Below are 57671 nucleotides of genomic sequence, written 5' to 3'. Positions count from 1 at the left end.
GAGGAGGCGGCCGGCGTCCTCAAGCACCGCAAGCGCAAGGAGAAGGCGCTGCGGAAGCTCGACGCGATGCAGACCAACCTCAACCGGCTCACCGACCTCACCGCCGAGCTGCGCCGCCAGCTCAAGCCGCTGGGCCGGCAGGCCGAGGTGGCCCGCCGCGCCGCCGCCATCCAGGCCAACCTGCGTGACGCCCGGCTGCGGCTGCTCGCCGACGACCTCGCCACCCTGCGCACCACGCTGGACAAGGAGATCGCCGACGAGACGGCGCTGCGCGAGCGGCGGGAGCAGATCGAGGCGGAGCACACCGAGGTGCAGGCCCGGCTCGGCGAGCTGGAGGGCGCCCTCGCCGAGGACGCGCCGCTGCTCGCCGCCGCCCAGGACACCTGGTACAAGCTTTCCGCCCTCTCCGAGCGGTTCCGTTCGATCGAGCAGCTCGCCCGCGAGCGGCTGCGCCACCTCAGCGCCGTCGGCGACGACGAGCGCCCGGGCCGCGACCCGGACCAGCTGGAGGCCGAGTCGCAGCGGGTCCGCGAGCAGGAGGAGGAGCTGCGCGCGGCGCTGACCGAGGACCAGATCCGGTTGGCCGAGGCCGTCGAGCACCGGCAGGAGCTGGAACGGCAGCTCGCCGCCGCCGAGCGGGAGCTGGTCTCCGCCGCCAAGGCCATCGCCGACCGGCGGGAGGGGCTGGCCCGGCTCACCGGTCAGGTGAACTCGGCCCGGGCCCGGACCACCAGCGCCGGCGAGGAGATCGAACGGCTCGCCGCCGCCCACGCCGACGCGATGGCCCGCGCCGAGAAGGCCCAGGCGGAGCTGGACGCCGTCGAGGAGGTGTCCACCGAGGCGGACCGGGACAACGCCGACCTCGACGCCCGGCACGCCGAGGCGGTGGCCGCCCAGGAGCGGGCCCAGGCCACCGTCCGGACCCTCGCCGACGCCGAACGCGCCGCCGAGAAGGACGCCGCCACCTGGAAGGCCCGCGAGGAGGCCCTCGCTCTCGGCCTGCGCCGCAAGGACGGCGCGGGCGCGCTGCTGGCCCGCGCCGACCAGGTGCCCGGCCTGCTCGGCAGCCTGGCCGGGCTGCTCACCGTCGCCCCGGGCCGCGAGGCGGCGCTGGCCGCCGCGCTCGGCGGGCTCGCCGACGCGGTGGCGGTCAGCGGGGTGGACGAGGCCGTCGAGGCGATGCGGCTGCTGAAGATCTCCGACTCCGGGCGGGCCGGACTGCTGGTCGGCAGCCCGGCCGGGCCCGGGATGGCCGGTCCGGCCGACGCGCTGCGCCCCAAGCTGCCCGACGGCGCCCACTGGGCGCCCGACCTGGTGGAGTGCGGCGCCGACATCCGCCCGGCCGTGCACCGGGCGCTGCGCGACGTGGTGCTGGTCGACGACCTGGCCGCCGCGGCCGAGCTGGTCGCCGGCAACCCGGAGCTGCGCGCGGTCACCCCGGACGGGGACGTGGTCGGGGCGTACGCGGCGGCCGGCGGGTCGGCCAAGGCGGCCAGCTACATCGAGGTCCAGGCCGCCGTCGAGGAGGCCCGGGCCAACCGGCTCACCGCCGAACGGACCAGCGCGGAGCTGCGCGAGCAACTCGTCGACGCCCGTGCCGAGGTGGCCGCCGCGAAGGAGGCCGTGCAGCACGCCGCCGCCGCCAAGCGGGAGGCGGAGGGCCACCGCAACGCGGCCGCCCGCCGGCTCGCCGAGCTGGGCGCGGCCGCCCGCTCGGCGAAGGCGGAGACGGACCGGCTGGGCGAGTCCCGGGCCCGCGCCGAGGCGGCCCGGGAGCGGGACCTGCTGGCCCTGGCCGAGCTGGAGGAGCGGCTGCGGCTGGCCGAGGACACCCCCCTCGACGCCGAACCGTCCACCGAGGAACGCGACCAGCTCGCCGCGATGGTGCCCCAGGCCCGGCAGAACGAGATGGAGGTCCGGCTCGCGGTGCGTACCGCCGAGGAGCGCGTCTCGTCGATCGCCGGCCGGGCCGACTCGCTCGCCCGGCAGGCGACCGCCGAGCGGGCCGCGCGGGAACGCGCGGCGGCCCGGCGGGCGGCCCGGACCCGCGGCGCGGCGATCGCCCGGGCCGTGGTCGGCGGCGCCCGCGAGGCGCTGACCCGGCTCACCGAGTCCATCGCCCGGGCCGAGGAGCACCGCGACGGCGTCGCCCGCGAGCGCGCCGCCCGCGAGGCGGAGCTCCAGGAGGTACGCGGTGCGGCCAAGCGGCTCGGCGCGGAGCTGGAGCGGCTCACCAGCCAGGTGCACCGGGACGAGGTGGCCCGCGCCGAACAGCGGCTGCGCATCGAGCAGTTGGAGGCCAAGGCCGCCGAGGACTTCGGCCTGGACGTGGAGACCCTGGTCGCCGAGTACGGCCCGGCCCAGCTCGTCCCGCCCACCCAGGTGGACGTGGCGGCGGCCGAACGGGACGGCCTGCCGGTGCCCGAGCCGGTCCGGTACGAGCGGCCGGTGCAGGAGAAGCGGGCCGCCAAGGCGGAACGGGAGCTGGCCCTGCTGGGCAAGGTCAACCCGCTCGCGCTGGAGGAGTTCGCCGCGCTGGAGGAGCGCTACAAGTTCCTCTCCGAGCAGCTGGAGGACCTCAAGGCCACCCGGCGGGACCTGCTCACGGTGGTCAAGGACGTGGACGACCGGATCCTGGAGGTCTTCGCCAGCGCGTTCGCCGACACCGCCCGGGAGTTCGAGCAGGTCTTCACCGTGCTCTTCCCCGGTGGCGAGGGCCGGTTGATCCTCACCGACCCGGAGGACCTGCTCGCCACCGGCGTGGAGGTCGAGGCCCGGCCGCCGGGCAAGAAGATCAAGCGGCTGTCGCTGCTCTCCGGCGGCGAGCGGTCGCTGACCGCGGTGGCGATGCTGGTGGCGATCTTCCGCGCCCGGCCCAGCCCGTTCTACATCATGGACGAGGTGGAGGCGGCCCTCGACGACGTGAACCTGGGACGCCTGATCACGCTGCTGGCACAGTTGCGGGAGAAGAGTCAGCTGATCGTCATCACCCACCAGAAGCGGACCATGGAGATCGCCGACGCGCTCTACGGGGTGACCATGCGCAGCGGGGTCACCCAGGTGATCAGCCAACGGCTCAACCGGACCGAGGACGACGAGCGGCCTGGCCGCGGCGAGGAGAACGACTAGTGGCTCGGGAACGCGCGACGGCGCTCCTGGTGGACTTCGACGGCGTGCTGCGCCGCTGGGACCCGGCGGTGGCCGCCGCCGTCGAGCGGGACTACGGGCTCCCCAACGGCGTCCTCGGTGAGATCGCCATGTCCTGGGGCCTGCTCCAGCCGGTGCTCACCGGCAAGGTCAGCCACGCCGAGTGGATGACCAGCGTGGCCGAGGCGCTCACCCCCTCGGTGGGCGACCCCGCACGGGCCCGCGCGGCCGTCGAGGAGTGGCAGCGCTACCGGGGCGAGGTCGACCAGGACGTGCTCGCGTTCCTCCGCGAGGTTCGGGCGGCCGGCGTACGGGTGGGGTTGGGCACCAACGCCACCGACCTGCTCGACGCGGACATCGCCGCGCTCGGCCTCACCGAAGAGCTGGACGTTGTCGTCAACTCCTCGGTGATCGGCGTGCACAAGCCGGCCAAGGAGTACTTCGAGGCGGCCTGTGCGGCGCTGGAGACCCCGCCGGCCCGGGTGCTCTTCACCGACGACGAGGACCGGGCCGTCCGCGGCGCCCGCGCCGCCGGGCTCTCCGCGCTTCGCTGGGGCGGCCCGGACGACCTGCGCTACCTGCGGGCGGCGCTGGCGTACTGAGGCGACTCCGTCTCGCCGAGGTGGCGGCAGCCCGATCGGGACGACCCCGCCACCTCGGCGACCTGGAGTGGATCACGCGTCAGTCGCCGGTGACCCCGTCGATGCGTTCGCGGATCAGGTCGGCGTGGCCGTTGTGCCGGGCGTACTCCTCGATCATGTGCACGTACACCCAGCGGACGTTCATCTCGTCGGCGCTGCCGCCGGGGCGGCGACGCAGGAAGGTGTCGTCCAGCGAGAGGTCCGCGGCGGCGGCCCGGGCGGCCTCGACCTCCGCGGCGAAGGTGGCGAAGGTGGCTTCCGGGTCGGCGTCGGCGACGGCGTTGAGGTCGGCGTCCGGGTCCTCCTCGGCGTCGTAGAGGCCGGCGATGTCCTGGCCGGCGGCCCGGATCCGGAACCACCAGCGCTCCACGTCCGCCATGTGCCGGACCAGGCCGAGCAGGGTCAGCCCCGACGGCTCCACGCTGGGGGTCTTCAACTGTTCGGCGGTGAGGCCGGCGCACTTCATCAGCAGGGTCTGCCGGTGGTAGTCGAGCCAGCCTTCCAGCATGGTCCGCTCGTCGGCGACGTACGGTTCGTTGGTCCGGGTGATCTCCGGCGCTCTCCAGGTCATGCCGGCCATCCTGGTCGGCGGGTCCGACAGCCGCGACGCAATATCAGGGCACCACGACGACCGGCCAGCGGCCGGTGCGGACCAGCCGGGTGGCGACCGAGCCGACCAGGCGGTGCCCGGCCTGCTCCGACGACCCCACCACGACCAGGTCCGCGCGGGTCTCGTCGGCCGCCTTGCAGAGCTCGGTGTACGCGTCGCCGCGCCGGCACAGGAACGTCACCGGCAGGCCCAGCTCCTCGGCCCCGCGCCGGCACTCCTCGCGCAGCTCGGCGGCGAGCTCGTCGTGGGTCTGCTGCACCGCCCCCGCCACCACGCCGGAGATCAGTCCGGTGTAGGCGGCGGGGGAGCTGACGAAGACCACGACCAGCCCGGCGCCCTGCCGGCGGGCCAGTCCCGCCGCGTACGAGGCGGCACGCAGCGAGGTCCGGGTGCCGTCCACGCCGACCAGGACCACCCGGGGCCCGTCGGTGCCGCGTTCGAACGGCAGGGGACGGGCCTCCGGGCCGTACTCCTCACGATCGACCGGGATGCTCATCGGGTCAGTCCTGCACGCCGGTCCGTACCACGGAGGCCCCGCCGCCGGCGGCCACGGTGGACTCGCGCTCGACCTCGTCGGTCAGCGGGTCACCGTTGTGCCGGCGCAGCGGCACCTCCTTGATGAAGCAGACCGCGATCAGGGCGATCAGCCCGAACGGGGCGGCGGCCAGGAAGATGTCCCCGGCGCCGTGCCCGTACGCGGACTCGATCACCGTCCGGATCGGGGCCGGCAGGGTGTGCACGTTCGGCAGGACCCCGCCGCTGCCCGAACCGGCGCTCGGGATGCCGAGCCCGGCCAGGCCGTCGGCGATGTAGTCCTTGACCTTGTGGCCGAGTACCGCGCCGAGCACGCTGACGCCGATCGCGCCGCCGAGGCTGCGGAAGAAGGCCACCACCGAGCTGGCGGCGCCGAGCTCGTGCGGGCCCACGGTGTTCTGCACGGCGAGGACCAGGTTCTGCATGGTCATGCCGACCCCGATGCCGATCAGCGCCATGTAGATGCTGAGCTGCCAGTACGGGGTGTCGTAGCGGAGCGTGCCCATCAACGCGAAGCCGGCGGTGAGCAGGGCCGAGCCGGCGACCAGGTACCGCTTCCACCGGCCGGTGTTGGTGATGATCCGGCCGACGAGCGTGGAGGAGACCAGCAGGCCGCCGATCATCGGCAGGGTCATCAGGCCGGACATGGTCGGGCTCTCGCCGCGGCTGATCTGGAAGTACTGGCCGAGGAAGACCGAGGCGCCGAACATGCCGACGCCGACCGCGATGCTGGCCACCACGGCGAGGGTGATGGTGCGGTTGCGGAACAGCCGCGGCGGGATCATCGGCTCGCTGGCCCGGTTCTCCACCCGGACGGCGAGCACGCCGAGCAGCAGCGCGCCGACCACCATGACGCCGGTCTGCCAGGAGATCCAGTCGTACTTGTCGCCGGCGAGGCTGACCCAGACGAGCAGCAGCGAGACGGCCGCGGTGATCAGCGTCGCGCCCCACCAGTCGATCTTCACCTCCCGCTTGACCACCGGCAGGTGCAGAGTCTTCTGGAGCACGATCAGGGCGAGGATCGCGAACGGCACGCCCACGTAGAAGCACCAGCGCCAGCCGAGCCAGTCGGTGTCCACGATCACGCCGCCGATCAGCGGGCCGCCGATGGTGCCGACGGCCATCACCGCGCCGAGGTAGCCGCTGTAGCGGCCCCGCTCCCGTGGCGCGATCATCGACGCCATGATCACCTGGGCGAGCGCGGTCAGACCACCGGCGCCGACGCCCTGGAGCACCCGGCAGGCGATGAGCTGCCCGGTGGACTGGGAGAGCCCGGCCAGCACCGAGCCCAGCACGAACACCGTCAGGGCGAGCTGGACCAGGAGTTTCTTGCTGGTCAGGTCGGCCAGCTTGCCCCAGATCGGGGTGGTCGCGGTGGTGGCCAGCAGCGTCGAGGTGACCACCCAGGTGTACGCGGACTGGCCGCCGCGCAGCTCGGTGATGATCCGCGGCAGCGCGTTCGAGACGACCGTGGAGGAGAGGATCGCGACGAACATGCCCAGCAGCAGGCCGGAGAGGGCCTCCAGGATCTGCCGGTGGTTCATGTCCACGGCGGTCGCCCGGGTGGGCGCTGTCGCCTGGCTCATCGTGGGGTGCCTCCGGTGGAAGTCGGGGAGAAGATTGCTCCAGGCAACCGTACGGGTTGGTTGCCTGGAGCAACAACCTGACGTGGCGCGGATCTTATTCCCGCCGGAGACGGCTCAAAAGGTCTCGTTGAACTGGTGCAGCAGCCGGGCGAACTCCTCGACGTCCCGCCTCGGCCAGCTCTCCATCGTGTGTCGCATCTGCCCGAGCCGGGCCGACCGGGCCGCGTCGAACCGGCGGGTGCCCTCCTCGGTGAGGCTGATCTGGGCCGCCCGCCGGTCGCCCGGATCCGGGTCGCGACGCACCAGGCCGAGCCCCTCGAGGCCGTGGATCTGTCGGCTGAGCGTCCCCTTGCCGATGCCGAGCCGGACGGCCAGCTCGGTCAGCCGGATCGAGCCGCAGCGCCGCAGCCAGAGCAGCAGGCCGTACGCGTTCGGCTCCAGGTTGGGATGCACCTCCCGGGCGATCTCCCAGGACAGCGCCCGCCCGCGGCGCAGCAACGCGGCCAGCTCGTCCTCCACCGCGCGCAGCGTCTCCGGCAGGTGCTCGTCCACGGCAGCGAGCGTACTCAGGCCGCGTCGGTGAGCCGGCGCTGCGCCACGGTGCGGAGCCGGCCGTCGCTGGTGGTGCCCTCGATCATCACCTCGGCCGAGCGGCCGCGGTGGGTCAGCGTGGCCACCGCGTTGCCGAAGTACGGCCCGGCCAGCTTCTTCCACCGCACGCCGGGGCGGCGGACCCCGGCCGAGCGGGCCAGCGCGCGGGTGGCCGCCGCCGGGCCGGGTGACCAGCCCAGCGTCATCAGCGGGCGGATCGCGGCCGGCACCTGGTTGTGGATGGGGGAGCAGGTGAGCTGGTGCACCGGGGTGCGGACGGCCGGGTCGGGGAAGCGGACCCGGGCCACGTACGAGTGGTGCACGTCACCGCCGAGCACGCTGATCGAGGCCGGTGGGGCGTACGCCGGCCCGGCGCCGACCCGGTCGCCGGGGCGCCCCGGGGTGCCGCTGCCGAGCCGGGCGAACAGCTCGCCCAGCGCCTCGAAGCTGCGGCCGAAGGACGCCCAGTGCTCGAGGTCCAGGGCCCGGCGCACCTGCTCGGAGAGGCGGGCCACCCACGGCCGGCGGGAGTCGGCCAGCCGTTCGTTCCAGGCCTCCATGTGGTGGATGCCCGGCGGCAGCAGCCAGGGCAGCGAGGCGCCGACCACCAGGTGGTCGTACACGCCGTGTGCCCGGTCGAGGAACCACGACCACTCGCCCGGCGGCAGCATCGCCCGGTTGCCCGGGTCGAGCACCCGGCTGGACCGGTTGTCCAGCATCACCAGGCGGGTGCGGCCCAGGTCCAGCGCGTAGCTCCACTGGTACTGCACGGCGCGCCAGCGTTCGGTGTCGTGGGCGACGTCGGCCTCGGTGTCGACCCGCTCGCCGAACTCCTGCAACACGCTGGTGGCGTCCTCGGCCGCGCTCACCTTCGCGTAGAGCGGGTCGGCGGCGATCTCGTCCGGGGCGAGGTTGCCCAGGTGCTGGTAGACCCAGTACGAGGCGAGCCCGCTGCGGATCCGCTCGGCCCACCACGGCTGCTGGCGCATGTCCGCCCGCCAGTCGGCTGAGGTGTTCCAGTCGTCGATGATCTCGTGGTCGTCGAAGATCATCACGCTCGGCACGGTGGAGAGCAGCCAGCGGATCTCCGGGTCGCGCCAGGACTCCAGGTAGAGCTTGGTGTACTCGTCGAAGCTGACCACCTGGGTCGCCGGGGCCTCCTTCGGCCGCCGGCGACGCCGCTTGAGCAGCCGCCGCACGGTCGGCGAGGTGACGTCGGCGTAGACCTGGTCGCCGAGGAGCACCAGCAGGTCCGGCCGGGCGGCCCGGTCCGGGTCGGCGATCAGCCGCCGGGCGTACGCGTCGAGCGCGTCCGGGGGCAGCTTGCGGGCCGTGGCGTGCTGGGTGGTCTCCCGGCACGAGCCGAAGATCAGGGTCACCGGCTGGTCCCGGTCGTCGGCCGCCCGGGTCCGGATGACGCTGGCCGGGAAACCGCTCTCCGGCACCGGCCAGGCGACCTCGTCGTCGATCAGCACCTCGTAGCTGGTCGCGCTGTCCGGGGTGAGCCCCGCCACCACGACGATCGCGTAGTGGTGGTCGTACGCGGAGAAGGTCGGCGCGGTCCCGGCGGCCCCGTCGGCCGTGCGGACGGTGACCACGGCGGGCGCGCTGGTCTCGACCCAGACGGTGGCGTGCGTGCCGACGACCCGCCGCAGCAACGGACCGATGAGCAGGCGCGCGCTGGGCATGGTCGACCTCCGAGGTGAGCGGACTTCATCTTTACTACCCGGCCGGCGGTCGCACCACAGCTGGCTGGCGTCGAGCCTACCGCCGGCCGGCACCCCCGGCCCGGGTGCGGTCGATGAGACGCCGTCGCCGGCATCTGACAGGATTTCGGCATGATGGAATACCTCCTCATCGCGCTCGCCCTGCTCGGGGTGCTGATCCTCGGTGCCCTCGGGCTGGTGGTGCCCCGGCTGCGCCGGCGGCCGGAGCCGCCGCTGCCCGAGACCGAGGTCGACACCCGGGCCGAGGAGGACCTGGCCGGGCCGCCGGTCGAAGCGGCGGAGTCCGACCTCACCACCGGAGTCCTGGTCGCACCGCCACCGGTGGTCGAGGCGCCGCCCGCGCCCGCCGTCGAGGTCCCCGAGCCCACCGCCGGCCGGCTGGTCCGGCTGCGCTCCCGGCTGTCCCGCTCGCAGAACGCCTTCGGCAAGGGCCTGCTCGGCCTGCTCAGCCGCGACCACCTGGACGAGGACGCCTGGGAGGAGATCGAGGACAGCCTGATCACGGCCGACGTCGGCATCGACGCCACCCGGGAGATCGTCGACCGGCTCCGGGAGCGGACCCGGGTGCTCGGCACCCGCTCCGCCGGCGAGCTGCGCGCCCTGCTCGCCGCCGAACTGGTCAACGCCCTCGACCCGACGCTGGACCGGTCGCTGAACGCCGACCCGAAGGTGGGCATGCCGGGGGTGCTGCTGGTCGTCGGGGTCAACGGCGCCGGCAAGACCACCACCTGCGGCAAGATCGCCCGGGTGCTGATCGCCGACGGACACTCGGTGCTGCTCGGCGCCGCCGACACCTTCCGGGCCGCCGCCGCCGACCAGCTGGAGACCTGGGGCGGCCGGGTCGGCGCGGAGACCGTCCGCGGGCCCGAGGCGGCCGATCCGGCCAGCGTCGCCTTCGACGCGGTCAAGCGCGGCATCGACACCCAGGTCGACACCGTGCTGATCGACACCGCCGGCCGCCTGCAGAACAAGGTCGGCCTGATGGACGAGCTGGGCAAGGTCAAGCGGGTGGTGGAGAAGCACGGCCCGATCGACGAGACCCTGCTGGTGCTGGACGCCACCACCGGCCAGAACGGCCTGGAGCAGGCCCGGGTCTTCACCGAGGTGGTCAACGTGACCGGGGTGGTGCTGACCAAGCTCGACGGGACGGCCAAGGGCGGCATCGTGATCGCCGTGCAGCGCAAGCTCGGCATCCCGGTCAAGCTGGTCGGCCTCGGCGAGGGCCCGGACGACCTGGCCCCGTTCGACCCGGCGCAGTTCGTCGACGCGCTGCTCGGCACCGAGCCGCTCGCCCGGGACGCGTAACCTCGAGTGACGACTGACGATCGCGCCTGGGCGGGGTGGCGCGAACCCAGCCACCCGTCGCCGCGCCTCGGGAGACCGTACGTGACTTCGCAGGAGATCCCGCTGCACGGCGGGAACGTGAGCACCGTGGTCCGGGTGGGCGACACGGTCCGGCGCAACGCCGGGCCCTGGACGCCCTCCGTGCACGCCCTGCTGCGCCACCTGGAGTACGTCGGGTTCACCGGCGCGCCCCGCGCCCTGGGCATGGACGAGCGCAACCGGGAGGTCCTGTCGTACCTGGAGGGGGAGTGCGGGGAGTACCCGCTCGCCCCGCACTGGGTCACCGACGAGGCGCTGGTGACCGTGGCCACCATGCTGCGGATGTTCCACGACGCCCAGTACGGCTTCACCCCACCGCCGGGGGCGGTCTGGCGCTCGTTCGGCCCGCCCCCGCCGGACACCGAGGTGATCTGCCACCACGACGCCGCCCCGCACAACGTGATCTGGCGGCCCGACGGCACCCTGGGGCTGATCGACTTCGACCTCGCCTCGCCCGGCGCGCGGATCTACGACGTGGCGTACGCGGCCTGGACCTGGGTGCCGATCTTCGCCGACCGGGACTCGATCACCCTCGGCTGGAAGCACCCCGACCGGCCGCGCCGGCTGCGCCTGTTCGCCGACGCGTACGGGCTGATCCCGCGGGACCGGCACCGGCTGATCCGGACCGTCCGCAAGCGGATCGTGGACCACGTGGAGGGCATCCGCCGGATGGCCGCGGCCGGGGACCCGGCGTTCGTCCGGATCGTGCACAAGGGGCACCTCCGTCGCCCGATGCGCGACCTGCGGCTGCTCGACTACGAGCGGCACGCCCTGGAGTACGCGCTGCGCTGATCGGCCGGGTCGCGGGGCGTCGGTGGTCGCCCGGCCATCGACGCCCGCCGTACGGCCGATCCACCGCCGCCCATCCCGGCGGCTGTGCGGGTTTCTTCACACGTCCGAAACACACCGTCACGGACCGGAAATCGGCCGGGGTCGTTGAGTGAAACAGCCGGCGACGAAGCTTCCGCGCAACCGGCTGACGGGCGACGCTGCCAGGTCTCAGTCGGAGGGAGGACTTCCACACCGAGAGGAGGCAGCGTGGAGATCAACACCGGCAACACCGCCTGGTTGCTCTTGTCGTCTGCGCTCGTGCTGCTCATGACGCCCGGTCTGGCCCTGTTCTACGGCGGCCTCAACCGGTCCAAGGGCGTACTCAACATGATGATGATGAGCTTCTCCGCGATCGGGCTCATCTCCGTACTTTGGGTCATCTACGGCTTCACCCTGGCGTTCGGCACCAACGACAGCGCCGGGGCCAACAACGTGATCGGCAGCTTCACCCAGTACTTCGGCACGCAGACGAACTTCATCGGCGAGGAGTGGCTGTTCCTCGGCGCGGGGACCGGCATCCCCACGTACGTCTTCATGGTCTTCCAGATGATGTTCGCCGTCATCACCGTGGCCCTGATCTCCGGCGCGGTCTCCGACCGGCTGAAGTTCTCCGGCTGGTTGCTCTTCGCCTTCGCCTGGTTCACCCTGGTCTACGTGCCGGTCGCGCACTGGGTCTGGGGCGGCGGCTTCATCGGCTCCAAGATCAAGGCGCTGGACTTCGCCGGTGGCACCGCGGTCCACATCAACGCCGGCGCCGCCGCGCTCGGCCTGGTCCTGGTGCTCGGCAAGCGGGTGGGCTGGCCCCGGGAGAGCTTCAAGCCGCACAACATCCCGTTCGTGGCGCTCGGCGCCGGCCTGCTCTGGTTCGGCTGGTTCGGCTTCAACGCCGGCTCGGAGCTGACCGTCGACGGCACCACCGCGGTGGCCTTCGTCAACACCCAGGTCGCCACGGCCGCCGGTGTGCTCGGCTGGGTCCTGGTGGAGTGGGTGCGCAGCAAGAAGCCGACCCTGGTCGGTGCCTCCTCCGGCGCCATCGCCGGCCTGGTGGCGATCACCCCGGCCTGTGGCTTCATCGCCCCGCTCCCGTCGGTCCTGCTCGGTCTGATCGCCGGCGCGGTCTGCGCCGTCGCGGTGAGCCTGAAGTACCGGTTCGGCTTCGACGACTCGCTCGACGTGGTCGGCGTGCACTTCGTCGCCGGCTGGATCGGGTCGCTGTTCATCGGCCTCTTCGCCACCCTCCAGGTCAACTCCGCCATCGAGGGCCTCGGCGCGAGCGAGGGCCTGTTCTACGGTGGCGGGGTCACCCAGCTCGGCCGGCAGGCGCTGGCCAGCGGGATCGTCTCGGTCTACTCCTTCGGGGTGGCCGTGCTGATCGCGCTTGCGGTCAAGGCGCTGATCGGGCTGCGGACCGGCACCGAGGACGAGGTCGCCGGCATCGACGTCGCCGAGCACGCGGAGAGCGCGTACGACCTCTCGCCCACCACGGGCAGCAGCGCGGGCGGCGCGTTCGCCATGGCCGGGATCGGCGCCACCAAGCCGGCCCCGGAATCCGCCGAGCCGGCGGACGAGCCCGCCGCGCCGGTCAGCGAAAAGGTCGCCGGTTAACGTTCCTGGGATGGAGGGGTTAGACATGAAGCTGGTGACCGCGGTCATCAAGCCGTACCAGCTGGACGCGGTGAAGGAGGCCCTGCACGCCCTCGGCGTGGCCGGCCTGACCGTCAGCGAGGTCCAGGGGTACGGCCGGCAGAAGGGGCACACCGAGGTCTACCGGGGTGCCGAGTACACGGTCGAGTTCCTGCCCAAGATCCGGGTCGAGGTGCTCACCGACGAGATGGACGTCGAGAAGATCGTCGACGCCATCGTGGCGGCGGCCCGGACCGGCAAGATCGGCGACGGCAAGGTCTGGGTGACCGGCGTCGAGGAGGTCGTCCGCGTCCGCACCGGCGAACGCGGCCTGGACGCCCTGTAGGAGACCCGCACCGATGACCTCGTTGATCAGGAAGAACGCGTCAGGACGCCCCGGCGACGGCGACGCGGAGCTCTTGATCAACGAGGTCGTCGGCGTTCCCGCCGGGATCGGGGAGGCGGCGCGGACGGCGCGGGCGGCGGCGTTCGACTCGTGGCTGGGCGCGCTGCTGCCCGAGCAGGACGGGATCGCGCTGATCGCCGTCGGCGGGCTGGGGCGGCGGCAGTGCGCGCCGTACGGGGACCTCGACCTGGTGCTGCTGCACGCCGGGGTGCCCGGCACCGACGAGCTGGCCGCCAAGCTCTGGTATCCGATCTGGGACGCCGGGCTGCGGCTCGACCACTCCGTACGGACCATCGCCGAGGCGCTCTCCGTGGCCCAGGACGACGTCAAGGTCGCCCTCGGGCTGCTCGACGCCCGCTTCGTCGCCGGCGACCCGATCCTCGCCGACCAGCTCATCCGGACCGCCGCCGACCACTGGCGGCGCACCGCCGTCCGGCAGCTGCCGGGCCTGCGCGAGATCACCACCGCCCGCTGGGCCGCCCACGGCGAGCTCGCCTTCCTGCTTGAGGGCGACCTGAAGGAGGCGGCCGGCGGGCTGCGCGACGTCGGCATCCTGCGGGCCATCGCCACCGCCGGGATCACCGACGCGCTCCGCCCGGCCGTCCGCGCCGCCCACCTGCGCCTGCTGGACACCCGCGACGCCCTGCACCAGCAGGTCGGCCGCCGGGTCGACCGGCTCGTCGCGCAGGAACGCGACGGCGTCGCCGAACTGCTCGCTGCGGACGACGGCGACGCCCTGCTGCGCCGGGTCGCCGGGGACGCCCGCACCGTAAGCCACGCCCTCGACGACGCCTGGCGCGCCGCCGACCGGCTCCGCTCCGGCCGCCGGCGGGGCGCCGACGGCCGGCCCCTCCGCCGACCCGTGGCCCGCGACGTCGTCGAACACGACGGGGAACTGGTGCTCGCCCGCACCGCCATCGGGGCCCGCCCCGACCCCAGCCTGTCGCTGCGGGTCGCCGCCGCCGCGGCCACCACCAGGCTGCCCATCGCCCGGGCCACCTGCGAGTGGCTGGCCGCGTACTGCCCGCCGCTGCCCGCGCCCTGGCCGCCGGCCGCCCGGGCCGCGCTGATCACCCTGCTCGGCGCCGGTCCCGGCCTGGTGCCCGCCTGGGAGACCTGCGACCGGTACGGCCTCATCGACGGCTGGCTGCCCGAGTGGACCCGGCTGCGCAGCCTGCCCCAGCACAACCCGGTGCACCGGTTCACCCTGGACCGGCACCTGGTGCAGACCGCGTACGAGGCGAGCCGGCACACCCGCGAGGTGGACCGCCCGGACCTGCTGCTGCTCGGCGCGTTCCTGCACGACATCGGCAAGGGCCTGCCGGGCGACCACAGCACCGTCGGCGCGCCGGTGGCCGAGGCGGTGGCCACCCGGATCGGGCTGCCCGACAGCGAGGCGGCGCTGATCGGCGCGCTGGTCCGGCGGCACCTGCTCCTGCCCGACGTGGCCACCCGCCGGGACCTCGCCGACCCGAAGACCATCGCCGACGTGGCCGACCAGGTCGGCGACACCACCACCCTCGACCTGCTGCACGCCCTGGTCCGCGCCGACGCCGCCGCCACCGGGCCGGCCGCCTGGTCGGACTGGAAGGGACGGCTCGTCGCCGAACTGGTCACCCGCGTGCGTACCGCGCTGGACACCGGCGTCCTGCCCGCACCCCCGGCCCCCGACCCGGCGCTGGTCGCGGGGCCGCTGCCGGTCGTACACCTGACCGGGGACCGGGTGGCGGTGGCCGCGGCGGACCGGCGGGGCCTGCTCGCGACGGTCGCCGGCTGCCTGGCCCTGCACCGGCTCGAGGTGCTGTCCGCGGACGCCTCCACGGTCGACGGCCGGGCCCTGGTCGAATGCCGGGTGCAACCCCGCTACGGGCTCGCGCCCGACCCGATCGCGCTCAGCGCCGACCTGCGCCGGGCGGTCGGCGGGAACGTCTCGGTCACCCAGCGGCTGCGCGGCCGCGCCCTCGCCGCGCGCGGCGAGGGCGCCGCCCCCCGGGTGGTCTGGCACCGGGAGGCGGCCACCGACGCGGTGCTGCTCGAACTGCGGGCGGCCGACGCGGCCGGCCTGCTCTACCGGGTGACCTGCGCCCTCGACGAGGCCGGCGCGCAGGTCCGGGCGGCCCGCATCTCCACCCTCGGCGCCGACGTGGTGGACGCGTTCTACCTGGTCGGCGGCTGGCCCGACGACGCCGAGCGGGCCCGGCTGGAGAGCGCCGTCCTGGCCGCCGCAGGGTGACGGCTCGCCCCGCTCAGGTTGCATCGAAGGACGAGCCGGGGTCGGCGGCAGAGCTTCAGGCCATACAGCACAACAAGAATCACCTCGATGGCCGCTTCGATTGGCTGGCTGGCCCCGGCGTGCCCGCGCTCGTCACGAAAATGGAGTCGGCTATCTCGCCGGCATGGCCCTGAAGGCTGGCCTCTGTCAACCGTTCGGCCACAGGAGACGGGTGTGGTTGCCCGTGCACCACTGCAGGACCCTCCCGAACGCAGATCTTCTCGCAGATTTGCGCGCGATCTGCCAGTAGAACTGCCGTTCAAACGCGTTTTGCGGTCAATGTCACACTTCTGTCCGTAGTGGATTGATCGCTGAACGTGCTGCCATCGGTGGGGTCTGTCAACTAATTGTCTCGCGTCAAGGGGCGGCGGGACCGGTCCCCACGAACCGTCTGTTGCGAGTTATGCTCGCGCCGCTACCAGGGCGAACGATCACCTCCCGAGCCTCGCGACGGTCTGTGTCGACGCCGCATCCGCGAGCCGAGGCTCCTCGTCCGACTGGCATCACACTGCCGATGACCCCCGGAGACCGAAAAGTGACCTCTAAGTCGCACCTTCCGTCGGCGTTCGTGCCCTCCGTGCCGGAGCAGTCGACTGCCGGAAGGGAGGGGCCAGGACTCTGGGTGCCGTCCGGGGCCTCACCGGCGGCTCCGCCGCCGGCCCCGGCGGGCCGAACCGTGCCCTGGGCGGGCCACCTCCGGGCGTGGATGCTCGTGCTGCCCATGGACGTCGTCGCCCTGCTGACGCCCCTACCCTTCAACTCGAACCATGTGCGTGGCCTCGCCGTCCTGGCTGTGCTGACGATCGCGTGCCTGGCGACCGGTGGCTTCTACCGGTCCCGGCTGCACCTGTCCATCCTCGACGAGTTGCCCGCGCTGGTCGCCTGGTTCCTGGTCGCGGCGGCGATCGTGGCGTTCATCGCCGCTATCCGGCACGAGAACTTCGCCAGCTTCGACAGCCTGTTGCACGCGGCCGCCATCGCGCTCGTCCTGCTGATCATGGGCCGTGGCATCGCGACGTCGATGATCAAGTTCGGCCGCCGACGGCGGATCGTCGGCCACCGGACGATCCTGGTGGGCAGTGGCCGGGTCGCGGCCGACCTGGCCCACGTCCTCGCCCGCTACCCGCAGTACGGCCTGCGGGTCGTCGGCTTCGTCGACAACGCGGGGCGGTCGGACCCGGCCGTCAACACCGTGCCCTACCTCGGCGACCTGGACCACCTGACCGAGGCGATGGCGCACGCCGGCGCGGACGTGCTGATCGTCGCCGACCCGGACACCACCGAGACGCGGTTCGTCGCTCTCCTCCGCCAGGCGATGGCGTCGGCCTATGACACGTTGGTCGTACCGCGGATGCACCAGTTCCAGACCCAGGTCCCGCGGCCCGACCACATCGGCGCGATTCCCGTCATGCGGATCCGTCCACCCCGGCTGAGCGGCTGGCGATGGGCGCTCAAGCGCGCGGCCGATATCGTCTTCAGCGCCCTGGCGCTCATCCTGCTCAGCCCGGTGCTCGCCATCTGCGCGCTGGCGGTGCGGCTCGAGGGCGGACCGGGGGTGCTGTTCCGGCAGCAGCGGGTCGGCCGGAACGGCAAGCTGTTCAAGGTCCTCAAGTTCCGCTCGATGCGCCCGGTCGACGAGACCGAGTCGCAGACCACCTGGTCGGTGGCGAACGACAGCCGGGTCGGGCCGGTCGGCCGTTTCCTGCGGCGCAGCTCCCTCGACGAGTTGCCGCAGCTGTGGAACATCCTGCGCGGCGACATGACGCTGGTCGGTCCCCGCCCGGAACGCCCCCACTTCGTGGAACTCTTCTCCGCCGAGCACGACCTCTACGCCTGGCGGCACCGCGTCCCCGCCGGGCTGACCGGATTGGCCCAGGTCAGCGGCCTTCGGGGGGACACGCCGATCTCCGATCGGGCGCGCTTCGACAACTACTACATCGAGAACTGGTCGCTCTGGCTCGACGTCAAGATCGTCCTGCGGACGATCCGCGAGGTCGTGGTCGGCGGAGGCCGGTAGCCGGGCCCCGGCGTACGTTCCGCGGCGTACGACCGGAGTCGCTTCCGCGCTGACGTGCGCGGACCCGCCGGGCGGCAGGGTTGCTGGCATGAACCTGCCAGTGCACACCGAAGGGCTCACCAAACGGTACGGCGGCCTGACCGCCGTGCGCGACCTCGACCTGACCGTCCGGGCCGGCGAGGTGTACGGCTTCCTCGGCCCGAACGGGGCCGGCAAGACCACCACGCTGAGGATGCTGCTCGGGCTGGTCCGGCCCACCTCCGGCACCGTACGACTGCTCGGCCGGGCGCCCGGCGCCGGCCGGCTCACCGGGGTGGGGGCGCTGATCGAGGGGCCGGCCTTCTACCCGTACCTGTCCGGCCGGGACAACCTGCGGGTGCTCGCCCGCTACGCGGGGGTCGGCGCGGACCGGGTGTCGCTGGTGCTCGACCTGGTCGACCTGACCGAGCGGGCCGGCGACCGGTACGCCGGCTACTCGTTGGGCATGAAGCAACGCCTCGGCGTCGCCTCCGCCCTGCTCAAGGACCCGCGCCTGCTGATCCTGGACGAGCCGACCAACGGCCTCGACCCGGCCGGCATGGCGGACATGCGCACGCTGATCCGCCGGCTCGGCGCCGGCGGGTGCACCGTCCTGGTCTCCAGCCACCTGCTCGGCGAGGTCGAGCAGGTCTGCGACCGGGTGGGGGTGATCTCCCGGGGCCGGCTGATCGCCGAGGGCAGCGTCGCCGACCTGCGCGGCGCGACGGGCCTGCGGGTGCTGGCCGACCCGCTGGACGTGGCCGCGGCACGGGCCGGAGCCCTGGTCGGGGAGGAACGGGTGCGGGTGGTGGACGGCGGACTGGACCTGTCGATCGAGCCGGAACGGGCGGCCTGGCTCAACGCCGAACTGGTCGACGCCGGGGTGGCGGTGCGCGAGCTGCGCCCCCGGGAGCGGGATCTGGAGCAGGTCTTCTTCGACCTCATCGAGAAGGGAACGGCCGATGTCGCGTAGCTTCCGGGCCGAGACGGTCAAGCTGGTCCGACGGCCGGCGTTCTGGCTGCTGCTGGCCATCACGCTGGTGCTCTCGCTGATCTTCACCTATGTCTTCCCGTACGCGAGCATCGCCGGCGGGACCACCGGCCCGAACGCCGACCGGACGCTGCCGATGCTGCTGCCGGACCGGCTGGTGGGGAACTCGCTCGGCGGGCTGCCCGTCTTCCTCGGCTCGATCGTGCTGATCCTCGGCGTGCTGACCGTCGGTGGCGAGTACGGCTGGGGCACCTGGAAGACGGTGCTGTCCCAGGGCCCGTCCCGGCTGGAGGTGTACGCCGGCAAGCTGCTCACCCTGGCGGCCGCCGCCCTCGTCGTGGTGCTCTCGGTCTTCGCCGTCGGCGCGGTGTCCAGCGCGCTGATCGCGGTCGCCGAGTCGCAGCCGGTGCACTGGCCGTCGGCCGGTGACCTGCTCACCGGGATCGGGGCGGGGTGGCTCATGGCGACGATGTGGGCCATGCTCGGTGCCGTGCTCGCCGTCGCGCTGCGGGCGGTGGCCCTGCCCGTCGGGCTGGGTCTGGTGTGGATGCTCGCGGTGCAGAACCTGCTCGCCGCGATCGCCGCGCCGCTGCTCGCCTGGGTGGCCCAGCTGCAGAAGGGGCTGCCCGGCCCGAACGCCGCGTCGCTGGCGGCGGCGCTCGGGGCGCCCGGGGACACCCCCGGCGTCGCGGCCACGGTCGGTGGCGGGCAGGCGGCGCTGGTGGTGGCCGGTTATCTGATCGCCTTCGCGGCGGTGGGCGGGCTGCTGCTGCAGCGCCGGGACATCGGCTAGGCGTCGGGGGAGGGGCGGCATGGACCGGAACCGCACCGGGTGGGGCGACGGCCTCTTCGACGCCCTGGTCGCCCTGGCGCTGCTCGCCATCGGGCTGGTCGGCACGGGTCCGGCCGGCGCCAACGAGGGGATCTCCACCGGCCGGGCCACGTATCCGCTGGTCGTGGTGGCGGCGCTGGCATTGGCGGTACGGCGGCGGTGGCCGCTGGCGACGCTGGCGGTGGTGACCGCGGCCAGCACCGCGTACCTGGTGCTCGGCTACCCGTACGGGCCGATCCTGCTGTCCTTCTTCGTCGCGGTCTACACGGTCGCCGCGTACCTGCCGCCGCGCACCGCGGCGGTGGCCGGCGGCGCCGCGCTGGTGGCCCTGCTGGCCCACGTCGTCGTGGGGGTCCGGTCGCCCGGCCTGGTGGGCGCGATGCCCGTCGCCGCGTGGGTGGTGGTGCCGTTCGCGGTAGGGACCACGGTGCGGCTGGGCCGGGAGAGCGCGGCCCGGGGCCGCGTCGACGAGGCCCGCCGCCTGGCCGACGCCGAGCGGCTGCGGGTCGCCCGGGAGGTGCACGACGTGGTCGGGCACGGTCTCGCGGCGATCCACATGCAGGCGGAGATCGCCCTGCACCTGCTGGCCAAGAAGCCGGAGCAGGCCGAGGCGGCGTTGACCGCGATCAGCCGGACCAGCAAGGAGGCGCTGGACGAGTTGCGGGTCACGCTGACCGTGGTCCGGCGGGACGAGGCCGCCGACGAACGGTCGCCGGCTCCGGGGCTGGCCCAGCTCCCGCAGCTGCGCGAGCGGCTGGCCGGTGCCGGGGTGCCGGTCACCGTCGAGGTCGACGGGGAGTCCCGCCAGCTCCCCGTCGCCGTGGACCTGGCCGCGTACCGGGTGGTGCAGGAGTCGTTGACCAACGTGCTGCGCCACGCCGGCCCGGCCACCGCCACCGTCCGCCTCCGGTACGCCCCGGGCGAGTTCGCGGTGGAGGTCACCGACACCGGGCGCGGGCCGCTGCGCGGTGCCGGCCCGGTTACCGGGTACGGCCTGGCCGGCATGCGGGAGCGGGTCACCGCGCTGGGCGGGTCGTTCACCGCCGGCCCCGCGCCCGGTGGCGGCTTCCGGGTGTACGCGACCCTGCCGGCGGAGGAGACCGCATGATCACCGTACTGATCGCCGACGACCAGGATCTGGTTCGGATCGGGCTGCGCGCCCTGGTGGAGAGCGAGGAGGACCTCGCGGTGGTGGGGGAGGCGGCCGACGGGCTGAGCGTCGTCGAACTCGCCCGGCGGGAGCGCCCGAGCGTGGTGCTGATGGACGTCCGGATGCCGGGGATCGACGGCATCGAGGCGACCCGGCGGATCGTCGCCGACCCCGAGCTGGCGGGTACCCGGGTGGTCGTCCTGACCACGTTCGAGCTGGACGAGTACGTCTTCGACGCGCTCCGCCATGGGGCCAGCGGCTTCCTCACCAAGGACACCCGCCCCGCCGAGCTGCTGCGGGCGATCCGGCTGGTCGCCGACGGGGAGGCGCTGCTGTCCCCGTCGGTGACCCGGCGGGTGGTCCGCGAGTTCGCCACCCGGCCGGCCCGGGTGCCCCGACCGCACCCCCGGCTGGGCACGCTCACCGACCGCGAGCGGGAGGTGGTGGGGCTGGTCGGCGAGGGGCTGAGCAACGTCGAGATCGCCGATCGGCTGGTGGTCAGCCCGGCCACCGCGCGTACCCACGTCAGCCGGGCGATGGTGAAGCTGGGCGCCCGGGACCGGGCCCAACTGGTGGTCTTCGCCTATCAGGCGGGGCTGGTTGCCTCGTGACGGTGCCAACTATCGGGCGCGGGCCCAGGTCAGGAAGCGCTCGGTCAGGTTCTCGGGTCGAGCGTGTCCGTTGAGCTGCGAGAGCTGCGCCCCGGCCTCGGCCATGAGCGTGCTCAGATAGATCAGCAGGGCCGTACGGTCGTTGCGGTACTCGACCAGCAGCGCCAGCCGGGCGGGCTGGCAGGGCCACTCCGCGCCGCACGCGCGGCAGCGCCACAGCGGACGCATCGGCAGGTGCGGACGGGAAGCGCGGGTCACCTCGGGCCTCCGTTGTTCCGCCACCCGCCGGCCCGCCAGCGCTGCGCCGGGGTCGGGTTGCCGGCGCGGCCCGGCCCGTTCGTCGGGAACACCTCGGTCGGTTGCGTCGCCCAGCTCGGGCGCTCGTTCGGCGGCAGTCGGCGCGGGAGCGGGGGCGGGGTGGGAGCGGGCCTGCAGCGCCAGAACAGGAAACGCACATGGACCTCCTCATCTTGTCTGGAAGGGGCCGCCCAGCCATCCCGCCGAGCGGCCCCACGACTGGCGCAACTGCCGGGCTTCGGGTGCCTCCACCAGCCGCGCCGTCTCTCCTTCCACCTTGGACGCAGGCCCCATAGGCTCGGAATAGTCACTCGTTGATTGCGGAGCGCAAGGGCCAGTTCCGGGCCGGTGGGGAACCGGGGGGACAGTTGTGGAAGGGCGTGGAAGCCGTGGGAATCTCGCCGTCTGAGTACCTTCTTCGTGAGCTACGGCGACGCCGTACGGCCGCCGGGCTGACGCAAGCCCAGCTCGGCGAGCGGGTCTTCTGCTCGGACTCGCAGGTGAGCGCGATCGAGACCGGGTGCAAACCACCCACCCTGTCCTACCTGACAGCCGTCGATGAGGCTTTGGCCACGGACGGCTACTTTGCGACTCTCTGGGACGAGCTGGTCAAGGGTGACGCCGCCCCGGTGTGGCTTCGGGAGTGGATCGAGATAGAGCGCGAGGCGATTGCGCTGCGGTGGTACGAACACGCCTTCGTCCCCGGCCTCCTGCAGACCGAGGGCTACGCCCGTGCCACCTTCCGCGCAGCCCGGGTGCCTACCTCACAGCTTGACCAACGGGTCGCGGCACGGATGGAACGGCAGGCAGTGCTCTCCCGCGACCCTGCTCCGCAACTCTTCGTGGTCCTGGACGAGATGGTCGTCCGGCGTGCCTGCGGCGGTTCGGATGTGATGGCCGAACAGCTCGAACACCTCATGGCCTGCGCTCAGCAGCCGCATATCCAGTTGCACATCGTTCCCACGTCCGCTGGCATTTACTCGGGCCTCGCCGGGGCGTTCATCCTGGCGGACCTGCCGGACGGTTCCCGCGCAGGATACGTGGACAATCAGCTAGCGGCGCAGATCGTGGAGCAGCCCGACGGGGTTGCTAGCCTCGGACTGTCGTGGGACGCGGTTCGGGGCGAGGCCCTTCCGCTCGGACTAACCCTCGACGTACTACAGGAAGCGGCAAAGACATGGACATGACCGGTGCTCAGTGGCGGAAGTCGTCCCGCTCTTCTACCAACGGCGGGGCGTGCGTCGAAGTCGCTGACAACCTCCCCGGAGTGGTAGGCGTCCGGGACTCGAAGGACCCGTCCGGCCCGGTGCTGACCTTCACGCCGGCCGCGTGGCGAACCTTCGTCGCCCAAGCCGCCGAGCGGGCCTGACGAGCGCAGACGCACGAAAGCGCCCCTCCCCAAGCAACCGGGGCGCGGTGCTTCGCGTTCGGTGGCGTGCAGACGCTTTGGGAGCCCGTCGCCTGGCTGCGCCGGGGTCAGCTGCCGGGCACCTTCTGCGGGTGGGCGGCCAGCCACTCCTGGATGGTGTCGTCGCGCACCGCGGCGAACATCTCCTTCGCCTTGGCGTCATCGAGCTTGACCGCCGAGCCGGCGTGGGTCTTCAGGCTGGCGCTCGTGTACGGCACCGTCGCGAACTTGATGTTCGCGGGCCTGATGTCGCGGGCGACGAGAGCCAGCTCCCGCAGGTCGAGGGACCTGTCGATGGTCAACGCGTCGGCGGCGGTCACCAGCAGTTCATCCAGGCGCAACGGGTTCTGCAGCATGCCCTCCGCGGCGACCTTCTCCGTGATGGCCTTGACGACCAGCTGCTGGTCGTGGATGCGCCCGAAGTCCCCGCCCGGCACGGCCTTGCGCTGCCGCATGAACTCCTCGGCCGCCGCCCCGTCAAGCTGGTGGCAGCCCTTCTCCCACACCTTGTCGGAGAAGGTCGACCGGACTGTGTACGGGATGCAGACCCGTACGCCGTCGACCGCTTCGACCATTTTGTGGATGCTGGCGAAGTTGGCGATCATCGCCCCGTCGAACTTGACCCCGGTGAGCTGGGTGATGGTCTTCGCGGCATGGGGTGCGCCACCGAAGGCGAACGCGGCGTTCAGCTTGTTCATGCCACCGTTCCAGCCCTTGGCCGGAGGAACGTAGACGTAGCTGTCCCGCGGGATCGACACGATGGTGGCCCGGTCGAGGTTCTTGCTCAGGTGCACCAGCATGATGGTGTCCGACCGCTGACCGCCGAAGCGCCCCTCGTCGGGCTCGCCCTCCCGGCTGTCGCTGCCGAGCAGCAGCAGATCGAGTGGCCCCGACTTCCAGCGCTGCTCGTCCTTGGGCGCGGCGATCGGCCCAAGGATGTCCTCGTGGTGGGTCTTGCCCTCATAGCGGCCGATCAGGAGGAGGGCGCTGGCCCCGCCGCAGATTCCCCCGATCAGCACGAGCGAGAGAAGGACAATGAGGGCCTTCTGCCAGCGCTTCAAGGGACGTCGACCGCGCGTCTTGGGCTCGGATGAATCCGGGACGAGCGGACTTAACACGTCTGACATGTATTCCCTCAGTCGCTCGCTCTGTCGGCGGTCACCTATCCCTCAATCTAAGCGGCCGTGAGACTTCTTCTCAACCCTGTAGGACGAGGCATGAACGGGTCACGTAATCGCTCGGCCGATTACGGCACCAGAATCAGCCAAATATGTGGCGAACCCGCCCGATCGGCCGAGGCTCAGCCCACCGATCCAGCAAGGCTGCGCTCACCTTGGCTTAGAGCTCCGCGCCCGTAAGTCCCTTCGGGGGTTGACGGTCCGGGGTCTGGCGTGCGATTGGTGATCAAGGCGTGATGGGTGCGATGTGCAGGTCGCACACCAGTAGCAGCACGAGTGTGTGAGATTCCGGACACCTGGGTGGGCGGTCACGTCCGCGCCTGGGCCTGCGATATCGTCGCCGGGTGATGACCAAATACCGGCGCAGCACCCAACTCTGGCTGACCCTGTTGGGAATCTGGGCGGTCGTCGGATTCTCGCAGCCGAAACTGATCCCAGGCGTCTTCGTCGCCACTGTCGGGATCGTCCTATCCGCGATGGTCGTTTTATCGCATTTCCGCGCGCCGCGCATCCCGATCATGCCCATCGCGCTCGCCGCGCTCGCCATTGCGTCACCCCTCTGGGCGGGAACCACAATCGGCCAGCCTCGCGCGCTCCTATTCGCGGCAGTCACCATCTCCGCGATCATCTTCGCCAGCTACGTCACCCCAAAAGACGCGATCAGGATTCTCGACACCGGGTTTAAGGTGGTTGCGGTGACGACCATCGTCATGATGATCGTTGCGAGAGGTGCCGCGTTCGAAACACGATGGCCGAACGAAGGCGCCCTTATCGGCCCATATGTGCACAAGAACATCCTCGGTGCGGTCCTTCTTCTTGGGCTGGTCACCGCGCTCTACGCACGCACGCGGACGGCGCGTCGCTTCGAACTCGTGTCCTGGGTGGCCGTCTACGGTGGCCTGACTGCGCTAATCCAGTCCTCGGCGGCGATCGTACTCGGGATCACAGCCGTACTTCTCGCGGTGGTCATGAACTCATGGTCGAAACGCACACGCACCCACCGCTTTGTGATGGTCACCCTTACCTTTCTCTGGTTGGTGATCATCGTCCCACTGCTCATCGCGAACGTCGAAAGCCTCCTCGCCATTGTGGGCCGCGACCTGACCCTCTCCGGGCGAAACCGAATCTGGCAGGGCGCGATCCTCGCATGGAACGAACAGCCGTGGTTCGGCTACGGCTGGGGCGTGCCTTTCAGCCCTGAATCCAACGCGTCGGCAATAATCTCTTACTTCACTTATTGGATTGTCCCGCAAGCACACAACGGGTACCTGTCAGTCGCGTTGCAGCTCGGCTGGATCGGGTTCACACTTTTCGCAGCTTACACACTGCGAATCCTGTTCGGCGCGTTCCGCCACGCCACTGAGGACGCCACCTCCGAGTCCTTATGGCTGTTCCAGATCGCGTTCGTGTTCACCATGCACAACATCTTCGAGTCGTGGCTCGACAACACGCACTGGTTCCTCGCGGTCGCTATCGGGGTGTGGCTAATCGCCATCCGCCCAAAGCGTGGCAATGCGACGGAGCCTCCGCCCTTGGCTTTGGTCGAGGCCCTTCCGCAACCGATCGAACGCGTTGATGCCGGGCTGACCGTTTCATAGAAGGCCTCATCGCCCATGCGTGCTAATTCGCGTCTCCGCCGTGACTTCTGTAGGCCTGGCCAGAACCCCTTACCCTCATTATGTCCCGGATCCTATTGGTGCTGGCCCCGCCCCATTTCCCGTGATGAGCGTGTCGCCAGCCACGTCCCGCTGCACTCATCGTCCATACTCGACCGTCTTTCCCCCGAAGGCAGCCTGAAGCATTCCGATCCCTTTCGGAAGGTGCATAAGCTCCCCGATACCCCGAGATCCCCGCAACAGGCTCTTCAGTACCGCAAGCGGAATCGCGAGCGCAACTCTGAGGAGCCCAACTGGAACGGCAGCCCATCCGAACCCAGCTCGAGACATCCGCCTAGTCGTCACGTTCCCAAGGCGCATGCCACGTCGCCACAACCACCGAGCCGACGCACGCGGAGCTGGAACGTACTCAACTACAGCCGCCTCGTCGCACCACGCGAGTCTTGAACCCAACCTCTTTAGCTCCATGAAGAAGTCGGTATCCTCGCCACCTGTCATCGAATACTGGAGCCGAAAGCTCACCGTGCCCAACCTAATCTCGTCCGTGATGCGAATGATTACGTTGTTCGTGGCCGGCCACCGTGGCACTGTGCCTGTGGCCTGTCGGGGGCGTTCGAAGAAACCACCTTTCCTCGCCCAGCGGGCAACGCCGTCCTCATACGCCGCGATGACTGGTCCGCACACCACGTCAGCGCTCAGCGAAATCATTGCGCTCGAGAGAGCTTCAAACCAGCCTCGAACGACCACTTCATCGTCATCGACAAACACCAGTGCGGTGTAGTCTTGAGATATCGCGTAGCTAAGCGCCCTATTGCGTGCCGGCGCGATTCCCGGCTCGGGTTCGACAACGTACACAGGCCGACGGCGAAACTCGCCATCGGCCACTGTCGACCATGCTGACCGTTCGGCATCGTTATCAACTACTAATACGTCGAAGCGCCCGGCATCGCCGTCAAGAGATTTCAGCAACCGCAATAGTCCGGCCGGTCGACGATACGTGGCGACTGCCACCAGAACTTCCATAGCCTTCCCCTATGCTGGTCAACGTTTCGAGCGGACCTTCGCTCGGTCGCGCCTGGTCTAACGAGTACTCCTGCCACGGCCACGAAGCGCCGCCTCGATGTACCGCCTGGACACCAAACCCGCAAGGCCGCTCGCCAAAGCGCTCGGACTTGGCGTGCCAGCCGTCATACGTATCTCCCGAACGCACTTAGCAATTCCCTCCCGTGATCGCGCAGCGATGGCGTACCTTAGCGTCTGGGATGCCAAGAAGTCCGCATAAACTGCCGGCTCGGCGTACTCCCTCAGCGTCGATTGCGCCCATGCCAGGGACGATTGCCAGTCTGGAGTCGCAGAAATCGAGGACGCGGAACCAACCGCATATCCGACTAGCACCTCTGGAACATGCCTTACCGCAACGCCCGGAACGGCTCCAGCGCGTACCAGCCAATCCCAATCCTGGTGACGCGGGAGCTTACGCCAAGGTACCGCTAAGGCGATTGACCTCGACGTTAGAATTGTTGATGTAAATATCGATGAACGTCGCCTCGAAGGCGCGCGGCGCCAGAAGAGATATTCCGCCACGTTCTGGCCAGGCGCAATTGCCCGTGCCGGAACGGCGCCTGTTGCCGTCAGGTCGGGACTGCCAGATGTATCTACAAGGCACGAGACAACCGGCTCATGTCCAGCCGTCCGCAGTTCCAACGCCAGTTGGACTTGCCGCTCGAGCTTCCGGGGTACCCACCAGTCATCATCGTCAAGGAATGCAAACCACGCGGTGTCAGCGCGTGCATGTTTAACGCCCGTCCACCGAGGAGCTTCGTCGGTGGAAGATGGAACTACGGATACCTTGGCATTGCCGCGGCTACCGCCAAAGTCGGAGAGCCTGCCGTCGCGGGAATCATCTACCAAGACAACCGCGATCGGTCCCTCGAAGGACTGTCCACCAATCGAGTCCAATGCGCGGTGAAGGAGTTGGTCGCGCTTTCCGGCGCTCGGAACGACAACTGTCACAACATCCAACGCGTCCTCCTCGTAGTGTAGCTCTGAAACAGCCACTTGTGGCACACGGCTTCTGATCCGTGGTCATCAAGATCTAAATGATTCCCGCGGCGGAGTAGCAGCCTGGGTCAGTAGTTGGCGGCCAGCGGCCGGATGCTTCTTAAGTTGGCGGCGCACAGCAGACCATCCCACAGATGCGGCAAGGGCGTAACCAATTGAGCTGGCCCAAGCTGCACCGATTGCACCATGGTGTGGCACAAGTACCGCCAGGAGCGTCAGCGATGAGAAGGCGCCCGACGCACCAACGACAATCAGTTCGCGACGCCCGCCCAAGGCGGCCAGAAGGCCGTGCATGGAATCAAGTACTAGCAGTGCAACTGAGCCGGCTGCCAGAACCGGAATGAGCGCCACCGCTGCGTCGTATCCCGGCCCTAACAGCACGCTCACGACTTGACGCGAAAAGACGGCAACGAGCATAGCCCCGGGGCCTGCTGCCGCCAGAAGGACCATTAGTTCCCTTCGTACCCGCTTCGGAGCGTCGCAACTAAACGCAGCGGCCTGAGCGCGGGACTTAAATGCTCCTGAGATTGCCAGCACCGAAGTAGAGAGCGCCGACGCTGCCGCATAGATGCCCACATCGCGCGGGCTGGATGTCAGATGAAGAAATATCACGCCGCTTCCCATTGTGACCGACGTTAGGATCGCGAAGAATATCAGCGGCCACCCCCGCGAGAGGTAGCTCCGCAATTGCTCCTTGTCCACGGCATGACTTGAGAACGCGTTGGCGCGACGGCGGCGCAGCCAATGCCGACATCTCCAGTGCCCAGAGACGATGGTTTCGCGTGTCGAGCGCGCTTCACCTGTCGCTGCTTGGTTGTCTTTTTGACCCACCGAAGCCGCCCGCCGCCGCGCGTACAAGCCGATCGTCAACACCGCCGCGACCGCCACGGACCCCTGAACTACACCAATTGCTGTAGCAGGAACTAACCAGCCAAATACAAATAGTGAGCCCAACGAGACTACTCGCAAGACCGCGGCGAGCGCGTTCGCGGCGGCGGGGCCCACCAGTGCGTGGTCGGCGACTGCCCTCGATCGCCATAACTGGGACTGACTCATGATAGGTATCAGCATCGAAGCCGCAATCGCAACTTGCAATTCGACACCGAGCACATAACACATTACTACGGAGACTGCGCCTGCAAGAAGACCTCCGACAAGCGCAATTCGACTAGCCGCGCCTATGGACGCCGTTCCCTCCCGCAAGTCGGCGAGATACACCTCGGCTTGGCCAAGGGTGCCGAACGAGAGGGCCATACTCGCTGCCGTCTGGGCGACGCCGAATTGGGCACGACCGTCTGGGCCAAGGCCCTGCGCTAGAACTGGCGATGTAACGAGAACGGCTACCGGAGCCGCGCCGTAGAATGTTAATTCGCGGCCGCGTGCAAGGGCGGACGAAAGCGCCTTGCGCGACACGTTCTCTCGACTCACTCAGATTCTGCCTTGTCACGAGGCACCGGAACCCAGCCGGGCAGCGCGAGGTCGTGGTCGTCCGACTCACGCGTAAACCAGGGTTGAGGATAGATCACCCGTTGTGGCGCACCGAGAAAGGCGCCCCACCAAGAGAATGTGCTGTTGGCGATGATCAGTTCTCGCGCATTGGCGAGCGTGCGCAGGTCGGCGAAGTGATCGGCCCCGACCTCCAACCGGAATCGGTCTGGCGACGGCAAAGACGCAATGAAACCGGCAGCCCATTGCGGGTCATCGGTTACCACCCGCACAGGCAGTCGGTCGTCAATGAACCTCAGCGCCGTGCGATAGTAGTCCTCACTGCAGAGTCCAAATCGGGCCGCGTACTTCGGATTGCTCGCGTAATCACCTCGCCTAATATGCGCGGCAGCGTAGTGGCCAACGTCTGCCGATTCGCCATTCATCAATCCGAATCTCACCGCCGAAACTATTGGCTCGCGAGCTTTTAGGAGAGGGTCGATCTCCTGAAACAGGCCCCGTAGTCGGACTGGCCTGTCCACCGTCAACGCAGCGAGCCCTTCGGCGTACGACTTGGCGACGATTTCCGAGGGGCGCCGGAATGTGAGGCGTCTCATTCTCTTGGCCGCTCCGACAACCGGTCTTGGCAAGGCTCTATGGGCAATCCGCCAGAACTCGGTTTCGGCCTTAGCCGCGCTAATTATTCCGTCGACCGGCACCATTCCCGACACCTGATTCCCTCGCCCATCGGGACGTTCAACAACCCGGACGTCGAGATACAGTGCGCGCGAACCCGCATCGGCGACCAAGCGCCCGGCCGCCCATTGAAACAGCTGGTTGGCAAGCCCACCGGTCAGTTCCACCAAGACGGCAGGCCCCGCGCCACTGTGGGCATATTGCTGATCCATAACGGAAGGCCCGCTCCTTATAGCCGATACAATGAGCAATGCTGCTTTAAGACCCTTTGTGTTATCTCCGCTCAGGGATTGCACGAGATGACTGCCTTGCTGTGACGGAGGGGCGTGCGCGGCATGACAGGTCAATGACCGGGATCGTCGACACATCTTGGTCAGTGGCCATCTGCCGTCTTCCGCGCGACGCTTCGGTACCACTCCACCGCCCGGGCGATTCCTTCGCCGAGTCCGATCCTGGGTGTCCAGCCGGCGTCGCGAAGCCTTGATATATCAAGCAGCTTTTGTGGTGTTCCGTCAGGCTTGGACGTGTCCCACTCCGTGTCGCCGGTGTAGCCGACGGCCTCGGCCACCAGGTCGGCGATCTCGCGGATCGTTGCATCCTCGCCGGTGCCGACGTTGATCTGGCTTGGTCCGTCGTAGTGCTCCAGCAGGAACAGGCACGCATCGGCCATGTCGTCGGAGAAAAGGAACTCGCGCCGAGGCGTACCCGTACCCCAGTTCGTCACGGTGCTTGCGCCGACGCGAACCGCCTCGTCGTAGCGGCGAATAAGCGCTGGTAGCACGTGCGACCCGGAAGGCGAGAAGTTGTCATTCGGACCGTACAGGTTGGTAGGCATCGCCGAGATCCACGGCAACCCGTATTGTCGGCGCACCGCATGTATGTGCGAGATCCCGGCGATCTTTGCGATGGCATACGCGTCGTTGGTCGGCTCGAGGTGGCCGGTGAGCAGCGACTCCTCACGGATGGGCTGCTCGGCGTACTTGGGGTAAATGCATGACGAGCCGAGGAACAGCACTCGCTCCACATCGTTGGCGAGCGCCGCGTCGAGCACGTTGGTCTGGATGCGCAGGTTCTCGCTGAGGAAGTCCACCGGGTAGGTGCTGTTGGCCAGGATGCCGCCGACCTTGGCTGCAGCCAAAACTAGGTACCGCGGCTTCGACTCGGCCATGAACGCGAATGTGGCATCCCGGTCGCGCAGGTCCAGTTCGGCCGAGGTCTTGCCCACCAGCCGGGTGAACCCGCTGGCCTTGAGTTTGCGCCAAATGGCGCTGCCCACGAGCCCACGGTGGCCCGCGACGTAGAAGGTTGCGTCACGGTCCAGCTCGCCGGGTGTGTAGCTGACGCCGTCGTCGCTCACGCGCTCCTCCAGGAAGCGAGACCAACCTTGTCGATCCACGGATCGCCGGCATGCGTCAAAGCCTCAACGTCGGCGTCGACCATGAGTTTGGCCAGCGCCCGGCCGTCGGTCGTCGCCTTCCACCCGAGGTGCTCTTGCGCCTTGGTCGGGTCACCGATCAACGCATCGACCTCGGTGGGGCGTAGGTAGCGCTCGTCGAACCGGACGTGCTCGCGCCAGTCCAGCCCGACGCGGCTGAAGGCGATCTCCACGAACTCCTGGACGGTGACGCCGACGCCGGTGGCGAGCACGTAGTCATCGGGCTGATCGGCCTGCAGCATGCGCCACATACCCTCGACATATTCGGGCGCATAACCCCAGTCGCGAACCGCCTCGAGATTTCCCAGGTACAGGTGGCGCTGCTTGCCGGCCTTGATCGCTGCGACGGCTCGAGTGATCTTGCGAGTGACGAACGTCTCGCCGCGGCGCGGGGACTCGTGGTTGAAGAGGATGCCGTTGACCGCGAACAGCCCGTAGGCCTCACGGTAGTTTTTAGTGATCCAGTAGCTGTAGAGCTTCGCAGCCGCGTAGGGCGACCGCGGATAGAACGGGGTGGTTTCGCTCTGCGGCGGCGGCGTCGCGCCGTACAGCTCGGACGAGGACGCCTGGTAGTAACGGGTGTCGATGCCCGCCAGCCGCACGGCCTCCAGCAGCCGGACCGTCCCCGTTCCGGTCGTGTCCGCCGTGTGTTCCGGCTCGTCGAACGACACCCGCACATGCGATTGGGCGGCGAGGTTGTATACCTCATCCGGGCCGATCCGTTGCAGCAACGTAACGAGCCGTGCCCCGTCGCTCAGGTCGCCGTAGTGCAGGAACAGTCGCGCGCCCGGTTCGTGCGGGTCGACGTAGAGGTGGTCTATCCGAGTCGTGTTGAATGTGGAGGCACGCCGGATGAGGCCGTGGACCTCGTACCCCTTGGCGAGCAATAGCTCCGCCAGATAGGAACCGTCCTGACCGGTGATACCGGTGATAAGCGCTCGCTTCATTGAGCCACGACCTCCGTCGACTTGCTACGCCGTCCCCGAGCCCTCGCCGTGACGGTCCTCGGCCAAAACCAACAACCACTTCTCAAAGTGGTCAAGCGCCGCATCCTGTCCAAGTGCGGTGTCGCGAAAGCGAGGGCGCGCGCCAGGGCTGGATCTGCCCGGAGTGACAGGGCGGCATCCAGCAGGGCCTGAGGATCGCCAGCGGCGACTCTCGTTCCTCCTCCGGAAACATCGATCTCGCTGGCGGTTACGCTCGCCTCATCCGCGGCCGCGAGCACTGGGAGCGATGCGGAGAAGTACGTCGTGAGCTTCCTCGGCACCGACATCTCCTTCATCCCCGCACGTTCGTTGACGAGAAGAATGTCGGCGCTCCCCAGCGTCTGCCTGAAATCATCGTCCGGAAGGGGTGCTACGAATTCGATGGAGGTCACATTCCTGGCGAGAGATTGCAGGCGAGCGCGTTGGTTGCCGTCGCCGAGCAGCACGAACCGTACAGGCGCGCGCTGTCGGTCAGCGAGCCGAGCCGCCTCAACGACGTTCTCAAGGCCCTGCTTTGCGCCCATGTTGCCGGCGTGAAGGATCACGGTAACGTCGGGTTCCCAGCCACGTCGGTTCCGGACGGCCGCCCGATCGACCTCCATCGGCGGATCAACGTGGGACCAGTTGCGAATTACCTCGACGCATCCCGCGGGCACGCCCAGTGTCTCTGTGACGAAAGAACGAAATCTGTCGTGAATCACCACGACGCCGGTCGCGGAGCGGAGCGTGCGGGACTCCAATGCCTTTAGCGCGGTTGCGGCAGACCTGCCGCCCTGGCCCGTCTCGGTGATGCCCAGACTGTAGAGATCCTGGATCCAGATACCGGTCGCGAGACCACGTGACCGGCGAGCGCGGAGCGCGGCGAGCGCACTGGTTATCAGGTTCGGCGACACGAGCAACACAACATCGGGACGATGCCACCGGGCGGTCAGAAAGCGGATCCCGAGACTGAGCTCGGAGAGCAACCTCCGCCCACTGCTCGGTCTCGCCGGCACATAGTGCGCCAACCGCTGGACTCGGACTCCGTCGACCTCATCAGATACGGACCAGCCGCCGTAGCCCTCCTTCACTCGCCACTCGGGATAGTGCGGGTGGGAGGTGATCACGCGCACATCGTGCCCCCGTGCACGAGCCCGTTCGCTAGTCCCGCCGTGTAGGGGGCATTCCCGGTCGGCTCGGGCGCGTAATGACCGCCCAGGATCGTCACTCTCATCGCGCGTCCAACTCCTGGCTTTCGGCGATCGGAGCTCCTGCCGTCGGCCCGCGATCGTTCACGATTGCTCTCATCGCCCTTCCAGACACAGGATCTGATCGCGTGGCCGCAGCCAAGCTGACACGCCACCAAAGCATTCGGGAGGCGATCTGTCAAGACCGGATTCTGCCCGATTGCCCCGAGTGTCGCCGGTCTGCGAGATCTTGTTACGAGATGGAAGCGCCGGCGCGCCAACGGCGATTTTGATCATCGTCATCCGTCTGCCTGCCGAATCCGACGACGTTGCTAAACTGGCGACGATCGCGGCGACCAAACGAGACGTTCGGAGCATTATGGACATCACGCAGTACCTGCGTGCGCTGCGGGCGCACTGGTTTCTTGTGGTGCTCGTGACCGCAGTGGGCGGCGCGGCCGCTGGTGTGTATTCATGGGTTCAAACCCCGATGTACCAGGCGGATGTGCAACTGTTCGTCTCGATCAGCAGCACCGACGCGGGTGCGGCGGACCTCAACCAGGGCGGCACGTTCGCTCAGCAACGGGTGAAGTCATACGTCGACATCGTGGACAGCCCGACCGTGACGAACGAAGTCATCCAATCCCTCCAGCTTCCCTACACCGCCGACGAACTTGCCGAAGAGATCACCGCGCAATCTCCGCTGAATACTGTTCTGCTGGACATCTCCGTGATCGACCCGTCACCCCAGCTGGCCCGGGACATCGCCAATGCCGTCGCGAGTCAGGTGTCCAAGTTCATCGCCGACATCGAGACCCCGACGGGTGGCAAAGCGTCGCCGGTCAAGGCGACCATCACCAAGAGCGCCTCGTTGCCGGCAGCGCCCGTCTCGCCGAGGACCAGTCTCAACCTGGCACTGGGGATTCTGGTCGGCCTGGCGGCCGGGGCGGGGCTCGCGGTCCTGCGTCATACGTTGGACAAGACAATCCGTAGCCGGCGAGAGGCCGCCGAGGTAGCGGACGCGGCTGTCGTGGGTGAGTTCGCGGACGACCCGAAGACGAAGAAGCGTCCGCTGATCATTGACGACCCGACCGGACGGCGGGCCGAGGAGTACCGCCGGTTGCGGACCAATATCCGCTTCCTCTCGATCGACGAGCGGATCGGCAGCCTTGTGGTCACCGGCTCGGTCGAGGACGAGGGCAAGTCGACCGTCGCCGCGAACATCGCTATCGCGCTCGCCCAATCCGGCGAGACGGTCGTCCTCATCGACGGCGACCTCCGCAAACCGATGATTGCCACACTCTTCGGCCTGTCAAGTGGCATCGGCCTCACCAGCGTGCTCGTCGGCGACGTGCAGATCGAGGCCGCGATGCAGCACTGGCGGCGCGACCTGCCGCTCTATGTGGTGGCCTCCGGTCCGACCCCGCCCAACCCCAGCGAACTACTCGGCACGCGCCGCCTCGCCGACCTGGTCGCGGGCCTGGTGGCGAACGGCATGACTGTGATCTTCGATTCGCCCCCGCTGCTGCCGGTGGTCGATGCTGCGGTGCTGGCGCGGGCAACCGACGGCGCACTCGTGGTGACCCGGGTCGGCTCGACCAAGACCGACCAGCTCGAGACTTCGATTCAGGCCCTTCGGCAGGTCGACGCCCGCATCCTCGGCGTAGTGGCAAACGGGGTCAAGCGGAAAAAGAAGCGCGGCTACGACGGCTACTACACCGACCAGCACAGCGGCTGGACGGGGGCTGCGGCGGCCAAGGCTGCCCAGGCCGTGATGGCGCCGCCCGATACCGATCGTGCGCCGGCGGCCACGGTGGCACCCCCACAGGGTCGAGCGACCCCCCCACCGCCGGCCCGGGGGCACCAGCAACGCCCGGCGGGCGGCAGGCACATCGACGAGACGCAGCACATTTCGGTCAGGGAGCTGCGAGACCGGACCTGACGGATCAGAGAACCGCGAGGATGGATCTTGGTGATCGGAGACCCTCGGCCACCAGCCCGTACCTGTGCCGCAGCCGATTGTTTGCGGGCTATAGCACGTCGAGGATTGACTCGATCGCTTCTTCGATCTGGGCTGCCGCTACGCGGTAGTGCTGCTTCGGGCGGCCCATCGGGTCGGCGATGTCGAACTGCTCTGGGGGTGGTGGGCTGAGGTAACCGCGACGTTTCGTCACTACCCAGGCCAGCCTCGCGACGCGGTCAAGCGGATAGCGGCCGGGCACCTCGCCCGGCTTCAGTCCGGACGCCAGCCATGCAAGCTCCCGCCAGGTGAAGGTGTGGCGGATCGCGGATGGCACCTGAGAGATGATCTCGTCGCGATGTTGGCGGGTCGCGGTGAGCACGAGATGTGCCCGCTCGACCGCCTTCAGGTCGAGCAGTTGCGACACGAAGTTGTCGTGCCGGGCCGCACGGCGCTCGAGTTCGGCGACGGCCATTCGCTGCATGGGGCTGCCGGCTGGTCCGCGGGTGCCCGCACTGGTCACGTAGATGGCGTCGGCCGCGGCGCCGAAGCGGCGCCTCAGCCCCAGCTCCATCAGCCGCTCGGCGATGGGGGAGCGAGCCTGGTTGCCCGTGCATACATGCAGGATGCCCCCCAATTGATGATCTTCTCCCATCGTGCCAACGAGTACGAAGAAGGATACCGGCCGCGGCTGGCGGGCTCCGCAGGCGCGTTGAGTAGACGCGCTTAACACGACAGGAAAGTTGCCGCTATCTATTGGTAATAAACCCGACTCTCACATTGCGGGACGCGTTTCGCATTCGCCTTTTGGGTGGACAGCCGATCCGCTCAGGGTGGACGGGCGGTTGGCCGAACAGGTGGCTGTGCCAGCCGTTTCGCGGCTAGCGCCCTGCTTCGCTGTCCGAGATATGCTCTCCGTGCCGCCGTGAAGGACTCTCGAATATGGCGTAACGAGTCAATTGCCGGCGGCGCTAAGCACTATGGCGCGGGGCACCCGTTCGCGCGGCCTGAAATGCCATTTCGTGGGGGACTAACTTTGAAGTCGGGGCAGCAGGAGACGTCGATGCCGGCGGTGGTGCGCCGCCCCACCGAGCAGCAAGACGCTGTGGCCTAGGCGGAGACAGTCGACCTGCAGGTGGCGGCCAGCCATAGTTGAGGGGACGCCAGCCAGCCTCCGCTGGATGTGGCAGTTGGACGACCGGTGGTCGGCTACGTCCGGGCCTGGATGCTCGTGCTCCCCGTCGACCTCGTCGCGCTGCTCGCTCCCGTACCGTTCAATCCGGGTCAATGGCGTGGCCTGACGGTCCTGGCGCTGCTGGTCGTCGCCCTGCTCGCTTCGAGCGGTCTCTACCGATCTCGGTGGCGGACGACAGCCGCGTCGGGACGGTGGGGCGTTTCCTGCGCCGCACGGTCCGCTTTGGCACGGTCGCGAGCGGGGCGCGGTCGGGTCGGCGGGAAGCAGTGGCGAGGTGGGACGGTTACCCTTGCGGGTGGCTGGCCTTGTGCGTGCTGGCCGAGTTCGTACCCGCCGAAACACTGACAAACGGGATGTTCGCGTGTTTGACACCTTGAGTGACCGCCTGTCCGGGATTTTCACCAAGCTCCGCGGCAAGGGTCGGCTCACCGACGCCGACATCGACGCCACCGCGCGCGAGATCCGCATGGCGCTGCTGGAGGCCGACGTCGCCCTGCCGGTGGTCAAGGGCTTCATCGCGAACGTCAAGGAGCGCGCGCGGGGGGCCGAGGTCTCCCAGGCGCTCAATCCGGCGCAGATGATCATCAAGATCGTCAACGAGGAGCTGATCAACGTCCTCGGCGGCGAGGGGCGGCGGCTGCAGTTCGCCAAGCACCCGCCGACCGTGATCATGCTGGCCGGTCTCCAGGGTTCCGGTAAGACCACCCTTGCCGGCAAGCTGGCCCGCTGGCTCAAGGCCCAGGGCCACCAGCCGCTGCTGGTCGCCGCCGACCTCCAGCGCCCCAACGCCGTCGGGCAGCTCCAGGTGCTCGGTGGCCGGGCCGGCGTCGAGGTGTACGCCCCGGAGCCCGGCAACGGCGTCGGCGACCCGGTCCAGGTGGCCAGGGACTCCATCGAGCACGCCAAGCGGGCCGCCCGGGACGTCGTCATCGTCGACACCGCCGGCCGCCTCGGTATCGACGCCGAGATGATGCAGCAGGCCGCCGACATCCGCGACGTGGTCGACCCGGACGAGGTCATCTTCGTCGTCGACGCGATGGTCGGCCAGGACGCCGTCCGCACCGCCGAGGCGTTCCGCGACGGCGTCGGCATCACCGGTGTGGTGCTCTCTAAGCTCGACGGCGACGCCCGCGGTGGCGCGGCGCTCTCCGTCCGGGAAATCACCGGGCAGCCGATCCTCTTCGCCTCGACCGGCGAGAAGCTGGAGGACTTCGACGTCTTCCACCCCGACCGGATGGCCAGCCGGATCCTCGGCATGGGCGACGTCCTCACTCTGATCGAGCAGGCCGAGCAGGCCTTCGACGCCGATCAGAAGGAGAAGATGACCGCCAAGCTGATGGGCGGCGAGCAGTTCACCCTGGAGGACTTCCTCGACCAGCTCATCGCGGTCCGCCGGATGGGCCCGATCGCCAACGTGCTGGCCATGATGCCCGGCATGGGGCAGATGAAGGACCAGCTCGCCGACCTGGACGACAAGCACTTCGACCGGGTCACCGCGATCATCCGGTCGATGACCCCGGGCGAGCGCACCAACCCGAAGATCATCAACGGGTCCCGCCGGGCCCGCATCGCCAGCGGCTCCGGGGTTGCCGTGATGGACGTCAACCAGCTGCTCAACCGCTTCGCCGACGCGCAGAAGATGATGAAGCAGATGGGCGGCATGATGGGCCTGCCCGGCGGTGGTCGGCGCAAGGCGACCAAGTCGCCGAAGAACAAGCGCAAGGGCACCAAGGGCGGCGGTCGGCCGCGTACCGGGGCGGGCGCCGGGCTGCCGGGCGGCTTCCCGGGCGGCATGCCGCAGCTCCCGCCGGGGCTGGACCCGGGTGACCTGGCCGGCGGCCAGGGCCTGCCCCCGGGCTTCAAGCTCCCGAAGATCGACTTCAACAAGCTCGGCAAGGGCGACAACCGCCCCCGCTGACCCCGCGTCACCGACGCATGCCGGCCGCCAGGCAAGTTGGCGGAACGTGCCGCCCAGCTTTCGACGAGGTAGCGCCGGTCGACTGACCCATCAAGTGAAGGGGCCCCGGTTGGGGCCCCTTCTCAATCTTCCGCCACGTCGGGCCTGTGCTGCCGAATCCACTTTTCAACGTCGGACTTCCGCCACACCTTTCCCATCGCCAACACGGCGATTGGCTCGGGGAAGTTGCGTTGATTGGCGATCACGGAGGCGCGCTGTCGGGATACGCCACCGAGCATTTCCCGAATCTCCGACACGCCTACAAGCTCCACGGGTTGACGATGACAGCAGCTTGTCCTCACGACAGCGACAACTGCGCAGACTGTTGACGAAGACAACAGGCGGCGTCATCATGAGCAGATGACCCCGCCTAATGCCTCACCCGGCCATGAGCAGCCGCTGCAGACCTTCCACCGGGTGCACCAACACTTACCCAGGCGGCCCCTGTGGCTCTGCCGGGTGTGCTCCGCCGCCTGGCCGTGCCCTACGGCACGGATGCTGCTCCGGGTCGAATACGAGGGGAACGCGGTAGCGCTGTCGGTCTACCTGGCCGGGCAGTTGTTCGACGCCACCGCGGATTTGATCAAGCTAAACCCGAGCCCTGCCCCGTCTCCGGCGGATCTGTTCGACAGGTTCCTGGCCTGGGCGGCACAGCGGCCTACTTGAGGGGGTTCACGGTGGGGGCCAGTCGTTCGCTGACCGTGCGGCGGGCCGGGCTGCTCGCGCGCGGCGGGGGGTGATCAGGTAGGACTGTGCACATGGCTCTGCATGTGCGCGGTGTGCTGCTGCCGGACGACGAGGTCCGGGACATCTGGCTGGACGGCGACCGGGTGACCTTCGATCCGGTGCCCGGGGCGGAGACGATCGCCGACGGCGGCTTCGTGCTGCCGGGGTTGACCGACGCGCACTGCCACATCGGCATCGCCCGGGGCGGTGCCCCGATCACCTCCCTGGACCAGGCCCGTGAGCTGGCCCGTACCGACCGGGACGCCGGCGTGCTGGCCATCCGCGACGCCGGCTCGCCGTACCCGTACCCAGAGCTGGACGACGAGCCGGAGCTGCCGCGACTGGCCCGCGCCGGCCAGCACGTCGCCCCGCCCAGGCGCTACCTGCGCGACATCGGCGTGGAGGTGGGCGCGGCGGAGGTGGCCGCGACGGTGGCCGAGCAGGCCGCCGCCGGCAACGGCTGGGTCAAGCTGGTCGGGGACTGGATCGACCGCGGCGTCGGCGACCTCGCGCCGGCCTGGGACGCGGACACCATGACCGCGGCCGTCGCGGCCGCGCACGCCGCCGGGGTGCGGGCCGCGGTGCACACCTTCTCCGAGTCGGCCGTGGAGATCATGGTGCGGGCCGGGGTGGACTCGGTGGAGCACGGCACCGGGCTCAGCCCCGACCTGATCGACCTGATGGCCCGGCAGGGCACCGCACTGGTCCCCACGATGATCAACATTGCGACCTTCGGCGGCATCGCCGACCAGGCCCGCGCCAGGTTCCCCGGGTACGCCGACCACATGGTCGCCCTGCGCGACCGCTTCCCCGAGGTGGTCCGGGCCGCGTACGAGGCGGGCGTGCCGATCTACGTCGGCACCGACGCGGGCGGCGGGATCGACCACGGGCTGGCCGCCGAGGAGATGCTGCTGCTGCACGAGCGGGCCGGCATGTCCGCGCTGGACGTGCTCGCCGCCGCCTCCTGGGGCGCCCGCGCCTGGCTGGGCTTCCCCGGCCTGGTCGAGGGCGGCCTCGCCGACCTGGTCGTCTACCCCGAGGACCCGCGCCGCGACCTCCGCGTGGTCCGCACCCCGTCCCGCGTCGTCCTCCGCGGCCGCCTCATCCGCTGACCCGCCCCGGGTTCAGGAAGAGGTGCAGGGCCAACTCGGCCAGGGCGCGGGCGGTCTGCTCGGGCGGGGCCTGGGGGAGCACGATGTGGCTCACCACCAGGCGGACGATCGTGTCGGCGGCGAACGCCAGCCCGGCCGGATCGGCCCCCGGAAGGTGGACGCTCGCCCACTCCAGCAGCGCCCCGGTCGCCTCGGCCAGCACCAGCTCGGAGCGGGTGGTCAGGTAGGGCAGCAGCTCGTCCGAGCCGCCCCGCGCGCTGGTCAGGATCGCCTTGATCAGCGGGTTCCCGGCCGCCTCGGTGAGGGTGTGCGCGATAGCCGCGTACGCGCCGGCCCGGACGTCGGCGCCGTGCTCCGCGAGCGCCGCGCGGACCGCCGATACGAACCGGTCGACCTCCCGCCGGGCCAGCGCCTCGGCCAGCCCCGCCTTGGTGCCGAACTCGTTGTAGACGGTCTGCCGGCTCACCCCGGCCGCCCGCGCCACCCCACCCATCCGTACGCCGTCCCAGCCGCTCGCGACGGTCTGTGCGCGGGCGGCGTCGACGATGCTGTCCCGCAGGCGTTGGCGGGCCGAGTCCCGGGGTTCGTCCATGGTTGCCCGGAAGTCTACGGGCGGCGGGACGGCTCAGCTCACCACGAGGTGGTACTGCGCCTGCTTCCTACTACTTGCTCATAGTTGAGCGGTTCGGATGATTCGCTCTCCGCTCAGCTGTTGCCGGGCTGGAGTCCTGGACCGGCAGTCTGGTCCGGTGGCGATCTGTCCGGTCCTGCAGGATCTGCTTCACCACGTGGTGTGGGGTGTGCAGGGCGATGTCGGGGTCGCCGGCTCGGTGCAGGATGTTGATCGCGGCGTTCACGTCGGCCTGCCACACCACCCCGCATCGGGTGCAGTGAAACCGGTCCCCGCTGCGTCGGCTGAACCGGCCGCATTGGTGACAGGTTTGTGAGGTGTAGGCGGCGTTGACGGGCACGAGCGCAGAACCTCTACGCTCCGACACGCTTTTCAGGGCCTCGGCGGTGACTCCTTTGGTCCATGCGGCGAGACGCCGGTTGATGTTCTTGCCCAGCGTTTTGCGCCCGGCGAAGCGTTTGGTGAGGTCTTCGGCGATCACGGTGGCGGCCTTGTCCACGACCTCGTGCACGGCGGTGAAGATCTCCGTACGCACCCGCGCCCGATGTCGGGCGGCCTGCCGGTCCCGCTTGATCGTGCCGAGGTTGTTGGCCTTGATCCGGTGCGCTTTCGCGTAGTCGCCACGGAGCGCGGCGTTGTTGGCGATTGAGCGTAGCTTCGCCCGACGGCGGTTTCGTTCCTTCAACCGGTCCGACTCGCGGGTGAGCAGGTCGCCGAGCTGTTCACCGTGGGGCTGGCCGTCGGAGTCGGTGAGGGCTTCGGTGTAGCCCTTGTCCACGCCGATCGTCGCCTCGCCGCATGGTCGCTGTGATGAGCGCATCTGCGACGCGTCGATCTGGTAGTGGACCTGGACTCGGCCGCCGCGCAGGATCAGGCGCAGCGTCCCGGTCGGGGCGACGGTCGTGGACGGCGGGATTTTGACCATCTTGCGGGGTTCGAGGCCGGGAATTGCCAGCCACAGCCGGCCTCGCCCGTCAACGAGGGCGTTGTAGTTGTCGGCGCGTACCACGATCTGATCGTGCGTGCGGTTGTGGCCACGCTTCCAGTGCTTGCGCATCTGCCGAGACAGGAACGGATCGTCAGCCCATTGGTCGGCCTTCAGCGCGGTGAACAGTCGCTTGCGCTCGGCCGGATCGCTCGTGCGTCGGATGATCGCCCGCCTGACGTCGACCTTGGCCGCCTCCAGGTTCGCGGCGATGTCGGCCATGACGTCGCGGACGGTTTCCTTCCACGCATTCGCCAACACGGCGAACTGCACGTGCCTGCCGTCAGCCAGCCACCGGTCGCGCACCTGCCGGTCCCGCAGTCCGGCCCCGACACCGTTGATCGAGCCATACCGCTGCCACACCTCGCTGCGCACCCAACCCAACCGGCGGGCCTGCTCCACCAGGGCGGCGTACTTTCCTGGGTTCATCCGTGCCGAGTAGGCGATGCGGGTGACCTTCACCGGTCATCCCCCACGGTTAGGTCCGCCCCTTTGAGTTCCTTCTCGTAGCGGCGCAGACCGTACAGGCGGCATGAGAAGGTGTGCACGATGGCCAACAAGTCCTCCACTAGTTCCTGCTGTGGGGACAGTGACTCGTGATTGGCGACGACGATCTCGCAGCCGCCACGTGCCGCCACGTGCTCCAGGAAGTCGAAGCCGAACCGGGCCAGCCTGTCCTTGTGCGCCACCACCAGCGTGCCAACCTCCCCCCGGTCGACCGCGTCCATTAACGCCAGGAACTTCTTACGGCGCAGGTTCATCCCGCCGCCGACCTCGCTGATCCACTCGTCCACGGCCAGACCGCGAGCAAGGCAGAACTGCTGCATCGCCGCCACCTGCGAGGCCAGGTCGGCCTTCTGACCCGGCGATGACACCCGGCAGTACACCACGACCTTCCGCCGGTCGGCGTCGAAGCCCGGCTGCAGCACCCGGCGCACATCAGAATCGTCGAAGTACCGCTGCCCCGACGGCAGACGACGGGCCGCGATCGGACCCTCCGCCTCCCACCGGCGCACCGTACTCACCGAGCGGCCCACCCGCTTGGCGAACTCGCCGATCCGATACACGCTACCCACGACAGCCAATTGTGGACAGCTCTAGAAAGGGAAGCAACCGCTAGTCGCTGCTCCACCCAGAAGCCGCCGCCGTCGCTGCCGCCGAAGGCCAGCTCGTGCGCGCCGGGGGCCAGCGGCGGGAGGCATGCCCACAGCCCCCAGACGCTCACCGGGGTCGCGCGGGGCGTCGAGGTGACGCCGTTGCCGAGCGCGCCGCGTACCTCGAACGGGGTCGGCGTGCCGATCGTGGCCAGCGGCAGCGGGACCGCGTCCAACTGGGCGTGCCCGGTCGCCCGGGACACCACCGGGACCTCGCCCGCCTCGGCTGGGAACCGCCACAGGCCGCAAATGCTAGTCAGCGTCGGGTTCGTGCCGCTGCCCCGCCCGCGCCCGGCCGGGGCGCTGCTTCCCGCCAGTCGGGCGTGCCCGAGCGCGGCGGCCCGGCGGACGGCGCATAGGATGTGCGGTCATGGCACGCGTGCTCACTCCCCGTGCGGAGGACTTTCCCCGCTGGTACCAGGACCTGATCGCCAAGGCGAAGCTGGCCGACAACGGCCCGGTCCGGGGGACCATGGTGATCCGACCGGCCGGCTACGCCATCTGGGAGCGGATGCAGGCCGAGATGGACGCCCGGATCAAGGCGGCCGGCGCGGAGAACGCGTACTTCCCGCTCTTCATCCCGGAGAGCTACCTCAAGCGTGAGGCCCAGCACGTCGAGGGCTTCTCGCCGGAGCTGGCCGTGGTCACCCACGGTGGCGGCAAGCAGCTCGCCGAGCCGGTCGTGGTCCGCCCCACCAGCGAGACGGTGATCGGCGAGTTCATGGCCAAGTGGATCGACTCGTACCGGGACCTGCCGCTGCTGCTCAACCAGTGGGCGAACGTGGTCCGCTGGGAGCTGCGGCCGCGGATCTTCCTGCGCACCAGCGAGTTCCTCTGGCAGGAGGGGCACACCGCGCACGCCACGCGGGAGGACGCGCGCGCCTACGCGCGGCGGATCCTGCACGAGGCGTACGAGGACCTGATGGTCAACGTCCTCGGCATCCCGGTGGTGGTCGGGCTGAAGACCGCCCGGGAGCGGTTCGCCGGCGCGACCGCCACCTACACCTGCGAAGGCATGATGGGCGACGGCAAGGCGCTCCAGCTGGGCACCAGCCACGAGCTGGGGCAGAACTTCGCCAAGGCGTTCGACATCAGCTACTCCTCCGCCGAGGGCGGCCGGGAGCACGCCTGGACCACCTCCTGGGGCACGTCGACCCGGATGCTCGGCGGTCTGATCATGGCGCACGGCGACGACAACGGCCTGCGGGTGCCGCCGAAGCTGGCGCCGATCCAGGCGTACGTGATGATCGTCAAGGACGGCGAGGGGGTCGGCGAGGCGGCGGCCAAGCTCCGCGACGGCCTGCGCGACGCCGGCGTCCGGGTCGCGCTCGACGACCGCACGGACACCGCGTTCGGCCGCCGGGCCGTCGACGCCGAGCTGCGCGGCTATCCGGTACGCGTCGAGGTCGGCCCCCGCGACCTGGCCACCGGCAACGCGGTCGTGGTCCGACGTACGGACGGCTCGAAGTCCCCGACGCCGGTGGCCGACGTGGTCGGCGCGGTGCTGGCCGCGCTGGAGGCCGACCAGCGGGCGCTGCACGACCAGGCCCTGGCCCACCGCGAGTCCCGGACCGTCGAGGTGTCGACGCTGGGCGAGGCGATCGAGGCGGCGGCCACCGGCTGGGCCAAGGTGCCGTGGTCGGCGGTCGGCGTCCAGGGCGAGGCCGAGGCGAACGCCCAGGGCGTGACGGTCCGCTGCCTGCTGCGGGCCGACGGCTCGGTGCCGGACTCGGAGGACGAGTCGGACCTGGTCGCCATCCTCGCCCGCGCCTACTGACGTGCGGCCCGGCGACCCCGTCGCCCGGTTCGCGCCGGGTCGGCTGATCATGCACCGGAACGTGCGGCACGGCCGGATCGGTTGGGTCCGGTCGGCCCGGGTGGTCCTGGACGACGACCGGGGCCTGCTGCTCTGGATCGCCCGGGACTCGCCGGTGGCGCACGAGGTCACCGAGGCGGGGCTGGGCATGCGGGCGATGCCGTTCGCCGAGTGGATCACCTCGTCCTACCGCCTGGCCCAGGGCCGGTGGAACGGGCCGCCGGTGCTGAAGTTCCTGCCCACCGGGGCGGCCCACTCGGTCTGGTGGTTCCGGGACGCGCAGGGCCGGTTCAGCAACTGGTACGTCAACCTGGAGGAACCGGGCGTCCGCTGGGACGACGGCCCGGTGGCCGGCGTGGACATGGTCGACCAGGACCTGGACGTGGTGGTCCGGCCGGACCGCAGCTGGGAGTGGAAGGACGAGGAGGAGTTCCTCGAACGCCTCGCCTTCCCCGACGACTACTGGGTGGCCGACGAGAAGGCGGTCCGGGCCGAGGGGGAGCGGGTCATCGCCCTCGCCGAGGCCGGCGCGTTCCCGTTCGACGGGACCTGGTGCGACTTCACCCCACCGGCGGAATGGGGCATACCGGACGAACTGCCACCGGGCTGGGACCGTCCGCCGGTCCGCTGACGGTGTCGTCCGTCACTCGGACACCGGCTCGGGTGACCTGTCCGGGTCCGGTGTGAGAGATCGGCGCCGGATCTGGCAGAATGGGTCGCTGGTATCCGGCGCGCGTCCGGCGCCCTCTAACCCAGGCGCGTCGCCAGTCCACCGAGCAGTCTCCGGCCCAAACCCCACTGTGCCGGTCGGCGCTCACCCATGCACCGCCCGTACCGGGCCGGTGAGATCGCAACAGGAGCGAAACAACTGTGGCCGTAAAGATCCGGCTCCTGCGGATGGGCAAGATCCGCAACCCGCAGTACCGCATCGTCGTCGCCGACTCGCGCACCAAGCGTGACGGTCGCGCGATCGAGTTCGTGGGCGTGTACCAGCCGAAGGAAGACCCTTCGGTGATCGAGGTCAAGTCGGAGCGGGTCCAGTACTGGCTGTCGGTCGGTGCGCAGCCGAGCGAGGCCGTGCAGCGCCTGCTGGAGCTGACCGGTGACTGGCAGAAGTTCAAGGGCCTGCCGGCCCCGCCGCCGCTGAAGGTCGCCGCGGAGCGGGCCGACCGCAAGGCGGCGTACGAGGCCGAGGCGAAGGCCGCCGCCGGCCTGGCTCCGGAGACCCCGGCCAAGCCGGCAAAGAAGGCCGCCAAGGCGGAGGCTCCCAAGGCGGAGGCTCCCAAGGCGGAGGCTCCCAAGGCGGAGGCTCCCAAGGCGGAGGCCGCCCCGGCCGAGGCCGAGGCGCCGAAGGCCGAGGCGCAGACCGGTGCCGAGTCCGGCGAGCAGGCCTGACATGGCACTGCGTCCCGCCCTGGAGCACCTGGTCAAGGGGATCGTCGACCACCCGGACGACGTCCGGGTGCGGATGGTCGATTCCCGTCGGGGCAAGCGGCTCGAGGTCCGCGTGCACCCGGAGGATCTCGGCACGGTGATCGGGCGGTCCGGCCGGACCGCCAAGGCACTGCGCCAGGTGATCGGCTCCATCGGTGGGCGTGGGGTACGCGTCGACATCGTCGACTCGTACTGATGCTTCTCGTCGTCGGCAGGATCGGCAAGCCGCACGGGATCCGCGGTGAGGTCACCGTGGAGGTGCGGACCGATGAGCCCGAAGCACGGTTCACCCCCGGTTCGGTGTTGCGCACCGAGCCGGGGGTGACACCCCCGGCCAATCCGGCGCCGGGTCCCGGTGTGCCGTTCCGCGTGCCCGCCGAGCTGACCATCGAGTCGGCGCGCTGGCACCAGGGCCGGCTGCTGGTGGCCTTCGAGGGCGTCCTGGAGCGGGACGTCGCCGAGGCGCTGCGCGGCACGCTGCTCACGGTGGACAGCGGCGACGTGGCCCCGCCGGCGGACCCGGAGGAGTTCCACGACCACCAGCTCGTCGGCCTCGCCGTGGTCACCCCCGCTGGGGAGCGGCTGGGCGAGGTGGCCGGGATCGACCACGCGCCCGCGTCCGACCTGTTGGTGCTGCGCCGCCCCGAGGGGCGTACCGCGCTGATTCCGTTCGTCAAGGCGATCGTGCCCGAGGTGGACCTCGCCGGCGGTCGCGTCGTCGTTGACCCGCCGGCCGGTCTGCTCGATCTCTAGGCCGCCGGAGCACCCCCAATGCGCGTCGACATCGTGTCGATCTTCCCGGAGTACTTCGCCCCGCTGGACCTGTCGCTGATCGGCAAGGCCCGGGCGAACGGCACGCTGCGGCTGGCCGTACACGACCTGCGGACCTGGACCCACGACGTGCACCGCACGGTGGACGACACCCCCTACGGCGGCGGCCCCGGCATGGTGATGCGGCCGGAGCCGTGGGGTGAGGCGCTGGACGCCCTCGCCCCCGACGAGCTCAACCCGGACGGCCACACGATGCCCCGGCTGCTGGTGCCCTCGCCGGCCGGCGTCCGGTTCACGCAGGCCATGGCGCACGAGCTGGCCGCCGAGTCGCACCTGCTCTTCGCCTGCGGCCGGTACGAGGGCATCGACCAGCGGGTGCTCGACCACGCGGCGACCCGGATGCGGATGACCGAGGTCTCCCTCGGTGACTACGTGCTCTTCGGCGGCGAGGTCGCGGTGCTGGTGATCCTGGAGGCGGTCACCCGGCTGCTGCCCGGGGTGCTCGGCAACGCCGGCTCGCTGGACGAGGAGTCGCACGCCCACGGGCTGCTCGAGGCCCCGATGTACACCAAGCCGGCGACCTGGCGCGGGCACGAGGTGCCGGACGTGCTCCGCTCCGGCGACCACGGGCGGATCGCCCGCTGGCGGCGGGACGAGGCGCTGACCCGGACGGCCGCGCGCCGCCCGGACATGATGGCCGCGCTGCCGCCGGAGAGCCTGGACAAGCGGGACCGGGCGGCGTTGGACCGGGGCGGATTTTCCTCGCCGCCGGGGGATGTGGCAAAGTAGAGGGGTTGCCGCATCCGTCCGCGCCCGCGGACGGCTGCGAGGATCCTCGACCGGGGCCGGCCCGCCGTCCACCACCCGGGGATCAGAATCACCCATCCGCGCACCGACTGACGGTGCGCCGTGAGCCTCACGAGGACACAGCGATGAACATCCTGGACGCCCTTGACGCCCAGTCGAAGCGGGTCGACCTCCCCGACTTCCGTGCCGGTGACACCGTGAAGGTGCACGCGCGGGTCGTCGAGGGCAACCGGTCCCGTGTCCAGATCTTCCAGGGCGTCGTCATCCGCCGCCAGGGTGACGGTCTGCGCGAGACCTTCTCGGTCCGCAAGGTCAGCTTCGGTGTCGGTGTGGAGCGGACGTACCCGATCAACAGCCCGGCGATCGACCGGATCGAGATCGTGACCCGCGGTGACGTGCGTCGCGCCAAGCTCTACTACCTGCGCGAGCTGCGCGGCAAGAAGGCCAAGATCAAGGAGCTGCGCGAGAAGCAGCCGACCAGCTGACTTTCCGCTCGCTACGCCGCCTGAGCTGCGCGGATGTCGTATCGACCAGATCGCATTACCCTGATCGTACGGGCGCAGGAGGGCAGCGACGCCGCAGCGCGTCTCGCGGCGGCACAGCGGTCCACTACCGCCCGTGGGGTCTCACGACGAGGCTCCCGGGCGGTAGTGTCGTTTCTGCGGACCGGAGAGTGGCATGGTGCAGATGCTTGACGAGGACGGCACCGTCGATCCGTGGCGCCGGCGGGCCCGGCGCGCCCGGCGGCAGATGCCCCTCTGGCAGGAGTTGCCGCTGCTCCTGATCGTCGCCTTCTGCCTCGCGGTGCTGATCCGCACCTTCCTGCTCCAGGCGTTCTTCATCCCCTCCGGGTCGATGGAGAACACCCTCCTCATCGGCGACCGGGTGCTGGTCAACAAGGTCGTCTACGACGTCCGGGATCCGGTGCGCGGCGAGGTGGTGGTCTTCCGGGGCACCGACAAGTGGGTCGCCCAGGAGACCCCGGCGCCGCCGGCCGGCTTCGCCGGGAAGGTCGGCCGCACCCTCGGCGACCTGGTCGGGGTCAGCCGCCCCGGGGAGAAGGACTTCATCAAGCGGGTGATCGGGGTGCCCGGCGACAAGGTGTGGTGCTGCGACAAGGGCCGGGTCGTGGTCAACGGCGTGCCGCTGGACGAGCGGGCGTACGTCTCCGAGGATTCGCCGGTCGAGCTGCCGCCCAACCCGAAGGAGTGCCGGTCGCGGCAGTTCACCGAGGTCGTCGTGCCGGCCGGGCAGATCTTCGTGATGGGCGACCACCGGCTGGTCTCCCAGGACGCCCGCTGTCAGGGTCCGGTGCCGATCGACAACGTGGTGGGCCGGGCCTTCATGATCGTCTGGCCCTCCGAGCGGTGGACCTCGCTGCCCGTGCCGGACACCTTCGCCAGCCTGGCCCGGGCGGACGGCGCGCCGGCCCGGCCGGCCCCCGTCGATCCCGACCCGGTGGGCGGTGTCGTGCTGATCCTCCCGGTCACGGCGGCCCTCTCCGTTCTCGCGCGTTCCGGACGGTCCCCACGCGCCCGGCGTCGTAGGCTCCTCCCGTGATTGACGAGCAGACCGAAAAGCCCCGCAGTTCCTTCTGGAAGGAGCTGCCCATTCTCCTGGGCGTGGCGATCCTGGTCGCAGTGCTGGTGCGTGCCTTCGTGCTGCAGACCTTCTTCATCCCCTCCCCGTCCATGGAGAACACTCTCAAGATCGACGATCGGGTGCTGGTCAACAAGCTGGTCTACGATTTCCGGTCGCCGCACCGGGGCGAGGTGGTCGTCTTCAAGGCGCCCACCGAGTGGAGCGGCAACCCGGAGGGCGAGGACTTCATCAAGCGGGTGATCGGGGTCGCCGGCGACCACGTGGTCTGCTGCGACGCCCAGGACCGGCTGGTCATCAACGGCCGGTCGCTGGACGAGCCGTACATCTATCCCGGGAACAAACCGGCCGACCAGGATTTCGACATCACGGTGCCGCAGGGGCGGCTCTGGGTCATGGGTGACCACCGGGAGGCCTCGGGCGACTCGCTGGAGCACTGGCAGCAGTCCGGCCAGGACATCACCGAGGCCACCATCCCCGAGGACCAGGTGGTCGGGCGGGCGTTCACCGTGTTCTGGCCGGTCGACCGGGCGACCTGGCTCACCGTCCCGAAGCAGTTCGACGGGATCCCCAATCCCTGAGCCAGGGAGGCGTGGGCGTTCGTCGGAGCCGTCTGGCAGGCTTGGGCCGTGACCGTCTACACCCCTCGTCGCGCGGCCCGGGTGCTGCTCGTCGACGCGGCCGACCGGGTGCTGCTCTTCGCCGGCACCGATCCGGCCCGACCGAGCCACGCCTACTGGTTCACCCCGGGCGGCGGGCTCGACCCGGGGGAAAGCCCGGCCGACGGCGCCACCCGCGAGCTGGCCGAGGAGACCGGGCTGCGGCTCACCCCGGCCGAGCTGGGCCCGCCGGTGTGGGCCGAGACGGTCGAGTTCCCGTTCGACGGCGTCTGGTACCGGCAGGAGCAGGAGTTCTTCCTGGTCCGCGTCCCGGCCTGGGAGGTGGACACGGCGGGCTTCGACGAGGTCGAGCGGGCCAGCGTCACCGGCCACCGCTGGTGGTCCCTGGACGAGCTGGCCGGGACCGACGAGCGCTACTACCCGGAGGACCTGCCGGCCGTGCTGACCCGGGCGCTCGCCGCCCGACCGGCCGCCCACGGGGGTGCGCCGTGCTGACGCCCCCGCGCACCGTGGTGCGCCGCGACGGTGGCCTCTACGCGCTGGAGCGGGCCCTGCAGCGGCGCGGCTTCCGGCACGTGGCCGGCGCGGACGAGGCCGGGCGGGGCGCCTGCGCCGGGCCCCTCGTCGCAGCCGCCGCGGTGCTGCCCGAGGGGCGGCGCGGCGAGATCGACGGGCTGGCCGACTCCAAGCTGCTCACCCCGGCCAGCCGAGAGCGGATCTACGACGAGGTGGTCGCCCGCGCCCTCGCGTACGCGGTGGTGGTGATCCCCGCCGAGGAGGTCGACGCCCGGGGGCTGCACGTGTGCAACCTGGCCGCGATGCGGCGCGCCCTCGCGTCGCTGACCACCCGCCCCGAGTACGTGCTGACCGACGGCTTCGGCGTCGACGGGCTGGACGTGCCGGGGCTGGCGGTCTGGAAGGGCGACCAGGTGGCGGCCTGCGTGGCGGCGGCGAGCGTGCTGGCCAAGGTCACCCGGGACCGGATCATGGTGGAGCTGGACGACCGGTACCCGAGGTACGGCTTCGCCGAGCACAAGGGCTACATCACGCCGGAGCACACGGCGGCGCTGCGGGAGCACGGGCCGTGCCGGGAGCACCGCTTCTCGTACGTCAACGTGGCCACGATCTCCGGCCGGGACGGGCGCCCACCGCGGTCCCGGCGTCCGGTGGTGGACGGCCCGGACGAGCCGATGGAGCGCTCCGGCGCGTCAGGGAGTACCGTCGGCGTGGCGTTGGGCGAGCAGCCTCGACCCCCGGCGTCGGTGGGGGAAGATGTGGTCATGGAAGGCGGAGTGCGATGAGCGCGGAAGATCTCGAGAAGTACGAGACCGAGATGGAGCTGCAGCTCTACCGGGAGTACCGCGACATAGTCCGCCAGTTCTCCTACGTGGTGGAGACCGAGCGCCGTTTCTACCTGGCCAACCAGGTCGACCTGCACGTGCGTAACTCGGACGGCGAGGTCTACTTCGAGGTCGAGATGCACGACGCCTGGGTGTGGGACATGTACCGTCCTGCCCGCTTCGTCAAGAACGTCCGGGTAATGACGTTCAAGGACGTCAATGTGGAAGAGCTCGAAAAGCCGGACATCTCCCTTCCCGCAGACTCCGGATTCGGCGGCTGACGATCTCCGCTCGCCGCGGCTGACCCGCCCGGCCGGCGGCCCGGCCCACCGCGCCGCTCACCCCGCCAGCACCGCCACCTCGACCCGCTGCACCAGGTTGTTGGCGAAGCCGCCCCGGTTCCACGGCTGCTCCACCGGCTGGCGGCGTCCGGAGGCGTCCGTGGCCCGGGCGCCCAGCACGTACCGCCCCGGCTCCGGGGCCCAGTCGAACTCCCACCGCCGCCAGGCCCACTCCCCGCCGCTCGGCTCGTCCAGCCGGGCCGGCGCCCAGCTCGCCCCGCCGTCGGTGGTCACCTCCACCGCGCTCACCGGCGCGTGTCCCGACCAGGCCCGACCGTCCACCGTGCACGGCCCCGGCCGCAGCACCCGGGTCCGCGACATGAAGTCCGGGAAGCCCGGCGGGCGGACCAGGGCGCGCGGTTCGATCCGGGTCACCGGCACGCCGGGGTCGTCGGCGTCCTTCCGCAGCCGGTACGCCACCGCGTTCTGGTAGCCGTCGAACGGCTCGGTCAGCACCCGGATGCCGCGCAGCCACTTCACGTGCGCCATGCCGTACCAGCCGGGCACGATCAGCCGCAGCGGGGACCCGTGCTGCGGCAGCAGAGCAGCGCCGTTCATCTCGTACGCCAGCAGCACCTCCTCGCGCAACGCGTCCGCGACCGGCAGCGCCCGCCGGTAGTCCTGCTCGACGCCCCGCTCGACGCCGTGGTCCGCACCGGTGAAGACCACGTCCACGGCGTCCGGGGAGAGCCCGGCCTCGCGCAGCAGCGGCGCCAGCGGCGTGCCCGTCCACTCGGCGTTGCCGACCGCCTCCACCAGCCACGGCTGGCTGACCGGCCGCGGGTGCAGTAGCGCCCGGCCGTTGCCGGCGCACTCCAGTGTCACCCGGTGGGTGACCCGGGGCCGGTCCCGCAGCGCGGCCAGGTCGAGGCTCAGCGGCCGGTCCACCGCGCCGTCGACGGTCAGCGTGTGCGCCGCCGGGTCGACGTCCGGGATGTCGTAGTGGATGAGCAGGTAGTGCAGCCCGGCCGGGGTGACGTCGTAGCGCAGCGCCTCCAGCGGGATGCCGTGATTGCGGGCGGCGAGCTGCAGTTCCTCGGCGCTGATCGCCTCGTCCGGACCGGCGATCCGGGACGGCCGGCTGACGTCGTCCACAGTGGTCATCTCTGCTCCCGGCGGTCGGCGGGCGGACGCCCGGTCACGGGTGGGTGAGGCGGACGTGGCCGACGAACTCGAACATCCGCACGCCGCCCGGCAGTGGCCGGGGCCGGCCGGTGAAACGGTGCACGCCCACCCCCACCCCGTCGGCCGGGCTGCTCACCGCCACCGGGGTGAAGCCCTCCTCGGCGAACCAGTCGCAGATGCTGGGCACCAGGTCGGGCTCGCGGCGGTGCCGGGTCCAGAAGACCGTCCCACCGGTGGCGCAGAGGGCGGCGCAGTGCCGGACGGTGGCCCGGATGTCGGCGTCGACGATGTTGCCGAAGATCCCGCAGACCAGCACGAGATCCGCCGGGGCGAGGTCGGCGTAGTGGTCGGTCAGTGCCGCGTCCCCGACCACCACCTGCACCGCCGGCAGGCCGGCCTCCGCCGCGGCCGCCCGGGCCACCTCGGCGTTGCGGGGGTCCAGCTCGACCAGGCGGGCCGTCACGTCGCCCCGCCGGGGATGCGTGGCGAGCACTGGGACCAGGTCCCGCCCCTGACCGGCGCAGAGGCTGACCACCCGGAGCGGGCCGGGCGGGGCCTGGTCGAGCGCCGCGCGGATGTGCAGCCGCAGCTCGGTCAGGCGTCGGAACAGGGCCGAGCCCGGCTGGTCGTAGTCGTCGTGCCAGGCGTACCAGTCCCGCGTCACCGGCTCAGCATAGGCGGTGCGGGTGGCCGGCCGGTGCCGCCCGCATAGCAGATCGACTCCGCCGCCGGCCGTTGTCCACAGCGCGGCCGCCGTCCACAATCGGCGGTGTACCCGGTGGCATCGGGGACCGCCGTCGGGGCAGGCTGCCGGCCGTGCGAACCATGCCCGGGCCGGTCACGGTGGCCCTCCTCATGCTTCCGCTGATCCTCCCGGCGGCGCCGGGACCGGCTGCCGTCCCGGCCGTCGCGGGCCCGGCGTCCCGGGCGGGCGCGCTTCCGGCCGGTCCGTCCCCGGCCGGCTCCTCGGCCGGCTCAGGAGCGCCGCGGTCCGAGCCGCGGTTCCGGTGGCCGCTCGCCGGCACACCGCGGCCGGTGCGCCGGTTCGACCCGCCGCCCCAGCCCTGGCTGCCCGGTCACCGGGGCGTCGACCTGGCCGCCGTCGCGGGCGTCGAGGTCCGTGCGGCCGGCGCGGGGGTGGTGCGCTTCGCCGGTACCGTCGCCGGGCGCCCGGTGGTCACCGTCGGGCACGGCGACGGGCTGCGGACCACCTACGAGCCGGTACGCCCCGGGCTGCCGGCCGGCGCCCGGGTCACCGCCGGTGCGCCGATCGGCACCCTGCTCGCCGGCCACCCCGGCTGTCCCGCCGCGGCATGCCTGCACTGGGGGCTGCGCCGGGGCGACGAATACCTCAACCCCCTCGCCCTGCTCGGCCTGGGCCCCGTCCGGCTGCTGCCGCTGGACGGCGACCGCTCACCGCTGGGCGAGCAGCGCAGGGAGCTGGACGGCCAACCGGTCGTACTCGTCGGGGGTGTTGTAGACCTGGCCGCCCAACCGCAGCCAGCCCCGGTCGTGCCAGGTCATCACCGCCACCTCGGCGGCGAGCCGTTCCGCGATCCGGGTCTGCAGCGCCTTCGCCGCGTCCATCGTGGTGGCGACGCCGCGCGGCAGCGGGATGAGCCGCATGGACACCGTCGGTCCGCCGGGCTCCGGCAGGTCGGCCGGCGCCACCCCGAGGGCGTCCCCGACCACCCGCTGCCCGTACGCGGCCAGCGCGGCGTTGTGCGCGCGTACCCGGTCCAGGCCCAGGCTGCGCAGCGTGAACAGCCCCACCGGCGCGGCCAGCCACGGCGTGTAGTCCAGCGTCGCCTGCCACTCGACCCGGGCGGGAAAGCCGGCCTCCTGCTCCCAGGAGACGACCAGCGGCTCGATCCGCTCCCGCCACGGCTCCGCGACCACCAGCGCGGCGGTCCCGCGCGGCGCGTACGCCCACTTGTGCAGGTTGCCGACCCAGAAGTCGGCGCCGATGGAGGCCACGCTGATCGGCAGCATGCCCGGGGCGTGCGCCGCGTCGACCAGCACGGGCACGCCGTGCTCGCGGGCCACCCCCACCACGGCGGCGGCCGGGAAGAGCCGGGCGGTGGCGGACGTGAGCTGGTCGATCACCACCAGCTTCGTCCGTCCGGGGCGCAACCCGGACCGGACGATCTCGACGACCTGCTCGTCCCCGGCGGTCAGCGGCACGTGCAGGGTCCGGCGCGTCGCCCCGGTGCGGCGGCATTCCCGGTCGACGGAGAAGCCGACCGCGCCGTACCCGTGGTCGGTGGTCAGCACCTCGTCGCCGGGGCGCAGGCCGAGCGACTGGAGCACCACCGCCACCCCGGTGGTCGCGTTGCCCACCAGCGCGGTGCCGTCCGGGTCGGCCCCCAGGAAGCCGGCCAGGTGTCGGCGGGTGTGCGCGATCCGGTCGACCAGCCCCTGAGTGAAGAAGCGCAGCGGGTTCGCCTCCATCTCGTCGCGCAACCGCTGCTGGGCCCGCTGCACCCCGATCGGGACGGCGCCGAACGAGCCGTGGTTGAGGTGACTGACCGACGCGTCGAGCGAGAAGAGCAGCCGAGCCCCGGGAATCGGCTCGGGCGGCTGCGGGACCGTCATCCGCCGATCGTAGCCCGCCGTCGATCATCAACTCGCCGATCACCGCCCACCCGCGGCCCACCGGCGGCGCCGCCCGTCGGGCCGTCGTTCAGGCGCGCGGGTGCGCCTGCCGATACGCCGCCCGCAGCCGCTCCACCGAGACGTGCGTGTAGATCTGGGTGCTGGCCAGCGAGGAGTGGCCGAGCAGCTCCTGCACCGCGCGCAGGTCCGCGCCGCCCTCCAACAGGTGGGTCGCGGCCGAGTGCCGCAGCCCGTGCGGGCTGGTCCGGGGCAGCCCGGCCCGCTCGGCGTACCCGGCGACGATCCGGCGCGCGGTGGTCGGGTTCAGCCGTCCGCCCCGCGCCCCCAGCAGCAGCGCACCTCCCGCGCCCGGATCGGCCAGGGCAGGCCTGCCCCGGCCCAGCCACGCGTCCAACGCGCGCTGCGCCGGCACCCCGTACGGCACGGCGCGCTCCCGGCCGCCCTTGCCCAGCACCCGGACCACCCGGCGACCGTGGTCGACGTCGGCGACGTCCAGGCCGCACGCCTCGCTGATCCGGATCCCGGTGCCGTAGAGCAGTTCCAGCAGCACCCGGTCCCGCAGCAGCACCGGCTCGTCCTCGCCCGCCGGCGACGGTCCGGCCGCCCCGGCGCCGGCCTCCAGGGATGCGGTGGGCCGGGAGGGGGCGGCCATCAGGGCGGCGGCCTGGTCGGCCCGGAGCACGGTGGGCAGCTCGCGGTGGGCCTTCGGACTGGCCAACGGGGCGGCCACGTCGGCGGGCAGCAGCCCCGACCGGTGGGCCCAGGCGCTGAACGTACGTGCCGACGCGGCGCGACGGGCCAGCGACGTCCGGGCGGCCCCCATCGTCCGCTGCTTCGCCAACCAGCTGCGCAGCACCGTCAGGTCCAGCTCGGCCAGGTCGACACAGCCCATCCGGACGGCATGGTCGAGCAGCGAGACCAGATCGGTGACGTACGCCCGCACGGTGTGCGCGGAGCGGTTGCGCACCCGGGCCAGATGGTCGGCGAAGGCGTCCACGGACTCCCGCATCGCCGGTGGCAGTCCCTCGTGGGCGGCGCGGGTGCCGCGCCCCTGCCCGCTCACCGTCCACTCCGGGCCGGTGCCGACCCGCCGGATCGGGTCCGCACCGGCTCGTCGGCGCCGGTGGGCGCCGCTGCCGGACTCGGCCTGATCCTGCTGTCGGCGGGCACCGGCCCAGCCTACGGTCCTGATCCCGCAACGGCAGAACACCAGTCGGCCGTCCGGCACTGCGTCGACGTCAGTCATGCGCCGCCGTCCGTCGTCGTCGTTCCGCCTCATCCTCGGGCCGCCGATGGGCGCCCGACGCCCGTCGCGCCCCGACGTCGGGCGCCGGGCTCCGTGGCGCACCGGCGCGCGCGCTGCCGTGCGCCTTCCGCCCGGCGCCGGGTGTCTCACGGCCACCGGCACCGTGTCGCGGATCGACGCGCCGTCGGGGGTGGCTGACCGGGCCCTGGACAGGAGAAACTGGTCGTACGAAGAGGACGGTGGGCAGGGCCGCCGAGCGGACATGACAAGGGCCGCGCCGGTGCGGCTGCTGATCCCCAGCGTGCCCCGAGTGAGCCGGCCGCCCGGCCGTGCCGGACTGACTCGGCGGCGGGCCGGGGTGTCAGGGCTTCGGACCGGCGCGGCGGCATCACGGTGTGGGGCTGGCCCTGGGGCCAGCCGGTTGTCGGACGGGGCGCGGGTGTCACGGTGTCGAGCCGGGCGCGTGGCGCGGAAGGGTGATTCGCGAGGCGGAACGGAGCGGCGTCGATCCGGATAGGTGACGCCGACGGGAGGAGGGGGACCGATCGTGGGTGTGGATGCCGTCCTCTATCGGCTGGTCCGAGCCGGGCCCGGTCGGGGTCGTCCGTCGCACATCGCGGCCGGGGTGGTCGCCGATCCCGACGACGTTCTGCTGGACCTGTTGAAGCGGGTGCGGGGCGGGGGTCGTACGCCGTTGCTGGACCGCGTCGATCCGCTCGGCGAGCTGGTGGTCGCCGCCGAGGCGGCGCCACAACTCCTCGCCGAGCTGGGCTGCCTGGCCGAGGTGGCCCGCGCGCCCGCGGAGGTGGACCAGGTCCGCCAGCTCGCGCAGCTCACCCGCCGCTGCCTGACCAGCCGGGAGGTGGAGATCCGCTTCGAGGGCGACTGAGCCGACCGACCCTGCCCCGGTGCGCCGTCCCCCTCCGGCCGGCTGGCGGAGCCATCTCGGCGGCGGGGATGACTCGTCTCGGCGGCGGCGGGCGGAGCCATCTCGGCGG

Annotated in this window: 55 protein-coding genes and 2 pseudogenes (1 of these 57 running past the window's edge); 33 read left to right on the top strand and 24 right to left on the bottom strand. The window is 70.6% G+C overall.

Annotation, left to right across the window (positions count from 1 at the left end; genetic code table 11):
* On the top strand, window positions 1-3129 hold the 3' portion of the coding sequence (smc, locus tag DKT69_RS17195; RefSeq protein ID WP_109802549.1) for a chromosome segregation protein SMC. It extends 483 nt beyond the left edge of the window; the window shows 3129 of its 3612 coding nt (coding positions 484-3612); its start codon lies off the left edge, out of view; the stop codon is at window positions 3127-3129.
* Entirely contained in the window at window positions 3129-3749 is a 621-nt protein-coding gene (locus DKT69_RS17190) for an HAD family hydrolase (RefSeq protein WP_109802548.1), read from the top strand. The genes smc and DKT69_RS17190 overlap by 1 nt, the downstream gene beginning before the upstream one ends.
* A 79-nt stretch (window positions 3750-3828) precedes the next feature.
* Here DKT69_RS17190 and DKT69_RS17185 read toward each other — a convergent pair whose 3' ends face one another.
* The 5 genes from DKT69_RS17185 to DKT69_RS17165 all read right to left on the bottom strand — a co-directional run bounded on the left by DKT69_RS17185 (window position 3829) and on the right by DKT69_RS17165 (window position 8797).
* Window positions 3829-4359 (bottom strand): DinB family protein, encoded by a 531-nt coding sequence (locus DKT69_RS17185; RefSeq protein ID WP_109802547.1) that lies wholly within the window; start codon window positions 4357-4359, stop codon window positions 3829-3831.
* Between the two features lie 43 nt (window positions 4360-4402).
* A complete protein-coding gene (locus tag DKT69_RS17180) occupies window positions 4403-4894 on the bottom strand; it encodes a universal stress protein (RefSeq protein ID WP_109802546.1) in 492 nt (163 codons plus the stop codon).
* A 4-nt stretch (window positions 4895-4898) separates the two neighbouring features.
* Complete coding sequence (locus DKT69_RS17175) at window positions 4899-6518, bottom strand: MDR family MFS transporter (protein ID WP_109802545.1); 1620 nt, start codon at window positions 6516-6518, stop codon at window positions 4899-4901.
* 114 nt (window positions 6519-6632) lie between these two features.
* Complete coding sequence (locus DKT69_RS17170; protein ID WP_236647977.1) at window positions 6633-7070, bottom strand: MarR family winged helix-turn-helix transcriptional regulator; 438 nt, start codon at window positions 7068-7070, stop codon at window positions 6633-6635.
* 14 nt (window positions 7071-7084) lie between these two features.
* On the bottom strand, window positions 7085-8797 hold the full coding sequence (locus tag DKT69_RS17165) for an alkaline phosphatase D family protein (protein WP_109802544.1): 1713 nt from the start codon (window positions 8795-8797) through the stop codon (window positions 7085-7087).
* A gap of 150 nt (window positions 8798-8947) precedes the next feature.
* Between DKT69_RS17165 and ftsY the strand changes: the two genes are divergently transcribed.
* The 10 genes from ftsY to DKT69_RS17115 all read left to right on the top strand — a co-directional run bounded on the left by ftsY (window position 8948) and on the right by DKT69_RS17115 (window position 20970).
* Window positions 8948-10141, top strand: a complete 1194-nt coding sequence (gene ftsY / locus DKT69_RS17160; RefSeq protein ID WP_109802543.1) for a signal recognition particle-docking protein FtsY — start codon at window positions 8948-8950, stop codon at window positions 10139-10141.
* A gap of 6 nt (window positions 10142-10147) precedes the next feature.
* Window positions 10148-11011 carry a phosphotransferase gene (locus tag DKT69_RS17155; RefSeq protein ID WP_201749709.1) on the top strand — a complete coding sequence of 288 codons (864 nt, stop codon included), beginning with the start codon at window positions 10148-10150 and terminating at the stop codon, window positions 11009-11011.
* 246 nt (window positions 11012-11257) lie between these two features.
* Window positions 11258-12655, top strand: a complete 1398-nt coding sequence (locus DKT69_RS17150) for an ammonium transporter (protein ID WP_109802541.1) — start codon at window positions 11258-11260, stop codon at window positions 12653-12655.
* Window positions 12656-12680: 25 nt separating this feature from the next.
* Window positions 12681-13019, top strand: coding sequence for a P-II family nitrogen regulator (locus DKT69_RS17145; protein ID WP_170839442.1), 339 nt, complete (start codon window positions 12681-12683; stop codon window positions 13017-13019).
* A gap of 13 nt (window positions 13020-13032) precedes the next feature.
* Window positions 13033-15312: a [protein-PII] uridylyltransferase gene (locus DKT69_RS17140; RefSeq protein WP_109802540.1), complete on the top strand. Its 2280-nt coding sequence runs from the start codon at window positions 13033-13035 to the stop codon at window positions 15310-15312.
* Window positions 15313-16057: 745 nt separating this feature from the next.
* Window positions 16058-17368: a sugar transferase gene (locus tag DKT69_RS17135; RefSeq protein WP_109802539.1), complete on the top strand. Its 1311-nt coding sequence runs from the start codon at window positions 16058-16060 to the stop codon at window positions 17366-17368.
* A gap of 88 nt (window positions 17369-17456) precedes the next feature.
* Entirely contained in the window at window positions 17457-18359 is a 903-nt protein-coding gene (locus tag DKT69_RS17130) for an ABC transporter ATP-binding protein (protein WP_109802538.1), read from the top strand.
* Window positions 18349-19170, top strand: coding sequence for an ABC transporter permease (locus DKT69_RS17125; RefSeq protein WP_109802537.1), 822 nt, complete (start codon window positions 18349-18351; stop codon window positions 19168-19170). Before DKT69_RS17130 ends, DKT69_RS17125 begins: the two co-directional genes overlap by 11 nt.
* Before the next feature lie 19 nt (window positions 19171-19189).
* Window positions 19190-20317 (top strand): sensor histidine kinase, encoded by a 1128-nt coding sequence (locus DKT69_RS17120; protein WP_109802536.1) that lies wholly within the window; start codon window positions 19190-19192, stop codon window positions 20315-20317.
* The gene (locus DKT69_RS17115) at window positions 20314-20970 is read left to right on the top strand and encodes a response regulator transcription factor (RefSeq protein WP_109802535.1); all 657 of its coding nucleotides are present in this window, start codon (window positions 20314-20316) and stop codon (window positions 20968-20970) included. Before DKT69_RS17120 ends, DKT69_RS17115 begins: the two co-directional genes overlap by 4 nt.
* Before the next feature lie 9 nt (window positions 20971-20979).
* Here DKT69_RS17115 and DKT69_RS17110 read toward each other — a convergent pair whose 3' ends face one another.
* Complete coding sequence (locus DKT69_RS17110; RefSeq protein ID WP_236647976.1) at window positions 20980-21228, bottom strand: flavin reductase; 249 nt, start codon at window positions 21226-21228, stop codon at window positions 20980-20982.
* Between the two features lie 419 nt (window positions 21229-21647).
* On the opposite strand from DKT69_RS17110, the gene DKT69_RS17105 reads away from it, so the two are divergent.
* Both DKT69_RS17105 and DKT69_RS17100 read left to right on the top strand, forming a co-directional pair.
* The gene (locus tag DKT69_RS17105; protein ID WP_109802533.1) at window positions 21648-22454 is read left to right on the top strand and encodes a helix-turn-helix domain-containing protein; all 807 of its coding nucleotides are present in this window, start codon (window positions 21648-21650) and stop codon (window positions 22452-22454) included.
* Entirely contained in the window at window positions 22445-22636 is a 192-nt protein-coding gene (locus DKT69_RS17100; protein ID WP_109802532.1) for a DUF397 domain-containing protein, read from the top strand. The genes DKT69_RS17105 and DKT69_RS17100 overlap by 10 nt, the downstream gene beginning before the upstream one ends.
* Before the next feature lie 107 nt (window positions 22637-22743).
* Here DKT69_RS17100 and DKT69_RS17095 read toward each other — a convergent pair whose 3' ends face one another.
* Window positions 22744-23694, bottom strand: a complete 951-nt coding sequence (locus DKT69_RS17095) for an LCP family protein (protein ID WP_236647975.1) — start codon at window positions 23692-23694, stop codon at window positions 22744-22746.
* A 506-nt stretch (window positions 23695-24200) separates the two neighbouring features.
* On the opposite strand from DKT69_RS17095, the gene DKT69_RS17090 reads away from it, so the two are divergent.
* Window positions 24201-25451 carry an O-antigen ligase family protein gene (locus DKT69_RS17090; protein ID WP_236647979.1) on the top strand — a complete coding sequence of 417 codons (1251 nt, stop codon included), beginning with the start codon at window positions 24201-24203 and terminating at the stop codon, window positions 25449-25451.
* Between the two features lie 156 nt (window positions 25452-25607).
* On the opposite strand, the gene DKT69_RS17085 is transcribed toward DKT69_RS17090, so the two are convergent.
* The 7 genes from DKT69_RS17085 to DKT69_RS17055 form a co-directional block, all read right to left on the bottom strand.
* A complete protein-coding gene (locus tag DKT69_RS17085) occupies window positions 25608-26492 on the bottom strand; it encodes a glycosyltransferase family 2 protein (RefSeq protein ID WP_109802529.1) in 885 nt (294 codons plus the stop codon).
* Window positions 26493-26549: 57 nt separating this feature from the next.
* Complete coding sequence (locus DKT69_RS41110) at window positions 26550-27482, bottom strand: glycosyltransferase family 2 protein (RefSeq protein WP_368666258.1); 933 nt, start codon at window positions 27480-27482, stop codon at window positions 26550-26552.
* 75 nt (window positions 27483-27557) lie between these two features.
* Complete coding sequence (locus DKT69_RS17075) at window positions 27558-28640, bottom strand: MATE family efflux transporter (RefSeq protein WP_161557866.1); 1083 nt, start codon at window positions 28638-28640, stop codon at window positions 27558-27560.
* Between the two features lie 314 nt (window positions 28641-28954).
* Window positions 28955-29863, bottom strand: a complete 909-nt coding sequence (locus DKT69_RS17070) for an alpha-1,2-fucosyltransferase (protein WP_161557865.1) — start codon at window positions 29861-29863, stop codon at window positions 28955-28957.
* A 161-nt stretch (window positions 29864-30024) separates the two neighbouring features.
* On the bottom strand, window positions 30025-31008 hold the full coding sequence (locus DKT69_RS17065) for a GDP-L-fucose synthase family protein (protein WP_109802525.1): 984 nt from the start codon (window positions 31006-31008) through the stop codon (window positions 30025-30027).
* A complete protein-coding gene (gene gmd, locus DKT69_RS17060; protein ID WP_109802524.1) occupies window positions 31005-32033 on the bottom strand; it encodes a GDP-mannose 4,6-dehydratase in 1029 nt (342 codons plus the stop codon). Before gmd ends, DKT69_RS17065 begins: the two co-directional genes overlap by 4 nt.
* On the bottom strand, window positions 32030-33340 hold the full coding sequence (locus tag DKT69_RS17055; protein ID WP_255420203.1) for a glycosyltransferase family 4 protein: 1311 nt from the start codon (window positions 33338-33340) through the stop codon (window positions 32030-32032). The genes gmd and DKT69_RS17055 overlap by 4 nt, the downstream gene beginning before the upstream one ends.
* A gap of 187 nt (window positions 33341-33527) precedes the next feature.
* On the opposite strand from DKT69_RS17055, the gene DKT69_RS17050 reads away from it, so the two are divergent.
* Window positions 33528-35180, top strand: coding sequence for a tyrosine-protein kinase domain-containing protein (locus DKT69_RS17050; protein WP_146231117.1), 1653 nt, complete (start codon window positions 33528-33530; stop codon window positions 35178-35180).
* An 88-nt stretch (window positions 35181-35268) separates the two neighbouring features.
* Here the strand turns inward: DKT69_RS17050 and DKT69_RS17045 are convergent, their stop codons facing one another.
* Window positions 35269-35835, bottom strand: a complete 567-nt coding sequence (locus DKT69_RS17045; RefSeq protein ID WP_161557864.1) for an arsenate reductase/protein-tyrosine-phosphatase family protein — start codon at window positions 35833-35835, stop codon at window positions 35269-35271.
* Window positions 35836-36754: 919 nt separating this feature from the next.
* Between DKT69_RS17045 and ffh the strand changes: the two genes are divergently transcribed.
* Complete coding sequence (ffh, locus tag DKT69_RS17040) at window positions 36755-38311, top strand: signal recognition particle protein (protein WP_109802521.1); 1557 nt, start codon at window positions 36755-36757, stop codon at window positions 38309-38311.
* A 122-nt stretch (window positions 38312-38433) separates the two neighbouring features.
* Here ffh and DKT69_RS17035 read toward each other — a convergent pair whose 3' ends face one another.
* Window positions 38434-38622: a hypothetical protein gene (locus tag DKT69_RS17035; RefSeq protein ID WP_109802520.1), complete on the bottom strand. Its 189-nt coding sequence runs from the start codon at window positions 38620-38622 to the stop codon at window positions 38434-38436.
* 223 nt (window positions 38623-38845) lie between these two features.
* Between DKT69_RS17035 and DKT69_RS39880 the strand changes: the two genes are divergently transcribed.
* Both DKT69_RS39880 and DKT69_RS17025 read left to right on the top strand, forming a co-directional pair.
* On the top strand, window positions 38846-39016 hold the full coding sequence (locus DKT69_RS39880) for a hypothetical protein (protein ID WP_236647974.1): 171 nt from the start codon (window positions 38846-38848) through the stop codon (window positions 39014-39016).
* A 92-nt stretch (window positions 39017-39108) separates the two neighbouring features.
* Window positions 39109-40188: an amidohydrolase family protein gene (locus tag DKT69_RS17025; protein ID WP_109802519.1), complete on the top strand. Its 1080-nt coding sequence runs from the start codon at window positions 39109-39111 to the stop codon at window positions 40186-40188.
* Here the strand turns inward: DKT69_RS17025 and DKT69_RS17020 are convergent.
* The 4 genes from DKT69_RS17020 to DKT69_RS37795 form a co-directional block, all read right to left on the bottom strand.
* On the bottom strand, window positions 40178-40780 hold the full coding sequence (locus DKT69_RS17020) for a TetR/AcrR family transcriptional regulator (RefSeq protein ID WP_109802518.1): 603 nt from the start codon (window positions 40778-40780) through the stop codon (window positions 40178-40180). The two genes, DKT69_RS17025 and DKT69_RS17020, sit on opposite strands and share 11 nt — an antisense overlap.
* A 70-nt stretch (window positions 40781-40850) precedes the next feature.
* Window positions 40851-42110, bottom strand: coding sequence for an RNA-guided endonuclease TnpB family protein (locus DKT69_RS17015; RefSeq protein WP_201749707.1), 1260 nt, complete (start codon window positions 42108-42110; stop codon window positions 40851-40853).
* Window positions 42111-42262: 152 nt separating this feature from the next.
* Window positions 42263-42880, bottom strand: a complete 618-nt coding sequence (locus tag DKT69_RS17010) for an IS607 family transposase (RefSeq protein ID WP_109802516.1) — start codon at window positions 42878-42880, stop codon at window positions 42263-42265.
* A complete protein-coding gene (locus DKT69_RS37795; protein ID WP_146231116.1) occupies window positions 42826-43161 on the bottom strand; it encodes a hypothetical protein in 336 nt (111 codons plus the stop codon). Before DKT69_RS37795 ends, DKT69_RS17010 begins: the two co-directional genes overlap by 55 nt.
* Window positions 43162-43328: 167 nt before the next feature.
* Here DKT69_RS37795 and proS point away from each other — a divergent pair, with 167 nt between their 5' ends.
* The 12 genes and pseudogenes from proS (at window position 43329) to DKT69_RS16950 (ending at window position 51626) form a co-directional block, all read left to right on the top strand.
* Window positions 43329-44735, top strand: coding sequence for a proline--tRNA ligase (gene proS, locus DKT69_RS17005; RefSeq protein WP_109802515.1), 1407 nt, complete (start codon window positions 43329-43331; stop codon window positions 44733-44735).
* A gap of 49 nt (window positions 44736-44784) precedes the next feature.
* Window positions 44785-45405 carry a ribonuclease FAU-1 family protein gene (locus tag DKT69_RS17000; RefSeq protein ID WP_109802551.1) on the top strand — a complete coding sequence of 207 codons (621 nt, stop codon included), beginning with the start codon at window positions 44785-44787 and terminating at the stop codon, window positions 45403-45405.
* 239 nt (window positions 45406-45644) lie between these two features.
* On the top strand, window positions 45645-46169 hold the full coding sequence (gene rpsP / locus DKT69_RS16995; protein ID WP_109802514.1) for a 30S ribosomal protein S16: 525 nt from the start codon (window positions 45645-45647) through the stop codon (window positions 46167-46169).
* Window positions 46144-46404: an RNA-binding protein gene (locus tag DKT69_RS16990; protein WP_030500803.1), complete on the top strand. Its 261-nt coding sequence runs from the start codon at window positions 46144-46146 to the stop codon at window positions 46402-46404. The genes rpsP and DKT69_RS16990 overlap by 26 nt, the downstream gene beginning before the upstream one ends.
* Window positions 46404-46961: a ribosome maturation factor RimM gene (gene rimM, locus DKT69_RS16985; protein ID WP_109802513.1), complete on the top strand. Its 558-nt coding sequence runs from the start codon at window positions 46404-46406 to the stop codon at window positions 46959-46961. Before DKT69_RS16990 ends, rimM begins: the two co-directional genes overlap by 1 nt.
* An 18-nt stretch (window positions 46962-46979) precedes the next feature.
* Entirely contained in the window at window positions 46980-47768 is a 789-nt protein-coding gene (gene trmD / locus DKT69_RS16980; protein ID WP_109802512.1) for a tRNA (guanosine(37)-N1)-methyltransferase TrmD, read from the top strand.
* A 143-nt stretch (window positions 47769-47911) separates the two neighbouring features.
* Complete coding sequence (gene rplS / locus DKT69_RS16975) at window positions 47912-48271, top strand: 50S ribosomal protein L19 (protein WP_109802511.1); 360 nt, start codon at window positions 47912-47914, stop codon at window positions 48269-48271.
* A 193-nt stretch (window positions 48272-48464) separates the two neighbouring features.
* Window positions 48465-49333: pseudogene (lepB, locus tag DKT69_RS16970) on the top strand (signal peptidase I).
* A gap of 9 nt (window positions 49334-49342) precedes the next feature.
* Entirely contained in the window at window positions 49343-49966 is a 624-nt protein-coding gene (lepB, locus tag DKT69_RS16965; RefSeq protein ID WP_109802509.1) for a signal peptidase I, read from the top strand.
* A 48-nt stretch (window positions 49967-50014) separates the two neighbouring features.
* Entirely contained in the window at window positions 50015-50500 is a 486-nt protein-coding gene (locus DKT69_RS16960) for an NUDIX hydrolase (protein WP_109802508.1), read from the top strand.
* A complete protein-coding gene (locus DKT69_RS16955; RefSeq protein WP_109802507.1) occupies window positions 50494-51306 on the top strand; it encodes a ribonuclease HII in 813 nt (270 codons plus the stop codon). The genes DKT69_RS16960 and DKT69_RS16955 overlap by 7 nt, the downstream gene beginning before the upstream one ends.
* Window positions 51303-51626, top strand: a complete 324-nt coding sequence (locus DKT69_RS16950; protein WP_007075222.1) for a DUF2469 domain-containing protein — start codon at window positions 51303-51305, stop codon at window positions 51624-51626. Before DKT69_RS16955 ends, DKT69_RS16950 begins: the two co-directional genes overlap by 4 nt.
* Window positions 51627-51683: 57 nt before the next feature.
* On the opposite strand, the gene DKT69_RS16945 is transcribed toward DKT69_RS16950, so the two are convergent.
* Both DKT69_RS16945 and DKT69_RS16940 read right to left on the bottom strand, forming a co-directional pair.
* Entirely contained in the window at window positions 51684-52790 is a 1107-nt protein-coding gene (locus DKT69_RS16945) for a sulfite oxidase (protein ID WP_109802506.1), read from the bottom strand.
* 34 nt (window positions 52791-52824) lie between these two features.
* A complete protein-coding gene (locus DKT69_RS16940) occupies window positions 52825-53475 on the bottom strand; it encodes a methyltransferase domain-containing protein (protein WP_109802505.1) in 651 nt (216 codons plus the stop codon).
* Between the two features lie 161 nt (window positions 53476-53636).
* On the opposite strand from DKT69_RS16940, the pseudogene DKT69_RS16935 reads away from it, so the two are divergent.
* A pseudogene (locus DKT69_RS16935) lies at window positions 53637-54227 on the top strand (M23 family metallopeptidase); the annotation flags it as partial.
* Here DKT69_RS16935 and DKT69_RS16930 read toward each other — a convergent pair.
* Window positions 54225-55406, bottom strand: coding sequence for an aminotransferase class V-fold PLP-dependent enzyme (locus DKT69_RS16930; protein WP_109802504.1), 1182 nt, complete (start codon window positions 55404-55406; stop codon window positions 54225-54227). The pseudogene DKT69_RS16935 and the gene DKT69_RS16930 sit on opposite strands and share 3 nt — an antisense overlap.
* A gap of 88 nt (window positions 55407-55494) precedes the next feature.
* A complete protein-coding gene (locus DKT69_RS16925) occupies window positions 55495-56436 on the bottom strand; it encodes a tyrosine recombinase XerC (protein WP_109802550.1) in 942 nt (313 codons plus the stop codon).
* A gap of 784 nt (window positions 56437-57220) precedes the next feature.
* On the opposite strand from DKT69_RS16925, the gene DKT69_RS16920 reads away from it, so the two are divergent.
* A complete protein-coding gene (locus DKT69_RS16920; protein ID WP_109802503.1) occupies window positions 57221-57562 on the top strand; it encodes a hypothetical protein in 342 nt (113 codons plus the stop codon).
* Window positions 57563-57671 lie beyond the last annotated feature (109 nt).

Origin of the sequence: Micromonospora sicca (genome assembly GCF_003172935.1) — a bacterium.
Classification (GTDB): Bacteria; Actinomycetota; Actinomycetes; order Mycobacteriales; family Micromonosporaceae; genus Micromonospora; species Micromonospora sicca.
The sequence above is the reverse complement of the archived record's forward strand: the minus strand, read 5'-3'. Positions and strand labels throughout refer to the sequence as shown.

Coding starts and splice junctions, on each gene's coding strand:
- DKT69_RS17185 (WP_109802547.1), bottom strand. CDS start 4,359: ATGACCTGGAGAGCGCCGGAGATCACCCGGACCAACGAACCGTACGTC.
- DKT69_RS17180 (WP_109802546.1), bottom strand. CDS start 4,894: ATGAGCATCCCGGTCGATCGTGAGGAGTACGGCCCGGAGGCCCGTCCC.
- DKT69_RS17175 (WP_109802545.1), bottom strand. CDS start 6,518: ATGAGCCAGGCGACAGCGCCCACCCGGGCGACCGCCGTGGACATGAAC.
- DKT69_RS17165 (WP_109802544.1), bottom strand. CDS start 8,797: ATGCCCAGCGCGCGCCTGCTCATCGGTCCGTTGCTGCGGCGGGTCGTC.
- ftsY (WP_109802543.1), top strand. CDS start 8,948: ATGATGGAATACCTCCTCATCGCGCTCGCCCTGCTCGGGGTGCTGATC.
- DKT69_RS17145 (WP_170839442.1), top strand. CDS start 12,681: ATGAAGCTGGTGACCGCGGTCATCAAGCCGTACCAGCTGGACGCGGTG.
- DKT69_RS17140 (WP_109802540.1), top strand. CDS start 13,033: ATGACCTCGTTGATCAGGAAGAACGCGTCAGGACGCCCCGGCGACGGC.
- DKT69_RS17135 (WP_109802539.1), top strand. CDS start 16,058: ATGCTCGTGCTGCCCATGGACGTCGTCGCCCTGCTGACGCCCCTACCC.
- DKT69_RS17130 (WP_109802538.1), top strand. CDS start 17,457: ATGAACCTGCCAGTGCACACCGAAGGGCTCACCAAACGGTACGGCGGC.
- DKT69_RS17125 (WP_109802537.1), top strand. CDS start 18,349: ATGTCGCGTAGCTTCCGGGCCGAGACGGTCAAGCTGGTCCGACGGCCG.
- DKT69_RS17120 (WP_109802536.1), top strand. CDS start 19,190: ATGGACCGGAACCGCACCGGGTGGGGCGACGGCCTCTTCGACGCCCTG.
- DKT69_RS17115 (WP_109802535.1), top strand. CDS start 20,314: ATGATCACCGTACTGATCGCCGACGACCAGGATCTGGTTCGGATCGGG.
- DKT69_RS17100 (WP_109802532.1), top strand. CDS start 22,445: ATGGACATGACCGGTGCTCAGTGGCGGAAGTCGTCCCGCTCTTCTACC.
- DKT69_RS17090 (WP_236647979.1), top strand. CDS start 24,201: ATGACCAAATACCGGCGCAGCACCCAACTCTGGCTGACCCTGTTGGGA.
- DKT69_RS17085 (WP_109802529.1), bottom strand. CDS start 26,492: ATGGAAGTTCTGGTGGCAGTCGCCACGTATCGTCGACCGGCCGGACTA.
- DKT69_RS17070 (WP_161557865.1), bottom strand. CDS start 29,863: ATGGATCAGCAATATGCCCACAGTGGCGCGGGGCCTGCCGTCTTGGTG.
- gmd (WP_109802524.1), bottom strand. CDS start 32,033: ATGAAGCGAGCGCTTATCACCGGTATCACCGGTCAGGACGGTTCCTAT.
- DKT69_RS39880 (WP_236647974.1), top strand. CDS start 38,846: ATGCTGCTCCGGGTCGAATACGAGGGGAACGCGGTAGCGCTGTCGGTC.
- DKT69_RS17025 (WP_109802519.1), top strand. CDS start 39,109: ATGGCTCTGCATGTGCGCGGTGTGCTGCTGCCGGACGACGAGGTCCGG.
- DKT69_RS17020 (WP_109802518.1), bottom strand. CDS start 40,780: ATGGACGAACCCCGGGACTCGGCCCGCCAACGCCTGCGGGACAGCATC.
- proS (WP_109802515.1), top strand. CDS start 43,329: ATGGCACGCGTGCTCACTCCCCGTGCGGAGGACTTTCCCCGCTGGTAC.
- DKT69_RS17000 (WP_109802551.1), top strand. CDS start 44,785: ATGCACCGGAACGTGCGGCACGGCCGGATCGGTTGGGTCCGGTCGGCC.
- rimM (WP_109802513.1), top strand. CDS start 46,404: ATGCTTCTCGTCGTCGGCAGGATCGGCAAGCCGCACGGGATCCGCGGT.
- trmD (WP_109802512.1), top strand. CDS start 46,980: ATGCGCGTCGACATCGTGTCGATCTTCCCGGAGTACTTCGCCCCGCTG.
- rplS (WP_109802511.1), top strand. CDS start 47,912: ATGAACATCCTGGACGCCCTTGACGCCCAGTCGAAGCGGGTCGACCTC.
- DKT69_RS16950 (WP_007075222.1), top strand. CDS start 51,303: ATGAGCGCGGAAGATCTCGAGAAGTACGAGACCGAGATGGAGCTGCAG.
- DKT69_RS16945 (WP_109802506.1), bottom strand. CDS start 52,790: ATGACCACTGTGGACGACGTCAGCCGGCCGTCCCGGATCGCCGGTCCG.
- DKT69_RS16930 (WP_109802504.1), bottom strand. CDS start 55,406: ATGACGGTCCCGCAGCCGCCCGAGCCGATTCCCGGGGCTCGGCTGCTC.
- DKT69_RS16925 (WP_109802550.1), bottom strand. CDS start 56,436: ATGCGGGAGTCCGTGGACGCCTTCGCCGACCATCTGGCCCGGGTGCGC.